Consider the following 57671-nt stretch of genomic DNA (forward strand, 5'->3'; position numbering starts at 1 on the left):
AAGGCATGGAGCTGACTGTTACTAATCGGTCGAGGGCTTGACCTGAATGGTTGTGTTCACAAAAAATGGAATGATAGATGTGTAGTGTATGCGGTTTTGAAGGTATATCAAATATCTTCAATTAAATAATCCTCGATAGCTCAATGGTAGAGCATTCGGCTGTTAACCGAAGGGTTGTTGGTTCGAGCCCAACTCGGGGAGTGAATGAGACCTGCAGGGATCCTGCAGGTCTTTTCGTATATTGAGTTGCCCTGTGTGATGTGATACAATAAGGCGTAGCTACTGTAAACGATGAAGGAGAAAAGAAAGATGAATGAAAGTTATACCAGTTTTGCCCAGGTATATGACATGTTCATGGACAACGTGGACTATCCTGCCTGGAGCAAATATCTGATTCAGCTTTTAAAAGAATATCAGGTGGAAGACGGACTGGTGCTCGATCTTGGCTGCGGAACGGGAAACATGACCGAGCTGCTCGCCAAAGAGGGCTACGATATGATCGGCGTGGACAATTCTGAGGATATGCTCGAGATTGCCAGTGAAAAACGCGCCGAGTCCGGCTTAAACATTTTATATCTGCTTCAGGATATGCGGGAATTTGAGCTCTACGGAACCGTGAAGGCGGTTGTGAGCATCTGCGATTCTATCAACTATATTCTGGAGGAAGATGATCTGCGGGAAGTATTCTCACTTGTCAACAATTATCTGGATCCGAAGGGCATGTTTATTTTTGATTTGAATACAAAGTATAAATATGAACAGATGGGTGAGACTACGATTGCGGAAAACCGCGAAGAGGCAAGCTTCATCTGGGATAATTACTATGACCCGGAGGAAGAAATCAACGAATATGAGCTCGCCATTTTCATCCCGGAGGGAGAAGATTCCGATCTGTACCGTAAATTTGAGGAGGTACATTATCAGAGAGCGTACGATCTTGCGACGATCTGCCGCTTATTGGAAGAGGCAGGCATGGAGTTTGTAACGGCCTACGATGCATTCACAAAGGATGCGCCGAGACCGGAGAGCGAACGTATTTATGTCGTAGCAAGAGAAAAAGGAAAAAGTGAGAAATAGGAGAGAAACATGGATTATATTGTAAGAGCAACAGCGGCAGACGGACAGATTCGTGCGTTTGCAGCGACAACAAGAGAAACCGTAGAGACAGCACGCCAGGATCACAACACGAGCCCGGTTGCAACCGCAGCGCTGGGCCGCCTTCTGACAGCAGGTGCAATGATGGGCGTTATGATGAAGGGAGATAAAGACCTTCTGACCTTGCGCATCCATGCCGGCGGACCGCTGAATGGCATTACTGTAACAGCAGATTCCAAAGGAAATGTAAAAGGTTACGTCGGAAACCCGGACGTCGTGATTCCGGCCAACAAAAAAGGAAAACTTGACGTGGCAGGTGCTGTCGGCGTCGGATTCATGGATGTCATCAAAGACCTGGGACTGAAAGAGCCGTACGTCGGACAGTGCGTTCTGCAGACGAGTGAGATCGCAGAGGATCTGACCTACTATTTTGCAACGAGTGAGCAGGTTCCGTCCAGCGTCGGACTCGGTGTGCTGATGAACAAAGACAATACCGTCCGTCAGGCCGGCGGCTTTATCATTCAGCTGATGCCGTTCTGCGATGAGAAAGTCATTGAAAAACTGGAGCAGCGTCTGGCAGAAGTCAATTCCGTTACCGCATTCCTTGACGAGGGCCTGACTCCGGAGCAGATTCTTGAAAAACTGCTTGGAGACATGGACCTTGTGATCAACGATACCGTGCCGACCCAGTTTTACTGCAACTGCAGCCGTGAGCGTGTATCGAAAGCGCTGATAGCGGTCGGAAGAAAAGAACTGAACGAGATGATTCAGGAAGCAAAACCGGTGGAGCTGAAATGCCATTTCTGCAACAGCGCCTATGAATTTTCTACCGAGGATCTGAAAGAATTATTGCGTAAGAGCAAATAACAGTACTGTTTCAGGCGAAACGGAGGCTGTGAGAGCTTCTGTTTGCAGAAAATCTGTAACAGGGAACCAGATAGTGGAGGAAGAAAGAGATGAAACAGGGATTCGTAAAAGTTGCCGCCGCTTCCTGTGCGGTAGTGGTAGCGGATGTCAGAGAAAATACGAGAGTCATTCTGGAAACGATTCATAAAATGGAGGGCGAGGGAGCAAAGGTGATGGTGCTCCCGGAGCTGGCTCTTACCGGCTACACCTGTAGTGACTTATTCTGGCAGAGTCAGATGATTGATGCGGCGAAAGAAGGATTAAAGGAAATTGCCGATGGTACGAAAGAGACCGATGCGCTGATTTTTGTCGGACTGCCGTGGGAACAGGGCGGAAAGCTGTTCAATGTAGCCGCTGTGCTCTGTCACGGAGAGCTTCTCGGCATTGTGCCGAAAAAGTATCTGCCGAACTACAATGAATTTTATGAGCTGCGTCATTTTACGCCGGGAAAAGAAGCGGTGACAACAACGGAATTTTTTGGAAAAGAGGTTCCGTTTGGCATGAATCTGCTCTTCCAGTGTGAAAAAATGCCGCGTCTTAAGGTTGCGGCAGAGCTCTGTGAGGATCTCTGGACCCCAAATCCGCCGAGTGTGGCGCATGCGCTGGCCGGTGCGACAGTGGTCGTAAACCTTTCTGCCAGTGATGAAATGGTTGGAAAAGACAGTTACCGGAGAAGCCTTGTGAGCGCACAGTCGGCGCGTCTGATCTGCGGCTACATTTATGCGACAGCAGGTGAGGGCGAGTCGACGACAGATCTTGTCTTTGGCGGACAGCATCTGATTGCTGAAAACGGAACCATTCTTGCCGAGGCAAAACGATTTGAGAATCAGATTATTTGTGCAGATCTCGATGTGGATCGTCTCACAAGTGAGCGCAGAAGGATGACCACGTATCCGGAGCAGAGAACCGATGGGTATCAGGTCGTTCGATTCTCCTTGTCAATAGAAGAGACAAAGCTGACCCGTTACTTCGAACCACGGCCATTCGTACCGTCGGATAAGCATAACCGTGATCAGCGATGCGACGAAATTTTAAATATTCAGGCTATGGGACTGAAAAAACGTCTGGCGCATACCCATTGCCAGAGCGCAGTTATCGGTATTTCCGGTGGACTTGACTCGACGCTGGCATTGCTTGTAACGGCAAGAGCATTTGATCTGCTCGGGATTCCGAGAAAGCAGATCCTGTCTGTAACGATGCCGTGTTTTGGAACGACAGACCGTACGTATCAGAATGCATGTGAGCTGACGAGATGCCTTGGCGCAACCTTAAAAGAGATCGATATCAAGGAGGCTGTCAATCTTCATTTCCGTGATATCGGACAGAATCCGGAGAAACACGATGTGACGTATGAAAACGGACAGGCGCGTGAGAGAACCCAGATTCTGATGGATCTTGCCAACCAGTCCGGCGGTATGGTTATCGGAACGGGTGATCTTTCCGAGCTGGCACTTGGCTGGGCAACGTACAATGGCGACCATATGTCAATGTATGCAGTCAATGCATCTGTGCCAAAGACACTGGTGCGCCATCTGGTGCAGTATTATGCGGATACCTGCGGAGAGAAAGCACTCTCTGATATTCTCTTGGATGTGCTTGATACGCCGGTCAGCCCGGAGCTGCTTCCGCCGAAAGACGGTGTCATTTCCCAGAAGACAGAGGATCTTGTCGGACCGTACGAACTCCACGATTTCTTTTTGTACTATATGCTGCGTGTGACGTACGAGCCGCTGAAAATTTACCGTGTGGCGAAACTTGCGTTTGCCGGTGTTTACGATGATACAACAATCCTGAAGTGGCTGAAAACCTTCTACTGGAGATTTTTTGCACAGCAGTTTAAGCGTTCCTGCCTGCCGGACGGACCGAAGGTCGGAAGCGTTGCGGTTTCCCCGCGAGGCGATCTGCGCATGCCAAGTGATGCAAGCGTGAAACTCTGGAGAGAACAGCTTGACCGGCTGTAATCCATCGCATGAGATTCCGGCGCTTCTTCTGGTGCTTGCGATTGACGCGGTAAACTGTTCGGACGATAAGCATTAGAGTGTGTCTGGTTCACAGAATCAAGGATTGACAGATAAGACAACAGAAAAGCAATAGAAAAACAACAGAAAAATGGCTTCGGAGTGAGAACACTCAGGAGCCATTTTTAACTTTATTTGGTTGCAGAAGGATTGCGGGCCTGATCGAGAGCCTGGTCGATTGCCATGACAAGCAGTTCGGAGGTGTAGCGGTTATCCTCGCCGTAAATGAGGCCTCGGTTGTCTGGTTTACGTAGATCTGACTTGCAATGGAATCGAGTGCAGGCTCCATAAGCGGGTACATAGCGGCCGTGGTCTCGCTTAGGTTATTCATTGAGATTGCGGTAATACGGTCCTGCTCGACATCGACCTGTATATCGAAGGTCTGGTCACCGAGAGAAATTGTGGAGGTATAGATGCCGGGAATGTAGCGTGCACTCTCGGCAGAACCGGTGGATGAGGCCGCAGGTTTCTTCGCAGACTCCTTTTTTCCGGAACCGAACATAATCAGAAAAACCACGAGCAGAAGGATCGCGAGAGCGAGAAAAACAGTGGTGTAAACCACTTCTTTCATATGTAGTACAATGATTTTCGTTTTGGAACTCATGGGCGGGCACACTCCTTTTTGAAAAACCGTCTGTGAGCGGACGAGGGGCAAACGGACGGGCGTTTTTATTATAATGTATGTAAAAGAGAAATCGTTTATGAAAGAAAGTTTCGTAACATGCAAATTCCGAATATAATCTTTGGACAGTCTTTCTTCTGCCCGAGAATTAGTATATAATGTAATCGGTCACGATAACAGATTTCAGAGAAGAGTTGGGAAAAGAAGAGGGGAAAGATGAAAAAAAGAAAAATCAGAAGTACTATGAGTGTTTTTTTAACTACTTTTTTGCTTCTGCAGATTATATTACTGTTTCTGTACAAATCATTTATTGTTGATATTGCTAAAAAAAACGAGAAAAACCTGGTGGAAAATACACTGCAAATTTATCATAATACGATGGAAAGTGTATTGGAGCGACTTGACGATAACCTGGATCTTTTACTGGGATGTCGGCTGCTTTTGACACAGCTGAATGGAGAAAATAATCTGGAGAAAGTGAAAGCGCAGCATCAAATGCTGCAGATTCTTAAGGAAAGATGTAAAGATACCAAAGAAGCGGATGCCTATGCGATTGTTAATTGCAAAGACAACAGTATTTTGATTCAGAGAAATGGAAATATAACATATGATACAATAAAAGATATCAAAAAGTATCTTCAAAAGCGTAATACGTTTGATAAAACTCCTACATCCGGCTGGACTTCTACTGTCATGGGGGAGCAGGTGTATCTGGTAAAATATTATAATTATGGTGCAAATACGATCGCTGTATTGATATCAGAAAAAAGACTGGACTCTTTGTTAAACTATAATGATATGTCCATCAAAGAGGCAGCGTTCTATCTTACAGACAAAAAAGGGAAAATTCTGTGCGGTTCAGGAGAGGATTGGACATATGGAGAAGCGATAGAGAATCTGCAGAAACAGGATCCATCCATCAGTATCTATCGGGGATCTGTTCTGGAAGATGCATATCAGATGTATTACAGCGTAAAATCCTCCGAGTATGCCGCATATTCTACATCCGGTATCGTTATTTTTGGATTTTTAGTACTGTCTTTACTTTTCTTTGGAACAATTGTCTGGTATATGCAAAAAGAAATTTTTCAGCCGATTGCAGACCTGTCCTGGGTTTCCAGAAAAATTCACAGTGGGGATTTCAGGGCAAGAGCGGAATATAATACGAACAGCTACGAAATGGAAGAAGTAAAACAGGCATATAATGATATGGTACAGACGATTCTTGAAATGAGGGTAGAAAAGTACGAACAGGAACTTCGAATGAAGGATGTACAACTGAAGTATATCCATATGCAATTAAAACCACACTATTTCCTGAATGCTTTATCAACAATCAACAGCATGGTTTATCAGCACGAGGAAGAGAATGTCCATACCTTTATTCAGGCATTTTCACAGAATATCCGCTATATGTTTCGAACCGGTCTGCATACCGTTCCGCTGCAGGATGAAATAAAGAATGCCAGTGGATATCTGGAAATGCAGCGACTTATGTACCGGGATTGCTTTTATGTCTATATGGATATACCGGAAGAAACGCAGCAGTATCCGGTGCCGCAGATGATCCTGCATACATTTTTGGAAAATATATTTAAGCACGTGATCAGTATTGATTCGTTCACTACGGTTCTGATTCAGGCATTGTTGAGCTTTTCGGGGAAGGAAGTTTACTTAAAACTGGAACTATATATATCGCAGGGTCAATTTTCGCAGGAAATACTGGACTTTGTGAATAAAGATATGGAAATAACAGAAAAAGAAGATGGAAGTGGAATTGGAATAAAAAATGTAAAAGAGGTTCTGAAGATGATGTACCAGCAGGATCATCTTCTGTATTTTGAGAATCTGGAACCGGAAGGAACTAAAATAACCATATGGATTCCGAAAACACTGAAATGTACAGATGAGGAGAAAGACGAAGAGAGATGAATTTGCTGATTGTAGATGATGAAATTGTGACAACGCAGGTATTGGAAGAACAGCTGGATCGCGAGTTACTTTCTATTGACCAGATCTATGTGGCCTACAATACTTCTATGGCCAGAGATATTTTGCAAAAAAATAAAGTGGAACTGATTTTATGTGATATTGAAATGCCAAAGGAGAATGGAATTCATTTTCTGAAATGGGTACGAGAACAGAAAATCCAGACAGAGGTTATCTTTCTGACCAGCCATGAAAAATTTGAATATGCCTATGGAGCTGTACAGAATGGTGCGGCAAACTATCTGCTGAAGCCGATTGACATGAATAAAATCAATCAGACATTGCTTCGTGTGACAGAAAAAATAGTCTGGAAACAAAAAACGGAGGAAATCCGGGAATATTGGGAGAGCGGAATAAGAAAGATGGTGCGATATTTCTGGACAAGAGTATTGCTGGAACCCGGTGTGCAGAAACAGGGACTTGAGGAGGAAATAAAGCAGCAGGGGATAGAGGAAGAGATTCAGGAAAAATATTGTGTTGTGATTCTTCATTTTGCCAGTGGAAAACTGGACTTGGGTAAAGAAAAGGGACAGGAATCCATTTATAAATTTGCAATGGAAAACATTCTGGCAGAAGCATTCACAGAAAAAATCAAAATGGAAAATGTGATCTGCTGGGAAGAAAATAAGGGAACCTATCTTGGAATTCTGTCGGAATTTTCGGAAAAGGAGACGAAAGAGAGAGCAGAGCAGGTCAGAAACATATTTGAAAAATATTTTCCGGAGACATTGCAGATCGGATACATTTCCCCGAGTGTTCCTTTTTATGAAGTGGGTCTGGAAAAAGAAAAAATAATGGAATATGACAAAACGCATATTTATGACGAAGGGGAAATAAAGGAATTTATGGTATTGCTTCGAGAAAAGGAGGCGTCCGGACATATTCTGGACGAAGATTATATCCTGCAGTGTCTGAAAAAGGGGTCCAGGGTAAGCACACTGGAATATTTACAAAAAATGCTGCAGCATGTAAAACAAACGATGCATTCCGTAGAAGGATTTCGCAACTTTCAAGTGGAACTGACACAGCTTGTAAGCAAATATCTCCATGATAAAAATGAAAATATGAACAGCGTGATTCATGATCCGATCTATCTGAAACTGGATATGAATGCTGTTAAATCTGAGTTTTCTATGGTGCAGTGGATGACCTGGCTGATGAATAAGGTATTTGACCTGACACAGAAAGAACAGAAGGAAAAAACAGAAAAACGGATCACAGATCAGGTAATTGATTATATTAGAGAACACTATACGGAAGACATCAACAGGAATACGCTTTCAGAGAGGTTCCACTTTTCGCCGGAGTACATTGGAAAAATGTTCCGGAAGGATATCGGAACGTCGTTGAATGATTATATTAATTCCCTGCGTGTGGAAAAAGCGAAGCATTTGTTGGAAAACACCAATACAAAGGTGATTGATATTGCATTGGAAGTCGGATTTGATACGCTTCCGTACTTCTCATCTGTATTTAAAAAATATACGGGACTTTCACCGGCAGAGTTTCGGAAAAGAGAATAGATATCTTAAAAACGAAAGTTTTTGTACTTTTTTGTGTAAGAACTTTCGTTTTTTTTGCGTTATGATAAGTCTATCAAAAGGAACCGGAAAGAAGAAAGGAGAAACAAATGAAGAAAAAGATTTTGGCGATTTTGATGGCTACTTTGACAGTAGGATCTCTGCTGAGCGGATGTGGTGGAGCACAGAGCGGTGATGCAGCCGGAAAGCAGGAGAGCGGCAAACAGGAAAGCAGCGACAGCGAAGAACCGGCAGAGGTTGTATTTGCGTACATGACGCAGAACAATATCCCGGAGTCATCAGAACTGGAAAGAATTCAGAACCTGATCAACGATTATACAGTAGATAAGATCAATACGAAGGTCAAACTGGTACTGTTTTCCAATTCTGATTATATGAATCAGGTGAATCTGATGCTGGCATCCGGAGAACAGCTGGATTTATTTCAGGCATATAATACATCTCATCTGAAATATATCCAGGATGGAACAGCGCTGGATATTACAGAGTATCTGGACAATGATCTGAAAGAGACAACAGAAACTCTTTACGATGGTTTTCTGGCGCCGACAACGGTAGAGGGAAAAACATATGGAATTCTGAATATGGGTTCTAACTATGTACCGGGTGGATTTACCTATCGTGAAGATATTACAGAGAAACTTGGAATTGATATGAGCCAGGTTACCAAACCGGAAGATCTGACTGCAGTGTTTGCAAAGGTAAAAGAAGCTTATCCGGATATGACAATCATTGATCCGAACAGAGCGAATGCATTATTTGAAAGTTACCTGGGCAAGATTGATAAAATCGATCCATTAGGCGACAATATTGCCTCACCAGTTTCCGGTGTGGCTTATCAGGACAATGCAACTGTAGTGGATATGTATGAAACGACAGATTTCAAAGAACTGTGCGAACTGACCAGAAGCTGGTTTGAAGCTGGTTATTATGCAAGTGATGCAGCTACCACAACGGCAACTACCGCAGAATTACTGATGTCCGGCAACTGCTTTGGTACATTCTGTGGACTGGGTAATCCAAAGATTGCGCAGCAGTATACAAACAACTATGGTCATCCTTTTGAAAACGTACAGATCAGTGATTCTATGATCTGGTCTGGAAACGGCGGAGCATGGATGGTAAATTCCGGTTGTAAAGATCCTTCAGCAGCCTGCAAATTTATGAACCTGCTGTACACGGATGCATATGTAGACAACCTTCTGGTCTATGGAGAAGAAGGAGTGGATTACAAATTGGATGAAAATGGTTGTGCAGTAGCACCGGATGGATATACGGATCTGAACAGTGTAGCATATACCAATAATATGAACTACTATTTCTGGGGAAATAAATGGCTGACCTATCCGGTTGCAGGCGGTCTGTATGGAGAAGAAAAAGAGACAAATAAACAGCAGAATTATGATGGAGATCATTCAAATTATTATGGTTTCCTTTACGACTACAGTGATAAAGAAGCAGAATACACCGCATGCCAGAACATTGTAGAAGAGTATAAAAAATCTCTGTGGGTTGGTGCAGCAGATGTAGATACAACACTTGCCGAGATGACAAAACGACTGAAAGCAGCTGGTATGGATGACCTGATTCAGGCAAAGCAGGAGCAGCTGGATGCATGGATGAGTAGTAAGTAGAAAAGACTTTGAAAAAAGGAAAGGGCTGCGGAATATCACCGCAGCCTTATTTATAAAAGGGAGCTCGAATTATGCCAAAGAGTAAGAAGAAATATGCCAGTAAAAATACATTAGCATTGCTTTTCATTGCACTGCCAGGTATTACATATCTGATTATTAATAACTATATCCCGATTGTGGGAACCTTTATTGCGTTTAAAAAGTTCAGTTATGCAAAAGGAATCTGGGGAAGCCCATGGTGTGGACTGAATAACTTTAAATTTTTGTTTCTGACAGATGATGCATGGGTCATTACGAGAAACACGTTGTTATATAATCTGGCGTTTATTGTGATCGGAACAGTAGTTTCTGTGATTTTTGCAATCCTGCTGCATGAGCTGGGAGAACTGTTACGCGGAAAGTTTTTCCAGTCCGTGCTGTTATTTCCGCACTTACTGTCCTGGGTTGTAACGGCGTATCTGGTATATGCGTTATTGGGAAGTACAACCGGTTTTGTGAACAATACAATCTTAAATGCGCTGGGGAAAAAGGGCGTAGACTGGTATACCGCAAAAACGGCATGGCCGTTTATCCTGGTTATTGTATATCTTTGGAAGAATGCCGGATATAATGCGATCGTTTATATGGCAGGTATTGCAGGCATTGATAAGGAAATTTATGAAGCAGCAAAGATTGATGGCGCTTCTAAATTGAAACAGATTACTGCCATTACACTTCCGCTTCTGAGACCAACCATTATTATTATGACATTAATGGCAATCGGCCGTGTATTCTATTCGGACTTTGGTTTGTTCTATCAGGTACCGATGAATGCGGGAACCTGTTTTCTACGACACAGACGATAGATACGTATGTATATCGCGGTTTGATGGAACAGGGTAATGTAGGAATGTCTTCGGCAGCAGGTGTATATCAGTCATTAGTTGGTTTTGCACTGGTAATGATTGCAAACTTTATTGTGCGGAAAAAAGATCCGGAAAACGCATTGTTCTAGGAGGCAGGATATGAAAAAGACAGTCAGCGATGAAAAACGATTTATTGCAATAGCAACAGTTATTTTAGTGGTAATCAGTATTGTGGCGTTGTTTCCGATGATTCTTCTGGTGGTTGCGTCCTTTACCGATGAAAATGAACTGATTACAAACGGATATCAGATTTTGCCGAAGAAACTCAGCCTGGAAGCATATACCTACATGGTAAAACAGGCAGCAACAATTGTAAGATCGTATCTTGTTACGATTGGAACAACCGTTGTCGGAACCGGATTAAGCGTGCTACTGACAACTTCGATCGCATATCCGATGGCACGAAAAACATTCAAATATAGAAATGCATTATCCTTTTTTGTGTATTTTACCATGCTGTTTAATGGAGGACTGGTGCCACAGTATATTATGTGGACAACATTTTTTCACATTAAAGATACGTATGCAGCACTGATTTTTCCGAATCTTCTGATGACAGCATTCAATATTTTCCTGGTAAGAAACTATTACAGCAACAGTCTGCCGGAAGCATTATACGAAGCTGCGCAGCTGGACGGAGCGTCAGAAATTGGAATTTTCACCAAAATTGTATTTCCGTTGTCGAAGCCGGTAGTTGCCACCATTGGACTGTTTACAGGTCTTTCCTACTGGAACAGCTGGACCAATGCTTTATATTACGTACAGGATCCAAAATATTTTGGTATTCAGAATCTGCTGATGCGTATCATGAAAAACATTGAATATCTGCGAAGCGGAGCATCAGAGCTGGCAGCGGAAGGACAGGCAGTTTCGCTTCCGGGCAACTCCATCCGAATGGCACTGGCATTTGTCGGAATTTTACCAATCATTATTATTTATCCGATGCTTCAGAAATATTTTATCAAAGGTGTGGTTGTCGGCGCTGTAAAAGGCTGACAGAAAGGAGAAACAGATGGCAGCATATGTACATTGTAATTTTCATTCCTGTATCCTGCGGATGCAGGTAGATGTTTCGATTCTGCTTCCGGAAAAGGAGCGGATGGAAGATGTGGAGCAGGGAAAAAAGGGAGAGACTTTCGGAAAAAACAAAAAATATCAGACCCTGTATCTGCTGCATGGATTTACAGGTGACCACCTTACGTATCTGCGGACCTCCAAAATTGAGCGTTATGCAGATGAGCATCAGATCATGGTGGTTATGCCAAGCGTATATAACAGCGCCTATACGGACATGAAATACGGACTGGATTATTTTTCTTATCTGACAGAAGAACTGACAGATTTTGTGGAGAGAAATTTCCCGGCAGCAACAAAGCGGGAAAACCGTTTTATTGCAGGAATGTCGATGGGAGGTTACGGTGCCTATAAATGGGGACTTACCTGTCCGGAAAAATTTGCGGCAATCGGAGGCGTTGCGGGATCTTACCATGCCGAATATCGTTATCAGGGAAAGGTTAACACGGTATCCACCCTTTGTGAAGCGTTATATGGTGATCCGCCTGCGATTACACCGGAGGTTCATGATGTTTTTACACTGTTGAAAAACCGGAAAGAAGAAGGAAGAGATATTCCGAGATTGTATACCTGCTGCGGTACAGAGGACAGACGTCACCAGGATTCGGTCGATCTGAAGGAGTTTGCGGATCAGCTGGGCGTTCCGCTGCTGTTTGAAGAGGGACCGGGAAGGCATGATGATATTTTCTTTGATGAGTATATTCAGAAGATTCTGGACTGGATGAACTTTGCGGGAAAATCAGTAGAAGAGTAAAATCTGCAGAGTATAAAGGGGGTTGTCTCGCCAGATTTTTTTAGTGCGACAGCCCCACGGGAAATACAGGGAGAAGAGGAAAATGGAGATAGAAAAAGCAGCCGTAGCCGGAACACTGGAATCCAGCGATTGTATGGTTACGGTAGAAGATGGAGATGGAAACATAGATCTGGTACTGGAAAGCACAGTGATTCATCAGTATGGAAATCAGATCCGTCATGTGGTTCTGGATACTCTGAAAAGTCTGGGAGTTCAGAACGTAAAAATTAAGATTGTAGATAAAGGAGCTCTGGACTGCACCATCCGTGCGAGGGTGGAAGCTGCGGTATACCGTTCCGCCGGACAGTCGGAGCAGCTGCCATGGGGAGGTGCAATCAGATGAGAGACGCAAAAAAGCGATTACGCCGTACCATGATGTTTTTAAATGCACAGAAGCCGGGACTGATTAAGGATCCGTATATTTATGGGGCAGATTCTCTGATGTTGGACCTGGAAGATGCAGTGGCAGAAAATCAGAAGGATGCAGCCAGATTTTCCCTGTTTCATGCACTGCGCACGATTGATTATCATGGAGCAGAACGGATTGTACGTATTAATGGTCTGGACACGCCTTTCTGGAAGGAAGATATCCGCTGCGCAGTAGCCGGTGGATGTGATGGCATCCGTATTCCTAAGACAGAGACAGCGCAGGATGTAAAAATAGTGGAGCAGCAAATTTTAAAGGCGGAGAATGAATTTGGCAGACCGGAGAACAGTACCTTAATTATGGCAGCGATAGAATCGGCAAGAGGTGTGGTGAAGGCATTAGAAATTTGCGAGGCTTCGAAAAGGCTGTTTGGTATCGCACTGTCCGGTGGAGATTACACGAAAGATCTGCATACCCACATTACGGGAACCGGAATAGAACTGATGGGAGCAAGACAGCAGCTTGTCATTGCTGCGCGGGCAGCAGGTGTGCAATGTTTTGATACCGTTTATACAGATCTGGAGAACGAAGATGGTTTTCGAGAAGATGTCAATACGATTCACCTGATGGGATTTGACGGGAAATCAATTATCAATCCAAGACAGATTCATATTGTACATGAAATTTTTACACCGAAAGAAAAAGAGATTATTTTTGCGGAAAAAGTAGTCCGTGAGATTGATAGCAAAAAGGCACAGGGAATCGGTGTATTTACTGTGGACGGAAAGATGATTGATATTGCATTTTATGATGGTGCAAAGCGAATAATCGAACTGGCCAAGGCTTCCGGTGTGTACGAGGGGGAACTGTAAGATGAAAAATGCAGTAGGGAGAGAAATTCCCGAGGAAATATTGAAGGCAACAGGAAAAGAAGTATTTCACGGAGTGCATTATTATGATGGTTATGAATATCAGAAAGATGGTCCGAAAACCCGCTGCGTGGTGAATTCCGATGGCAGCAAATTGGTGAAAACAATTCATGAGGCACTGGTGAAATGTGAAATCCGGGATGGCATGACAATTGGATTTCATCATCATTTCCGGGATGGTGATCTGGTTGTAAATATGGTGATGGAAGAAATCCATAAAATGGGTATTAAAAATATTACCATTTGTGCCAGTTCTCTGGGGAAAGCGCATGCAGGACTGGTACCGTACATGGAAGATGGAACGATTACAGGAATCCAGTCTTCTGGTGTGCGCGGTGAGATTGGAAAAGCGATTTCTGAGGGAAAACTGAAAGGGCTTGCAGTGATGCGCTCCCACGGCGGCAGAGTTCGGGCAATCGAAACAGGGGAAGTACACCTGGATATTGCATTTATCGGAGCACCGACTTGTGATGATTATGGAAACTGTCGTGGTATCGGTGGAAAAGCAGATTGCGGAGTATTGTCCTATGCGATGGTAGATGCTGATTATGCGGACCGGGTCGTAGCAATTACGGACTGTCTGGTGCCGTTTCCTAATTTTCCGGCACATATTTCCATGACAAAGGTAGATTATGTAGTAGTGGTAGATGCAATCGGAGATCCCAAGAAAATTGCAACAGGTGCAGCGAAACCGACGAAAGATATGAGAAAACTGATGATGGCGGATTACTGTACACGATTTGTCACTTCTACCCCGTACTTTAAAGATGGATTTTCTTATCAGACCGGTGTGGGAGGCGCATCTATCGCTTCCACCATTTCGTTGGCAAAAATCATGAAGGAACGTGGAATCCGTATGCGTTTCGGCGTCGGAGGATTGACGAAACCGATGTGTGATCTTCTGGATAACAATCAGGTTGATGTACTTCTGGATACGCAGGATTTTGATCTGGATGCGGTAGAATCAGTAAAAGATATCAGGCATTTCAGAATCAGTGCCGGTGAATATGCAGATCCTTTTAACAAGGGCGCAGTAGTCAACAAACTGGATTTTGTGATTCTGGCAGCATTGGAAGTTGATGTAAATTTCAATTGCAATGTTGTAGTAGGTTCCGATGGCGTTATAACAGGCGCGCAGGGAGGTCATCCGGATACGGCGGCAGGCGCAAAATGCACCATTGTACTGACTCCATTATTGCAAGGAAGAATTCCGGCAATCTGTACGGAAGTAACAACAGTGACAACACCGGGAGAATCTGTAGATGTAGTCATCACGGAATATGGAGTTGCAGTTAATCCACTGCGAAAAGATCTGCTGGAAGCGGTAAAAAACAGTGGACTTCCGCTGAAAACGATAGAAGAACTTCGGGATTTGGCTTACCGGATTGCAGGAGAACCGGAGAAAGTAGAATTTGGCGAACGTATTGTAGGAATTATTGAAAGCAGAGACGGAACCATCATGGATGTAGTTCGTCAGATTAAACCATTCCAATTTAAAGAGGAAAAGAAGGTACTCCCGGAGTCAGTACATAAATAAGAGAAGGAGGGCAGGCAGTGGGGGACTATATGGAAGAAACAGGGGATCCTTTTACCGGGAAAAAGAAAGAGGAACTCAAAAAATTTCTGGAATACATGGGACTTACTTATGATGAGCAGATTACGCATTCCATTGTATTGCGAAAAGAGAAAGAAATCATAGCAACTGCTCCTGCCAGAAAAATATCATAAAATGTGTTGCGGTATCAGAAGAGTATCAAGGACAGAATCTGCTGGCACATCTTATGACATCTCTGATTGAATATTTTTATGGAATGGGAATTTCTCATTTTTTTGGATTTACCAAGCCTCAGAACAAAGAACTGTTTTGCAGTATGGGAATGTATCCGGTGACACAGACAGAAAAAATTCTTCTTCTGGAAAATGACAAAAACGGACTGGAAAAATTCCTGAAACGATTAAAAAAAGAAACACAGGAACAACAGAAGTGCAAAGTGGAAAACAGGCATGAAAACGGTATTGGGGCAGTGGTTATGAATTGTAATCCCTTTACCAGAGGACATGAATACCTGATCCGGGAGGCGGCAAAAAAAAACAAATGGCTGCATATTTTTATCCTCTCAGAAGAACAGAGCTTTCTGACAACGAGAGAACGGTATCAGTTGGTAAGAGAAGGAATACAGGAAATTCCAAATGTGATTCTTCACCAGACCTCAGAATACATGATTTCGCCGGCTGTGTTTCCGACATATTTTATCAAAGAAAAAGCGAAAGCCTATGAGATGAATTGCCAGTTGGATATTCAGTTATTTGGAGAGCGTATTGCACCGGAACTTAAAATTACGGATCGCTATGTAGGCAGTGAACCGGTCTGCGATGTGACACATACCTATAACCAGTGCTTACGGGAGCAGCTACCGTGCTATCAGATCCGCTTTCATGAAATTCCCAGAAAAACATATGGAGACCAGATCATCAGTGCATCTGAGGTTAGAAAAAAATATGCGGAAAATCAATTAAAAAGCGTCTGCGGAATGCTTCCGGAAAGTACCCGGCGCTATCTGGAAAGGAAAAAGAATGAAAACAGAAAATAAGGTTTCCTTAGAGCAGGTATTGTGGAGCCGAGAAAAAAGGGTAGCAACGCAGAAAGAGCTTCTTGAAAAATATCCGGGTACCTTAATCTGCTTTATGCTCAATATTCCGGGTCCGGAAAAGGTAAATGAACTTTTCGAAAAGGTCTTTTATGAAGGACTGGAAAAGATACAGAATAAGCTGGAAACGGAGAAAATTTCGACGGAAGTCCGGCTGGTACAAGAAAACATAACCGGATATGAAGGATATTTGGTTGTGAAAGCAGACGGCTGCCAGGTGAAAAAGCTTATGGTTGCTTTGGAAGAGACGAAAATCGGGAGATTGTATGATATTGATGTATTGGAAAAAGAAAATACGAAAATCAGCAGAAAAGATCTTGGATTTCCGGAAAGAAAATGTCTGTTATGCAACAACCCGGCCTATCAGTGTGGCAGAAGCAGAAAACATTCGATCGAAGAATTAAGAAAAAAGATTTATGGTATCATATGGGAAGAACAGCTGCAAAGAGGCGTAGCCGCTGAAATCAGTCAGGCACTGATGGAAGAAGTGTATACAACACCAAAACCAGGCTTAGTAGACCGGGAGGATGCCGGTGCGCATACAGATATGAACTGTCAGATATTTCAAAAGAGTACAGAGCGATCGCCGAAGATCTGGCGGCAATGTTTGTAGCCGGGTATTCCTGGGAGGCAGCTCCGGAGACATTGTTTCCCCTTCTCAGAGAAAGAGGAAAAAAGACGGAAGAAAAAATGTTTGCTGCAACCGGAGGAGTCAATACGCACAAAGGAATCATTTTTACGATTGGCATTCTTGCAGCAGCGGCCGGAATTTCCCTGAGAAATTCCGGAAAAATCGAGTCGGAGGATGTTTGCCGGATCAGTCTGGAAATGACAAAAAAAGAGTTGGAACAGGATCTGAGAAAATAAAACAAAGCTCGGGGATCACGCATGGAGAAAAAATTTACTGCCATCTGGGCGAGAAAGGAGTCCGGGGACTGGCGATGAGCGGATATCCGATTCTGTGTGAACTTACGGTTCCTCATATGAAACAGTATATAGCAAATAACAGGGATCAAAATCAGATCAATGTACAGATTCTTCTTGAGATTATAGGAGAGCTTACGGACACAAATGTCATCAGCAGAACCAGTGAGAAAGAAATGCGATGGCTGCAAACAGAAGCAAGGGCAATTCTTAAGACAGGTGGTGCTTTTTGCGCGGAGGGTTTGCAAAAAGTGCGAGAACTGAATCAGATTTGTATCCGGAAAAATATGAGTCCGGGAGGAGCTGCGGATTTACTTGCGGCAACGATTTTTTTGTGCCGCATGGAAACCTTGATGGAACGTTTGAAAAGTATAACATAATAAAAATATATGACGCTGTCATTGATCTTAAAATGTACGGTCGCTCTTAATGCTGAATATTTTTAGCTGTTGAGAGCGGCCGTTTACGTTAGAAATATACGGCAGTATTTTCGGGAGGAAATGGTTACTGTTTACCTGAAGGCTGATTGCATCAAAAAAAGGAGTCTGCTATACTGTAACTATGTTTAGCTTTTGGGCAGAAGTGGAACAGAACAGGAGGAGCGAAACATGAGTCTGCAGTTTATTATGGGAAATTCGGGGGCTGGAAAGTCGAGATATGCGTATCAGAAAATTCTGGCGGAAGCGATGCGCCACCCGGAGAAAACTTATCTGATCATTGTGCCGGAGCAGTTTACAATGCAGACGCAGAAAGAGCTTGTGTCACTGCATCCGGCGGGCGGTATTTTGAATATTGATATTTTGAGTTTCCAGCGTCTGGCGTACCGTATTTTTGAGGAGACCGGAGGCAGCCTGTATCCGGTGCTCGAAGAGACGGGAAAAAGCTCGTGGTGAAGCGCGTTGCGCAGGAAAAGAAAAAGGAGCTGACAATTCTTGGCAGCACGTTAAAAAGAACCGGTGCGGTTTCGCAGATGAAATCGCTGATTTCCGAGCTGAAGCAGTATCAGATTGCGCCGTCCGAACTCGACATGTGGGCGGAGGAGACGGGAGAGAAAAAGCTGCTGGCGGCAAAGCTGAAAGACACCGGGGTAATCTACCGCGCATTTGAGGAGTATCTGGAGAACCGCTATGTGACGGCGGAGGATGTGCTGGAGGTTCTGGCGGGAAAACTGGAAGAATCGGTGCTTATCAAAAACAGTGAGGTGCTGGTGGATGGCTTTACCGGATTTACGCCGGTGCAGATCGGTGTGCTTGGAAAATTATTTCGGCTCTGTGCGAAGGTTTATGTGACGATTATTATGGATGAGCGGGAGGATCCGTACAAAAAAGCGATTCCGCATCAGCTTTTTGCGATGAGCCGCCAGCTGGTTCAACAGCTCATGAAAGCGGCAGACGAAGCAGGGTGCCCAGTGGAGCCGGAAATCTGGGTCAGACGCTCGGGATATGGCCGTTTTCTGCCGGGAAGCAGGATGGATCAGCTAGAACAGAACCTGTTTCGATATGGAAAAAGAAGGATTGTCGGAACAGAGGCAGGAAAAAGAGCAGCGTCAAAAGCAGGGGCAGGAACAAATGGAAAGAACAAAAAAGAAATTGGGCCAAGCACGCTGGAAAATGCACAGGAAACGAAAACGGAGCATTTGGAGTCCGGACAAGATTTGGAACAGCAGGGAATTTATATTAGCGTAGCGCCATCCCCACGTGCGGAGCTCGAAGAAACGGTGCGCCTGATCCGCCGCATGGTGCGTGAGGAGAAGATGCGGTACCAGGATTTTGCCGTTCTGACCGGAGATCTTTCCATTTATGGCACATATGCGCGGGAAATTTTTGAAAAATGCGGCATTCCGTACTTTGTGGACGAAAAGCATTCTGTGCTGATGAATCCGTTCGTGGAATTTCTGCGCGCGGCGATCGAGATGGTGGTACAGAGCTTTTCCTACGAGAGCGTCTTCCGTTATCTGCGTTGCGGTCTCTCGAGTCTGAACCGTGCGGAGACAGATGCGATGGAAAATTATGTACTCGCGCTTGGAATCCGCGGACTAAAAGCGTATGCGGAAACGTGGACGAGGGGGTATTGCAGCATCAAACCGGATGAAGTGCCGCAGCGCAATCTTCTTCGGGAAAAATTCTATGAGGAGGTTCAGCCGTTTGCGGAACAGATGAAGAAAAAAGATGCCACGGTGCGGGAACGGACGGAGGCATTGTATGCGCTTGTCGTTCAGAATCAGGTACAGGAAAAGCTCGAAGAGCGACGGTGTCAGTTTGAACAGCAGGGGCAGGAGGCATTTGCAAAAGAATACAGTCAGATTTATGGCATCGTTATGGAACTGCTGGACAAGATTGTCGAGGTGCTTGGCGATGAAAAAATGACGTTGGCAGAGTATCAGGAGATTCTGGAGGCTGGCTTTGCAGAGGCTTCTGTTGGCATTATTCCGCCGACCGCGGACCAGGTACTGATCGGTGACAATGAGAGATCACGTCTGAAGGATATCCGTGTGTTGTTTTTCGTCGGTGTGAACGACGGGCTGATTCCGCGTCACGACGCGGGAGGCGGTATTCTCTCGGAGTATGACCGCGAGGAGCTGGAGCGCGCGGATGCAAAACTCTCCCCGACGGCGCGGGAGACGATGTATCAGCAGAAATTCCATCTCTACCGAAATCTGACGAAGCCGTCGGAGCGGCTGTACCTTTCCTTTGCGAAAGCGGGCGCGTCCGGCGAGGCGCAGAATCCGTCGTATCTGATCAATGAAATCCGGAAACTCTTCCCGGAAATTCTGGTGCGGGATATCGAAAAAGAAGAAAATCCGGAGGAAAAACTGGAAATGCCGCGTTCCGGGGAGGCACTGTTTCTGGAGGAGCTTGGAAAGGCGGCAGAGGGCGAGATGAATCCGCTGTTTGAAGAGCTTTACCGCTGGTATGCGGCACATCCGGAGGCGGGGATTCCGGCGGAGACATATCGGAAAGCGGCTTTTCTGCGCTGTGCGGACGGTGTGATCGGAAGGAGTGCGGCATCGGCGCTGTACGGGGACACTTTGAAAAACAGTGCGACACGGCTGGAAAAGTATGCGGCATGTGCGTTTGCCCACTTTATGGAGTTCGGACTTCAGATCCGCGAGCGGGATCAGTATGAGCTGAAAGCGGCCGATATGGGAACGGTTATGCATGAAGCACTCGAAAAGTTTTCAAAAAAACTGCAGGAAAATGGCGAGACATGGAAGACTGTCGGGGATGATACCCGTGACCGCCTGATCGAGGAGTGCGTCGAGGAGACGATGGCAGATTACGGAAACACGATTTTCCAGAGCTCAAGCCGGAATCAGTATCGCATCATCCGCGTAAAGCGGATTCTGAAACGGACGGTGTGGGCGCTGCAGCAGCAGATTCGGCAGGGAGAATTTGAGCCGGGTGAATTTGAGGTTTCGTTCTCCATGGAGGACTCCTTGTCGGCGATTAATATTGATCTGTCGGAGCATGAGAAGATGCGCCTGCGCGGACGGATTGACCGCGTGGATCTCTGTGAGACGGACGATAAGGTCTATGTGAAAATTATCGATTACAAGACGGGAAATACATCGCTTGACCTGGTGGCGCTCTATTATGGGTTACAGCTGCAGCTGGCGGTTTATCTGGATGCGGCGGTGGAGCTGGAGCAGAAAAAGCATCCAGGTAAGCTGGTGGAGCCTGCGGGGGTATTTTATTATCATATTGATGATCCGATCCTCGACCAGGAAGAAGATGAGACCGATGAGGCGTGGGGCAGACGGATGCTGAAAGCACTGCGGATGGATGGCCTTGTAAATGCAGATCGGAAGGTGGTGGAGCTTCTCGACCGAGTACTCGCGGATGGAACGACGTCGGATGTGATTCCGGTTGGAAAGAAGAAGGATGGAAGCTACACGGGCTATTCGAAAGTGGCATCGTCGGAGCAGTTTAATGTGATTCGGACATACACCAGAAAGAAGGTACGTGAGATCGGCGAGGGCATTTTCTCGGGAAATGTAAAAATTTCGCCATTTCAGCGGGATGGAGCAACGGCATGCGCATATTGCGAATATCAGGGAATCTGCGGATTCGATCAGAAAATTCAGGGATATGAATACCGTAAATTAAAGGGCATGGATACAGAACTGCTGATGAAGGCAATGCAGGAGACAGCACAAAGAGATCAAAAAGAGTGACTGCTTTTGAAAAAGTGAAATATGGTGCATTTTTTCCAAGTGAGGGAAAGAAAATCAGCCAGAAAGAAGAGGGAAAGAACATGGCAGTAAAATGGACAGCGGAACAGCAGAAAGTCATTGATGCGAGAGACCGGAATCTTCTGGTCAGCGCGGCAGCGGGTTCCGGAAAGACAGCGGTTCTGGTAGAGCGGATCCTTGCAATGGTGAAAGATCCTGTGCATCCAATCGACATTGACCAGCTTCTTGTCGTAACCTTTACGCGTGCGGCGGCAGGAGAAATGAAAGAGAGAATCGGCCGCGCTCTGCAGCAGAGCCTTGCGGAAAACCCGGAAAATGAGCATTTACAGCGGCAGCAGACCCTGCTTCACCATGCGCAGATCAGCACAATTCACGGTTTCTGTTCCTATGTGATAAAAAATTATTTTCAGATGATCGATCTTGATCCGGTGTACCGCATGGCGGATGAAGGGGAGATCCGTCTGATGAAAAGCGATGTGATCCAGAAGGTCATGGAAGAACGCTTTACGGAAAAGGAGTCTGCATTTACACGGTTTGTGGAGAGCTACGCGGCGGGAAAGCAGGATGACGGGCTCGATGCACTTGTGCTGAAACTGTATGAGTTTTCCATGAGCTATCCATGGCCGGAGCAGTGGCTCGAAGAGTGCCGGGCGGCGTACCAGATGGATTCACCGGAAGCAGTGCAGGAGAGTATCTGGGTACAGGAGCTGATGAGCGAGGCGAAAAAGCGGCTCTCGAGTATTCTGGAAGGGATTCAGGAAAACCGGAAAACAGCAGTAAGCTCTGGAGGACCGTATTTATATGATGAGGCGCTGGCTTCCGACCAGCAGATGGTGGAAGAACTGCTGGAAACAGAATCGTTTGATGAACTGGTGCGCGCGATGGCCGGAATGAAGTTTAAAGCACTTTCGCGGAAAAAGGCAGACGATGTGAGTGAAACGCTGAAAGATCAGGTAAAGGCGGAGCGCGATGCATGCAAAAAGGAGCTGCAGAAGTTAAAGGAGCAGTTTTTTGAGAAGGACAGCGCTGCGATTGCGGAGGAGATTGCCGACTGCCGGGAGCCGATCGGGGTGCTGATTGATCTGACGGAGCAGTTTGCGAAAGCGTTTGCGGAGAAAAAACGGAGCAAAAATATTCTCGATTATGCCGATCTGGAACACTTTGCGCTTGAAATTCTCGTGCAGCAAAAAGACGGCTGCCTGGTGCGGACCGATGCGGCGCGGGAACTGTCGGAGCAGTTCCGGGAAATTATGATCGATGAGTACCAGGACAGCAACTTTATCCAGGAGGCACTGCTCTCTGCGGTGTCCGGTGAGGAGGACGGCAGGTGGAACCGGTTTATGGTCGGCGATATCAAGCAGAGTATCTATGGTTTTCGTTTGGCGCGGCCGGAGCTGTTTCTGGAAAAATATCACACGTATCAAAAAGAGGGAGAAAGTCAGCAGAGGATTGATCTCGACAAAAACTTTCGAAGCCGGCCGGAGGTGCTTGCGACGGCGAACTATGTATTCCGAAAACTCATGAGCCCGGAGCTTGGCGGCATTGCGTACGATGAGGCGGCGAGCCTTCATGCGGGTGCGGCGTTCCCGAAAAAAGAAGAAGGAAATATGGATCCGTGGCAGAGGGCATACGAAACGGAGCTTCTGCTGCTGGACGACCAGGCGCCGGAGCTGGAAGATGATAAATCCCGCGAGACGAAGATGGAAACGGAGGCGGCTGCCGTTGCGGCGCGCATCCGGGAAATGGTTGGAAATGAGGAAGTTGTGGATAAGGAGACCGGGGAATACCGGAAAATCCAGTACCGGGATATCGTCATTTTGCTCCGTGCGGTCAGCGGCTGGTCGGAGACTTTCTCCCGTGTGCTCCAGGCGGCTGGAATTCCGGCTTACAGTACATCAAAAACAGGGTACTTTTCCACGCAGGAAATTGTTACGGTGCTGAATTATCTGCACCTGTGTGATAATCCATGTCAGGAGATTCCATTTACGGCCATTCTGCGTTCCCCCATCTGCGGATGCACAGACACGGAGCTTGCGGCGGTGCGTTGTGTGGATAAAGACGTGAAAATTTACGAGGCATGTGGAAAATATGCGGCGATGGGGGATGATGAAGCACTCCGGGAGAAGCTGAGGAGGTTCCTTGCACAGCTCGAAACGCTGCGAAGCCGCGTGCCGTATACGCCGATCCATGAGCTGATCACACAGATTCTCGAGGAGACGGGCTACGGCGGCTATGCATCTGCAATGCCGGGTGGTGTGCAGCGGCGGGCAAATCTGGAGATGCTGGTGGAAAAGGCGGTGGAATTTGAGGCGACGAGTTACCGTGGACTGTTCAACTTTATCCGTTATATCGAGCAGCTTCAGAAGTATGAAGTCGATTTCGGCGAGGTGAATATTTACGGGGAGAGCGCAGATACGGTGCGTATCATGAGTATTCACAAGAGTAAAGGACTGGAATTCCCGGTTGTGTTCCTCTCGGGCATGGGCAAATCGTTTAACCAGATGGACAGCCGTGCGGCGCTTGTACTCCATTCCCGCATGGGCATCGGCGCGGATGCGATCGATCCGGAGCACCGCGTCCGTCAGGCGACACTGTCGCGGCAGATCATCCGGCAGAGCATGAAGCTGGAAAATCTGGCGGAGGAGCTGCGGGTGCTTTACGTTGCCATGACGCGACCGAAGGAGAAGCTGATTATGACGGGCATGGCGTCGAAGCTGGAGAGCCGCGTGAAGCAGTGCGCGGCACATGCGGGGCGGCAGGAGGAGCTGCTGTCATATCAGACATTGAGCAGTGCATCCGGGTATCTCGACTGGATTTTGCCGGCATTTTCGAGAAACCGGTGTTTTGACGGGCTGTATGAACAATTCGGTCTGGCAGGGAATGCGGACAATCCGCTGTATGCGGAGAAAATTCCGGTAACGATCCGCCTTGTATCACCGGCAGGACTTGTTGAGGGAGAGGTGCTGCATCAGATGGAGCGCGCGGTGAATGAGCAGAAAATCATGGAAATTCCGAAGCAGCCGCCGAGAGAAACGGCGCTGAAGGAACTTGTGGAGGAGCGGTTTGCCTACCAGTATCCGTATGAGAAGGAAAAACAGATTCCGGTAAAAGTTACCGTTTCGCAGCTGAAGAAGGCCGGGATGGAGGAATCCGAGATCGGAAAAGAGCTGTTCGCGCAGGAAGAACTCGTACCAATTGTGCCGGGCTTTATGAAAAAGGATCACGCTGAGGCCCTGACGGGAGCTGACCGCGGAACGGCGTACCACCGCCTGCTGGAATGTCTCGATTACCGCAGGGCGTACAGCATCAAAGAGCTGATGGCACAGACGGAGGAACTGATTGCAGAAGGAAAAATGACGAAAGAGGCAGTGGAATGCATTTATTTCAAATCTGTTCTGGCGTTCGCAAAGAGTCCGGTCGGAATGCGGATGCGGAATGCCTTTCTAAATGGAACCCTGAAGCGGGAGCAGCCGTTTGTGATGTCCGTTCCGGCAAGTGAGGCAGATCCGTCCTATCCGGAAGATGAAACCATTCTCGTGCAGGGAATCATTGACGCATGGTTCCCGGAGGGGGATGAGATTGTTCTTGTGGACTACAAAACGGATCGTGTGAGAGAAGCCGGGGAGCTGAAAAAGAGGTATGAAAAACAGCTCGTCTATTACCAGCAGGCACTGGAGCGGACGACAGGGAAAAAGGTGAAAGAGAAGATTATTTATTCGCTGGCTCTGGATGAAGAGTTGGTATTGTAGGAAAAAACTACTAAAAAAAACAACTGTCAAAACAGGGATAAAGTATGATATCATGGTTGAGAAACAAACAGGTATTGAGAAACAAAGAGAAAAAAGGAGATTCAGTGATGATTCGAAAAATTGTTCAGATAGAGGAAGACAGATGTACAGGATGCGGGCTTTGTGCGCATGCCTGTCATGAAAGTGCGATTGCGATGGTTGACGGGAAGGCAAAGCTGATCCGGGATGACTACTGCGACGGATTCGGTGACTGCCTGCCGGTCTGTCCGGCAGATGCGATTTCGTTTGTGGAGCGGGAGGCGCTGCCGTACGATGAGGAGGCGGTAAAAGAGAACCAGCGGAAGGCAAAAGAGGCGGCCGGACAGGAGAATACCGGAGCAGGAAAAGCAGGTGAAAACAGCTGGGCGATTGACCGTGCAGATGCGCAGGAAAATTCTGCAGCAGTTCCGTCCCGGCTCCGCCAGTGGCCGGTGCAGATCAAGCTGGTGCAGGAGCGGGCTTCGATGTTTGCAGGAGCAGACCTTCTCGTTGCGGCGGATTGTACAGCGTATGCATATGGAAACTTCCACCAGGATTTCATTCGGGATCATGTCGTTCTCGTAGGCTGTACAAAACTTGACGATGTCGATTATTCCGAGAAACTTGCGCGGATTTTCATGCGGAATGATATTAAGAGTATCACGGTTGCACGCATGGAGGTTCCGTGCTGCGCAGGAATGGAGCGTGCCGTGAAGATGGCGCTGAAAGAGAGTGGAAAGAAGATTCCGGTGAAAACCGTGGTGATTTCTACGGAGGGGGAAATTTTGTAGAAAATCAGATATAGTAATTAGCGTGTGCCCTTAAAAGTTATTTTACAATTGGTACATTCTGCTTTGTGGAATATGTAAGACGAAAAAAATGAAAAGCTCGGTAAGAGGTATTAGAAAAATGAGTATGACGAAGATACAAGAGGAGCTTCTTGGTGCGCTGATCGGTCTGGCCCGGTCGGTAGATGGAAGAGGAGAAGCAGCAAAAGGTGAATCGCAGGAGTTTTCCAGCGGTGACAGCAATGGTCACCGCCCGGACAAAGCCACGCATGAGATTCTGCTTGGCGGAATTTGTGCGGCAAATCCGGAAAAAGAGCTGAGGGAAGAAGAGGGGAAATCCTGGATTGTACGCGTGGAGGCAGAAAAGAACCGTCTGAATCCGGATTGCGCAGTGTGCAAGGGAAAATGCGGCAGAACAGATAACTATGATCTCGAAGAAATGGAGACAGATGAACCGTCGGACCGGGCACGAAAAGAGCAGATTCTTGCGGAATTGTTTCCGATGGCAGAAAAACTGCAGCAGCTTCGGAAAGAAACAAAAGAGCAAAACGAAGAATTGCAGGGGGCGGTTAATTTTTTGTATAAGGCATTGTTTGCGATTGGAAACTATGTCGGGGAAAAGAGTCTGCAGAGTGTGGTGCAGGAGATGAATAACCTTTTTGTTAAATTGGAAAATGTATTAAAATAAGTAGAAAATAAGAAAAATCCTCTGTCCGGAGTGTATAAAAAACCCCGGAAACAGGGGATTTTTTGCGTTTTGCGCCAAGTGCATAAAACGTATTATCGCGTTTTCACAAAGTTTTGCAAAAGCAGACAAAATTGCAGACAGGCGCTTGCAACAGAAAAATGAATAGGTTATAACATTATAACAAGGTGGCAGGAGAACCAATACAAAGAAATGAGATTCTAGTGGCATATAAACAGAAAAAATGCAGGGGAAAAGATGAAAAGGGACGGAAGCGGGATGGAGCAGAAAAAATATATCCTTCTGGATGTTGGCGGAACGGAAATCAAAGGAAGTGTGTCGGACGGAAATGGAGTAAGAACGAAAATCCGGAAATTTCCAGCACAGGCGCAGAAGAGCACAGAGAAGATTCTGGACAATTTTGCAAAGATCTGCCGGGAACTGATGAGAGAAGCAGACGGAAGTGTTGTCGGAGTTGGGATGGCGATTCCGGGTCCGTTTGATTATGAAAATGGAATCAGCCGGATGCAGGGACTGAATAAGTACGATGCCATTTACGGGATTCCACTGGAAAGAGAAATCAAGGCGCGCGTGCCGGAACTTGGATCAGCACGATTTTTGTTTTTACATGACATTGAAGCATTTGCACTGGGAGAAAGCTGGTACGGAAACTGTCGTGATGTAGATAAAATTCTGTGCGTCTGCATCGGAACCGGCGTCGGATCTGCTTTTGTAGAAAACGGCAAAACAGTGAAAACGGGAAAAGGTGTGCCGGAAAATGGATGGATTTATCAACAGCCGTTTGGAGATTCCATTTTGGACGATTATCTTTCTGTGCGCGGGCTGGAGCAGATTAGCCTGGCTGTGACAGGAAAAGTGTGGAGTGGAAAAGAATTGTATGGTCTGGTAAAAGCGGGAAACATGGAGGCAGAAGAAGTCTGGAGAAGATTTGGAGCAGATGTGGCGGCTGGCCTTCTTCCTGTGCTGGAGGAATATCAGCCGGATCTGCTGCTTCTGGGCGGACAGATTGCAAAAAGTTTTTCCTGGTTTGGAAAAGAACTGGAAAGAGAGTGCGAGAAAAGAAAGATTCGGATTCAGATAGAAACGGAAACATCCGGCCGTGCCATGGAAGGCCTGTTGTCACAGTTTCCTGAAAAAACACAATAGAGCAAAAATATTTTCAGAAACAAAAATACAATGCTATGGAGAGAAAAGAAGAAGGAGAAACTGCAAAAATGGATAGAAATCCGGGAGCACCGCCGCTGTATGCGCAGCTGGAACAGATTCTGAAACAGCAGATCGAATGCGGCACGTACAAAAAAGGAGATTTTCTGCCAACAGAAAAAGAGCTGATGGAAAAGTACGAGCTTTCGCGTGTGACAGTACGCCAGGCGATGACGAATCTGGTACAGAGCGGTTACGCCCGTGCACGGCGCGGCATCGGAACAGATGTTGTCTACGAGAAAGTCGAAGAGCAGATGGAAGGTGTCATCAGCTTCACGGAAGAAATGAAAAAGCATCACATCGAAATGCAGACAACATACTGCAAGATGGAACTGATCAGTCCCGGGGAAACGGTAGCAAGAAGTCTGCAGATTCCATTGACGGAGCCATGTTATTGCCTGAAACGTGTGAGGAATGCTGTGGGAAACCCATGGTCTATACCATTACGTATCTGAAAAAAATCTGCGAACTGCCAACAGAGCCGGAGCCATACATGGAATCGCTGTATCAGTATCTGCGGGAGGAACATGGAATCTATATTGAATCCGGCCGGGATACGCTTGAGGCGGCACTTCCATCGGAAGAGGTGCAGAAAGCACTGAAAATTGATGCGCAGATGCCTATTTTTATCCGGACACGGCAGACATTTCGGAAGGGCGGCGAGGTTTTTGAATATTCGATCTGCTATTATCCGGGAAATCGTTATAAGTACACGGTGGAACTGTAAACATATGACATGTAAAAAAACGAAACCGGACAGAAGTGCGAAATCCGCCAGATGCGAAAGCGTTGAAACAAAGATGATAGGTCTGATCGGCGCAGGGAACAACCCAATGGATGGAAGAAAAATTAAGAAAAGGAAAAGAATCCAAATGAATTTAAAAAAGAAATATGGAAACTACGAATTACATCCGCAAATGAAGATCACAGGATACGAAAATGAAATCTGGGATGAAAAAAAGGAGATCATCGAAGAATTAAAACGGGCGGTTCAGGAAAAACAGAAAGAAAAGAAAACCTGTATTCTTTCCTTTGATCTGTACCCGGGTGTACGAAAAGAAGAAATAATGGAACTGGCCAATGCGCTGCAGCCAGACCGGATTTTTGATATCGAAGACTGTGCCAAAGACGAAGAAACGCTGTTAAGAGAATTTAAAGATTACATCACCGATGACCGTGTTTTCGGCATTATGTGTCATAAAACCATAGACACCTGGTTTGAGAGCGAAAAGCTGGAAACCATGAAAAAAGCAATTGAGACAGAACGTGCGGAAGAAAAAGATACAAACGGTGGTCTGATCGTGATCGTTGGTACAGCGACAGAGCTTCTGGCCGAAGCAGATGTTCTTGTTTACTGTGATCTGACCCGCTGGGAAGTTCAGCTCCGCTACCGAAGCGGCATGCCAAACTGGCACAGTACCAATTACAACGATCCGATCCTGACGAAATATAAACGGGGATTTTTCATTGAATGGCGTCTGGCGGACCGCTATAAAAAAGAGCGGTATGAAAAATTCACGTATCTTCTGGATACGGAGAAAGAAAATGCACCGGTTCTTACAACGGGAAATGCCTTCCGAGGCGCACTGCAGCAGCTTGCCAGACAGCCATTTCGTATGGAGCCGTATTTCGACCCTGGCGTATGGGGCGGTCAGTGGATGAAGGAAAACTTTGGTCTGGATGCATCGAAGGAAAATTTCGCGTGGAGCTTTGACGGAGTTCCGGAGGAAAACAGTCTGAATCTGGAAATCGGCGGAAAAGTCTTAAAAGTACCGGCACAGGATCTTGTCTTCTATGCGCCGCATGAACTGCTGGGTGAAAGAGTCCACGGCCGGTTCGGCGCAGAATTCCCGATCCGTTTTGACCTGCTGGATACGATGGGCGGTCAGAACCTTTCCCTGCAGGTACATCCGCTGACCGAATATATCTATGAAAAATTCGGCATGCCATATACGCAGGATGAGAGCTACTATCTTCTGGATGCCGATGAAGATGAGGAAACGTATGTATACCTCGGCCTCAAAGAAGGTGTGGATAAAAAAGAGATGGGGCGGGAACTTCGTGCAGCAGAAAAAGGAGAAGAACTTTTCCCTGCGGAAAAATATGTCAACAAAATTCCGGTCAAAAAACACGATCATGTGCTGATCCCGGCAGGAACGGTGCACTGTTCCGGCAAGAATACAATGGTACTGGAAATCAGCGCGACACCGTATATTTTTACCTTTAAGCTCTGGGACTGGGGCCGCCTTGGCATGGATGGACTGCCGCGTCCGATCCATCTCGACCACGGTATGAAAAATATCCAGTGGAACCGCGATACCAAATGGGTGTACGACAATATCGTCGGCCAGCAGAAAACACTGGAAAAAACAGAAAACTGTGAAGTGGAGCGCACCGGACTGCACAGCCGCGAGTTTATCGATACGATGCGCTACACACTTTCGGAAGTGTACACCGTTTCCATGGATGACACCGTTCACGTCATGAACCTGGTGGATGGACGCAGTGCTACGATTGAGAGCGTGGATGGAAGCTTTGCACCGTTTACGGTACATTACGCAGAAACCGCCATTGTTCCGGCAGCGGTCGGAACGTATCGGATTGTACCGAAAAAAGGCGAGACGATTAAAATGCTGGTAGCATCTGTGGGGTAAAGAGAGATAAAAATTTTGAACAACATAGAACAGGAAAAGGAGAAATTATCATGACACACAAAATCAGAGAAGTCTACATTGTACATCATTCCCATACCGATGTGGGTTACACCGATCTGCAGGAACAGGTTATTTATAACCAGGCAAACAACATCCGCCGGGCAGTCGAACTGATTGAAAATGGAATCAAAAACAACACAACCCAGAAAGATCTGAAATGGAACTGTGAGACATGGTACTGCGTGGAGCAGTTCTTCAAAATGGCAACGGAGGAAGAAAAAGAAAAGTTTTTCGATCTGGTAAAAAAAGGAAACATCGGTCTGTCTGCCAATTATCTGAACTTTAATGATCTTGCCGACTGCAAATATCTGAAAGAAAAAATCCATACGATGCAGGAAATCTGCGGCGAAAAAGGAATCCAGATCAAAACAGCCATGATTGCAGATATTAATGGTATCTCCATGGGACAGCGCGATGCCCTGATCGAAAACGGAGTAGAATTTTTGTATACCAATATCCATACCCATCACGGCATGTATCCGCTGTATCAGAACCAGAAACCGTATTTCTGGGAAAATGAGAACGGACAGCGTCTGCTGGTATGGAATGGTGAGCATTATAACCTGGGAAATGCCCTCGGCATTGTTCTGAACAAAAATGTTAATTTTATGACGGAAAACTACTTCGGCAAAAAGAATGGTGATGTGACAGGACTTCTGGAAAATCTGCACACGAATCTGGCTGCGAGCATAAAGGAATATGAAGAAAACGGTTATCCGTACGATTTCTATATCACCAGTGTTTCCGGCGTTTTTTCGGATAATGCGCCGATCAACCCGGCCATTGCAGATACGGTTGCGCTGTTTAATGAAAAATATGGCGAAGAAGTCACCATGCATATGGTGACGCTTCAGGAATTGTATGACAAGATCCGGGATAAAGTGCAGGATGCACCGGTGTATCGAGGTGCCATCAATGACTGGTGGGGCAATGGCGTTGGAAGTACACCATATGCGGTGAAACATTACAAAGAGGCCGTACGACTGAACCATATCTGCGACCGACTGGAAGAAAAAACAGGGGTACATAACGAAGAACTGATTCAGGCATATGGCGATAATTCTCTTTTATATGCAGAGCACACCTGGGGTCATTCTGCTACGGTAACGAATCCGTACGATACCATGGTGACAAATCTGGATATGCGGAAAAACAGTTATGCATCCAAAGCACATGAGGCAGCAGCGATGCGTAAAAATGAGCAGTGCCATAAACTGGGTGATATTCTGCGCTATTATAATCTGTCCGGTAAAGTGAAGGCGGTCTCCACAAGCCATCAAAAGAGAGTATTTCCGGTAGAATTTTACGTAGAAACCTTAAGTCTTTCTGCAGTTAAAGTAACCGATGACAAAACAAAACAGGAGATGGAGGTGCAGCTGTCTGCTCATCCGCGCGGAGTCCTGATAAGTTTTCTGGCAGAATTTGAGCCAATGGAAGAGAAAACGTTCACGTACGAAGAGCAGCTGGCTCCGTCCCAGACCCTGTTCACCAGAACTGCCTGGGTAGGCGCAGAGCGGGTGCGCGATATTGTGAACACGTACGATCCGGAAAGTTACAAACTGCCTTACGGTCTGGAAAACGATTTCTTTCAGATCAAATGGAAAGTCGGAGAGGGTATTACCTCCTTTTACAATAAAAAAGCAGAGGTTGAAATGTGCAAATCCGGTCTGGAAACGTTCTTCACGCCGGTTTATGAACGCACCGAAATACGGAAGGGGGTTTATGCGGAACGCAGTCTGATCGGAAGAAATATCCGCGGACTTCACGCAGAGCAGTATCAGGGTGACCTTACGGATGTGAAAATTCTGGATCACGGACCGGTGTTTACCAAAGTAGAACTGATCTTTACCCTGGAGGGAACGTATCACAGCAGTATTGTGATCAAAATGTACCGTCATCTTCCGAAAATTGAGTTTTCTTACCGGGTAGCCAAAACATTAAGCGAGGATATCGAAAGCCTGTACCTTCCGTTATCGTTAAATCTTCCGGATGCGGAAGTGATGATCCAGAATGGAGGTGTTACCATGCGCCCTGGTATTGATCAGCTTCCTGGCACCAATATGGAATACTATATTGCGGATGAAGGGCTCGTTTACCGGACAAAAGATCAGACCATTCTGGTTAATACTTTTGACACACCGTTACTTTACATGGGGGAGATGGAATCCCACCCAATCCTTCTGTGCGATAACAAAGAGGAGAATAATAAACGGCCGGTTTACAGCTGGATTATGAATAACACATGGGAAACAAACTTCAAGATGGACTTGTCCGGATTCAGTGAGTTCCGTTATGGAGTGGAGATTGTGGAGCAGGGAACCGCAGAGAAAGATATGGAAAGCCTGTCAGATAATGACAAGGGTGTGGTTACCTTTATTTGCGGGTAATCATTGTTCCGCGGTTTTACGGCGGTGTCAGGCAATGAGGCCATGGCTGTCTGGCGGTAGTATGAAAAACAGCAGAAGATGAAAAAAGACAGCGGGGAGTATGACAATTAGACGAAAAAGTCAGACTTTCCGCTGCTTTTTCGTTAAAAATGAAAACAGGCGAAAAAGTACTGCGTTAATATTAAGATGTTATGTGACTTAACACAAGAACACAGATTTTCTGTCTAAAAAATCAAAAGAAACAGAAGAATACTCCTCGATCTATACAAATTAGGACTGGAAAATAAGAATTTTAATATACAAAATAACGAAAAGGCTATTGACAATCTTTCTAAAGGATGTTAACATATAAAAACAAGTTAAGAAACAAATAGAGGGGCTGTTGGTAACATGGCAGAGAGAAAATCAGTATCCATGCAGGATCTGGCAGATAAGCTGGGCATCAGTAAAGTAACAGTTTCCAAGGCGCTGAACGGAAAAGACGGCGTGGGAGAAGAACTGAAAGAAAAGATTTTTGCGCTTGCGAGAGAATCCGGTTATGTCCTTCCGGACTACGGAAAACGGAAGAGCAAAAAAGTCGGTATCATCATGAGTCCGCGGTTCAGCTCCGGAGACGAAGGAAAATTTTATATGGCAATGTACGAGCGGATCATCTACGAGCTGCAGAGAGCATCCTGCTCGAGTATCATGATTTCTCCGACAACAGCAACACTCCCGTCGGACATGAACACGATACAGACCAGCGGGCTGTTCGACGGCCTGATCTTTCTTGGTATTCTCGATAAGGGTGTCCGGGAGCAGATTGCACAGATTGATCTCCCGAAGGTGTATGTGGACATCTACGATCGAACCCACAAATCCGATTCCGTCATCACCGAGAATATTTACAGCTCCTATGAGCTGACCAATTACCTGATCCAGCAGGGTCACACAGACATCGGATTTGTCGGAACCGTAGGAAGTACAACCAGTATTTCCGACCGATATCTCGGATATCTGCGGAGAATGCTGGAGGAGGGAATTTCCCCGAAAAATGAGTGGAGAATCCCGGACCGAAGCGATGAAGCATTGCCATTCCGCTTTTGCTGCCGGAGAAGCTGCCCACCGCATTTGTCTGTAACTGCGATGCCACCGCATTCAAATTAGTGCAGGCATTAAAAGAGCGTGGAATCTGCGTACCGGAGGATGTTTCCGTGACCGGTTTTGATGATTCCATTTATGCACAGCTGTGCAGTCCGCCGCTCACCACGGTTGCGGTTGACACCGACGCGATTGCACGTCTTGCGGCAAAACGTATGATCAAACATATGAATGAACCGCAGAAAAAGAGCGGCGAGGTATACCGCATTCCCGGAAAGATTATTTACCGGGATTCCGTTTGTAAGATAAACGGATAAAGTGATAAGCCCGAGCAATCGGGAGAAGGAGGAAAAAATCTTGAGTAAACCAAGCAAAAAGAAAAAAGGACGCTGGACCAAGAATGACACGGAGCTGACCGTCATGGCGCTGCCGACCACCATCTGGTACATTCTGTTCAGCTTCCTGCCTATGTTCGGTTTGATTATTGCATTCAAGAACTACAAAATCACCGGTGGAAAGAGTTTCATTTATAACCTGCTCCACAGTGACTGGGCCGGATTTAAAAACTTTTCGTTCCTGATCAGATCCAATGATCTGTTCGTCATTCTGCGAAATACAATCCTGTATAACCTGGCATTTATCGCCCTGGGTATGGTGTTTTCCGTAGGACTGGCTATCATGATCAGCCTGCTGCACAACAAAAGAGCATCGAAGGTATATCAGACCATGATGTTCTTCCCGTACTTCATGTCATGGGTTGTAGCTTCCTACTTCCTGGATGCATTCCTGAACCAGGATAACGGTCTGATCAACAGCATTCTGAGAAACGCAGGCAAGGAACCGATTCAGTGGTACATGAGTGCCGGTGTATGGCCATTTATCCTGATCTTCATGTATCTGTGGAAATCTACCGGATACAACATGGTTATCTACCTGTCCAGCATTTCCGGTATTGATACAACACTGTACGAGGCAGCCGTTATGGACGGCGCCAACAAGAGACAGCAGGTATGGCACATTACCCTGCCTTGCTTAAAGAGTGTCATCATCATGATGTTCATCCTGAATGTCGGAAAGGTCTTCTACTCCGACTTCGGACTGTTCTTCCAGCTTTCTCAGGGAGCAAGCGGTTCGATCTTCAAAACGACAGCAACTATCGACACATATGTATACAACGCACTGCAGTCTTCCACTCCGATCGGAATGACTTCTGCGGCAACATTCTTCCAGTCTGTTGCATGCTGCATCACCATCCTTCTTGCCAATGCCATTGTGAAGAAGATTGATGAAGACAGCGCGATTATTTAAGGAGGTACGAAAATGGCAAAAAAGAAAAAAGATCTTGATCTGGCTTCCTCTTCACATTTAAATCAGATCCAGGGATCTACAAATGCAATTTTCAATGTTATTTTTGTGATCCTCGCCCTGGCCTGTATTATCCCGGTGGTATTCATTTTTATGATCTCGATTTCTTCCGAGCATTCGATCAAGATGAACGGCTACCAGTTTATTCCGAGCGCATACTCGCTGGATTCCTACAAATTCCTTCTTCGGGAAGGACAGATGATCCTGACAGCACTTGGCGTTTCCGTTGCGGTAACGGTTATCGGTACGGTAATCGGAGTTGCCCTTACAATGCTGATGGGTTACGTTCTTTCCAGAAGCACCTACAAACTGAACGGATTCTTCACCATGGTCGTTTTTATTCCAATGATCTTCAATGGTGGTATGATTTCTTCTTATGTAGTTAACACACAGTTCCTCAACCTGAAAAACAGTATCTGGGCGCTGATCCTTCCGCTTTGTGTTTCTTCGTTCAACGTTGTTATCTGTAAAACGTTCTTCAAGACCAACATTCCGGAATCCATCATTGAGTCGGCACAGATCGACGGAGCAACCCAGTTCCAGATTTTCGGAAAGATCGCCCTGCCGCTGTCGAAACCGCTGATGGCAACGATCGCCCTGTTCCTCACCTCGGTTACTGGAACGACTGGTTCCAGTCTTCCCTGTACATCAGCGATACCAAGCTGTATTCCCTGCAGGCTCTGCTGGATCACGTACAGAGAAATATTGAGATGATGGCAAACAACCCGTCTCTTGGCGTTACCACGGCACAGTACATGAACTCGATGCCAAAAGAGGGCGCCCGTATGGCGATGGCAATCATCATCATCATCCCGATCGCATGCTGCTATCCGTTCTTCCAGAAATACTTCATTTCCGGTCTGACGGTCGGTGCGGTAAAAGGCTGATCGACCATTTACCTTTATGGATCTCATACTGAAGCAAAAGGCTTCGGTTAAGGATAATTTCAACATTCTATATTTTATATCAGGAGGATGCTACAATGAAAAAGAAACAGTTTTTAGCTCTTGCACTTTCTGCTGTTATGGCCGGTGGCATGCTGGCAGGCTGCGGAAGCAGCAACGGAAGCAGCAGCTCTTCAAAGAGTGATGCAAAAGATGAAGTTGTTACACTGAAATGGATTCAGGTTGGTAACGGAATGCCGAAGGATTATGATGAGTGGCTTGCACAGATCAACCCATATCTGGAGGAGAAAATCGGCGTTAATGTAGACATGGAGATCGTTCCGTGGGGTGACTGGGATAACAGAAGAAGCGTTATCACAAACTCCGGCGAGTATTTCGATATCCTGTTCACCGACCAGAACCGTTACTCTTCTGAGGTGAACACCGGCGCACTGATGGACATTACAGATCTGCTCAAAGACAACGCTTCCGAGCTGTATGACATGATTCCGGAAGATTACTGGAAAGCAGTAGAAGTAAATGGAAAAATCTACGGCGTACCGACCTACAAAGACAGCTCCCTTTCCGAGTACTTTGTATGGGATCAGGATATTGCAGACAAATATAACATTGATGTAAATTCTGTAACAGATTTCAATACTCTGTACGATGCTCTGAAGACAGTAAAAGAGGGCGAAGGCGGATCTCCGTACTTCATGTCCAAAAATGGTGCAAACTTCCTGCTGAACCTGAACTACGATGATTTAAGCTCCGGACTTCCGGCAATCGGCGTTAAATACGGCGATGACAGCAAGACCGTTGTCAATCCGCTGGATGACGAAGAAATCCTTTCCAACCTGGATATCGTTCGTAAAATGTATCAGGAGGGCATCATCAACGGAGACGCTCCGACAGCAGATGATTCCAGCAAATACGCAATGTTCTTTGTTGCACAGGGATGGAGCGGCGCTGCAAAAACAACATGGGGTCCGAACAATGGTATCGCTAATTGTTCAGCAGTACAGTATGGCAACACAGTCGTTTCCAACACAACCGTACGTGGTTCCATCAATGGTATCTACTCCGGATGCAAACACCCGGACAAAGCACTTCAGCTTCTGAACCTGGTAAACACCGATTCCAAAGTGCGTGACTGGTTCTACTATGGAGCAGAAGGAAAAGACTTCGAGTACACCGATGACAATAAAGTACACCGCCTGACCACTGACTGGGGCATGGCCGGATATACCCAGGGTACTTTCTTCAATGTAACACAGACAGACGATGTTGACTTCAACCAGTGGGATGAAGTAGAAGAGCTGAACGAGAAAGCAACTCCGTCTGAGATGCTTGGATTCAACCTGGATACCTCCAACATCGAAACAGAGCTTGCAAACTGCCGTGCCGTATATGAGAAATACTATTCTGAGTTATTCACCGGCGCACAGGATCCGAGAGAGCTTGTAAAAACAATCGATGCAGAGCTTGAGACCGCAGGCTGGGAGACCATCCGCGAAGAAGCTCAGAAACAGATTGACGCACAGAAATAAGTCTGATACATTAATTTTATAAGAACTACAACAGGGCATTTTCGATTGCGGAGATGCCTGTTGTAGAATAACGGGAAATGAGAAAAATTGAGCGAAAGGATGAAAAAAGAATGAAAGAGACCTTACCAAAGTCCATTCAGGAGCTGATTTTAAGCCTGAGAGAAAAACTGAAAGACGAGCCGGAAATCGTTGATATGTTTGAACGATGCTACTCCAATACCCTCGACACAACCGTAAAGAAAATGGAGGACGGCAGCACCTACGTCATCACCGGAGATATCCCGGCCATGTGGCTGCGTGACTCGGTAGCACAGCTGCGCCCGTACCTTGTTCCGGCGCAGAACGACCCGGAGCTGGCTGACCTGATCGCAGGCCTTATCCGCCGCCAGTTTATGTGCATCAACATTGATCCATACGCAAACGCATTCAACGAAGGACCGAATGGCAACTGCTGGGAGAAGGACGAGACCGATATGGGACCGTGGATCTGGGAGAGAAAGTATGAGATCGATTCTCTCTGCTATCCGCTGCAGTTCTCCTATCTGTTCTGGAAGAACACCGGAAGAACGGATCAGTTTGACGAGGTTTTCTGGGAAGGTGTTGACAAAATCCTGACTGTATTTGAGACTGAAATGAACCACGAGGAGAAATCCCCGTACAGCTTCATCCGTAAAAACTGCTCCTACACCGATACGCTTTCCCGCGATGGAAAAGGTGCGCAGGTAAAATCCGGCATCGGCCTGATCTGGTCCGGCTTCCGTCCAAGCGATGATTCCTGCCGTTACGGTTATCTGATTCCGTCCAACATGTTTGCGGTTGTCGTTCTGAATTATCTGAAGGAGATCGCAGATTTCGTCGGCGGAAAAGAGGAGATTGCGAAGAAAGCAGAAGAGATGGCAAAGACCGTAAAACAGGCCATTGAGACTTACGGTACCACCCATATCTGGGGACTTGGCGATGTTTATGCTTACGAGGTAGACGGCTTTGGCCAGTATAATCTGATGGACGATGCCAATGTACCGAGTCTTCTGGCTATGAGCTATCTCGGCTACGAGCCGGAAAGCCAGGAAGTGGCTGACAACACAAGAAAGCTGATCTTAAGCGAGGCAAACCCGTTCTATTATGCAGGAACGAAGCTTTCCGGTATCGGAAGCCCGCACACACCGGTTCGCTACGTATGGCACATCTCCAAAGCCATCGAGGGACTGACCGCACCGACAAAGGAGGAGAAACATCAGATGATCCACGAACTGATGGCAACCGACGGCGGTACAGGACTGATGCACGAGGGTGTTTTCGTAGATGATCCGACCGTTTACACCAGAGAGTGGTTCTCCTGGGCGAATGCGATGTTCTGCGAGCTGGTGATGCAGTATTGCGGGTATGAGATTAAGAAATAAACAAAAAGAAAAACGAAAAAGATAGAAAAGAGGAGGCTGTGGTCGCTGCACAGCCTCCTCTTTTCGTCTACACCAAAGAAAACTGTCAGTAACAGTTTCCCTGAAAGGAGGGACAGCAGTGGGGAGAATACTGCTGTCCCAGGGGAACATGGGATTTTCATTTTGATTCATTTCTCTGCACACGGGGTATTATACACAGTTTTTTGCGATATGTAAAAGATATAATTGATATGAAAGATATAATAAATTGGCATGACGAAGAAATGTAAAAGAATCTGAGCATCAGAAAATCTTAGGAAATTTATTGGGATTTCTTTGGAAAAGAAGAAGCGGAATCCTAAGAATGTTTTGGTAGAATCCTCTTATCAAGTGAAGATGAGAGAGGAAAGAACATGACCTGGAAAAACGAGAAAAAATCAAAAGCATTACTTGTGGTATTCGGCATTTACCTGGCGCTACTTGTCTGGTGCATTTTATTCAAATTCGCTCTGCGCCCGGAAGAAATTCCGCACCTGCGGGGGATTAATCTGATTCCGTATGCGGCGTCGGTTGTGGTGAACGGGAAAGTGCAGATTAGTGAAATTATCGAAAATATGCTGGTCTTTCTGCCGTTCGGCCTCTGCATCTCAGCCTTCTATCCGGACAGCGAAATCCAGAACCGCATTCTCCTTGCATCGGGACTGAGCCTGTTTTTTGAGGTGACGCAGTATATTTTTGCGATCGGCGCGAGTGATATTACGGATGTGATCGATAATACGCTTGGCGCGGTGATCGGAATTCTATTGTATCTGGGGATGAAAAAAATCTGGAAAGAGAAGACGGGAAAGATCATTACCATTCTGGGAGCGGTGCTGGAAGTGCTGTTTCTGGCGTTATTGTTTTTTACGTTTGCGGCGAATAGGATGTTTTAAGATTGGAATTCAGGAAAGGATAGTGTATAATCGAGAAAAGGACAAATTCCGAAAGCAGGTGTGATGGATGGAAAAAGTAATCAGTATAGGAAAACAGAATTTTGCATCCTTAAGGGAAAACCATTATTTCTTTGTGGATAAATCTCACTTCATCAAGGACTGGTGGGAAAACGGGGATGAAATCACCTTGATCACCCGCCCCCGCCGCTTTGGCAAGACACTGAATATGAGCATGCTGGACTGCTTTTTCTCTAATAAATATGCCGCCCGGGGCGATCTGTTTGAAGGACTTGGCGTTTGGAAAGAAGAAAAATATCGGGAACTGCAGGGAAAGTATCCGGTGATCTTTTTGAGTTTTGCAGCCGTGAAAGCAGATCAGCTTTCGGAAGCAAAAATTCAGATCAAACAGCAGATTGCGAGAGTGTATGAAGAAAACCGTTATCTTCTGGAGGGGGATCTGCTGAGCGGAAATGAGAAGAAAGCATACAACGAGGTCAATCTGCATATGGGCGATGCGGAGGCCGCAGCGGCACTCAATAATATGAGTATGTATCTGGCGCGGTATTACGGCAGAAGAGTGATTATTCTGCTGGATGAGTACGACACGCCGATGCAGGAAGCGTATGTCCATGGCTACTGGGCGGAATTTACAACGTTTGTGCGGAGTCTGTTTAATGCGACGTTTAAAACGAATCCTTATCTGGAACGTGCGATGATGACCGGAATCACGAGGGTTTCGAAAGAAAGTATTTTTTCTGACTTAAATAATCTGCGTGTGGTGACGACGACATCGGATCTGTATGCGGACTGTTTTGGATTTACCGAAAAGGAAGTTTTTGCATCTCTGGACGAGTTCGGAATGGGAGACAAAAAGGACGTTGTGAAGCAGTGGTATGATGGATTTATCTTTGGCGGACACCGCGATATCTACAATCCATGGTCGATTACCAATATTTAAAAGAAAAGAAACTGCGCCCGTACTGGGCAGATACGAGTTCGAACGGTCTGGCAGGAAAGCTGATCCGCACCGCCTCGCCGGAAATCAAAGAGTATATGGAAGATCTACTGAACGGACAGGCAGTCACGGTGAACTTTGATGAGCAGATGGTGTTTGAACAGCTGGATTACAATGAAAATGCAATCTGGAGTCTGCTGCTCGCGAGCGGTTATCTGAAAGCGGAAGAGGTGGAGTATCGCGGAATTACTTTGAAGCCGTGGTATCAGCTCCGTATCACCAATCTGGAAACGGTGAGCATGTTTGATGATATGTTCCGCGGATGGTTTGAAGCATCGGAAGCTGGGTACAGCAGCTTTGTGAAAGCACTGATGCAGGGCGATCTGGAAGCGATGAATTATTATATGAATAAAGTGTCACTTGCAACCTTCAGCCATTTTGATGTCGGCGGGGAGAACAGTGAAAGTCTGGAGCCGGAACGATTCTATCATGGCTTCGTCCTGGGACTGATGGCAGAGCGTGCGGAGTGTTATCAGATCCGGTCGAATCGGGAAAGTGGATTTGGACGGTATGATGTGATGATGATTCCGAAGAATAGAGAAAAAGATCCGGCGATTATTATTGAATTTAAAGTCTGCAGCCGGGTAAAAAAGGAGACACTGGAAGATGCGGTGCAGGAGGCTTTAAAACAGATCGTGGATAAAAAATACGACGCAGAACTGGTGGCCCTCGGCGTGCCGCAGGAAAGGATCCGGCATTATGGGTTTGCATTTGCGGGGAAGAATGTGTTGATTGGAGCAGAATGAGAGAAACGGGTGATGAAGGTCATCCGTTTCTTTTGGCGTAAAATGGTATTCCTATTGACTCACTATGATATAGATAGTATGATAAATTTAATTTTTAAAATTTATTTTTACGTGAGGATATTTTATCTATGAAACGATTTTCTTCCACTACCTTAAAAACTGCTTTCGTAAAATCCATCCCGATTTTCTGCAGCTACGTTTTCGTCAGCATGGCCTACGGCATGATGATGGCATCCGCCGGCTTTCCCTGGTATGATTCACTGCTGGTAAGTCTGACGGTCTATACGGGCGCGTTCCAGTTCGTTCTGATTACGTTTCTTTCTAGCGGCGCTTCCCTCATCACCATTGCGCTCACTGCACTTCTGATGAACAGCCGCCAGAGTTTTTACAGCATTACCTTCCTGAAGGAATTCAAACAGATGGGGCGCCGCAAGCTGTACATGATTCACACGATGACCGATGAGACATACGCCGTAAACTGTACCTTAGATCTTCCGAAAAAAGAAAAAGAGGACACCATGTTCCTCGTCGCTCTGTTCAGCCGCTACTATTGGATAGTTGGTTCGGTTCTTGGCGGCATTTTAGGCCAGATCATTCCATTTGACCTGACGGGCCTTGATTTCTGTACGACAGCCCTGTTTCTCATTATCTTCATTGACCAATGGGAAAAAGCAGAGAAGCACACGCTGGCGCTGTCTCCGCTCTGATCACCTTCGGACTCCGTGCACTCCCGTTTCTTACATTTTCCGGCAGCCGTAAAATGCCCGCATCACTCGAACGACTCGGCCAGGCACTGCCGTCTGCCATCATGGCGGTACTGATCATTTACTGTATGAAAGATATTCCCACCGGCGGTATCTCTGCCGCAGTACCGAAACTGCTCGCAGCAGCGGTCGTTTTTATCACCTACAAATGGAAACACCAGACCCTCGTCTCCATCCTTCTTGGAACCATTTCGTATATGATGCTTCTGCGTCTCTTTTAAAAAGAAACGGTGCAGTTCTGAATTCATGGCAGAAATTCAGAACTGCACCGTTTTTCTATTCTCTATATGCATTAGAAGGATTGGCAATTATTCGATGACTTCGTACTCTCCGTCGCCCGTCTTTTTGAATAACGGAAGCTTCTGCAGAAATACAATATCTTTTCGATCAGCAGCATCGCCCTCAGCAAGGATCGCTGCTTTTTTTACAACCTCTGCACTGGCATTCGCCATCAGGCATTCCAGTGCGTGCAGGGACTCGCCGGTGGAAATGACATCATCCAGCAGGCAGACACGTTTGCCGCGGATTTTATCTGCGTCTTTTCCATCCAGATAAAGATGCTGCTCACCCGCTGTTGTAATCGAATGAACGGATGCGGAAACCACATCTTTCATGTAGGATTTTGTGCTTTTTCGTGCAACGATAAATTCTTTATGGCCCAGCTCTTTGCTTACTTCATACGCTAGGGCAATACCTTTCGCTTCTGCGGTGACAATGGCATCGACTTCTCCGATTTTTGCGGCCAGCTCCGGCGCACATGCACTTACCAGCTCGGTGTCACCAAGGACAACAAAGCTTGCAAACGCCATCTCCTCACTGATCGGGATAAATGGAAGTGTTCTTTTCACTCCGCAGAGCTCCATGCTGTATTCTTTCATACGATTTTCCTCTTATGTTACTGAATTTATAATCCAAGCAGTTTTGCAGCAACACCGGCCAGCATTCCGAGGAACGGGTTTGTTACTGCAGTGACAACCATTGTGGTTCCGCCGACGGCTGCATTGACAGCGAAGGCAGACGGCGCATCCAGTACAACGGTTTTGAAGATACCGAGTACAAACAGGAAACCTGCGATCGAAGAAGACGGAACAAATTTTCCGATTTTCGGAAGCAGTTTCAGAAGCAGAATTACACCGATCACAACCATCATGATGACACCAGCCCATACAGCGTGCGGTGCATTGGCAGTTGCGGAAATGATTGCCTCAACCGGGGCTCCTCCGAAAAAGGAAGAAAACATATCGGCCAAGGAAGAAATCACGGTCAGGTTATCGACGTTGTAATTTCCACCGGTTGCCATTCCTGCGGTAATTCCGCCGAAGGAAATGTTGGAACCAATGTTCAGGCAGACCATACCGAGTGCGCCGAGAATTACGTTGGCATTGATTGTAAATTTCTGGCGGACAAATTTATCATCCTCTACGACAATGCTGGATTTCTCTTTGTTGAAAAATGCATTGGCAATGCAGGATGCTACAACGGAAATGACGATGGTATAAACCAGGGTATTGGCACTGTCTTTGGTAAAGTAATAGGTGATCAGTGCTGCGGCCAGGGAAACACCGCCGGAAATGGCATCACTCTTGATCATATCGATCGCGGCCTTTACCAGAATGATACCGACACCGGCCATCATTCCATAGGCAACATCCTCACCTACAAAGTTTACGATTTTTGTCAGCAGTCCAAACACTCCGATCAGAGCCATAATCACACCGCCGATAAAAATCATCGTACAGCGTTCCGAACGGTCTTTTCCAGCCGTTCCGGCGTAAGTGATCGTCTCCGCCTGGAAGGAAATTGGTGCGACACTCTGCGTAATCGTATTGCCCACCGCACCAACAAAGAATGCCAGCGCCGTCGGAACCGATGCAAATCCAAACGTCAGAGCAAGAAGACCCTGCGGCAGACCATTCAGCACAACGCCGATGATTGCCAGAAGATCTGTTAAAATGGCTTTCATACTAAATACTCCTCCTCACTATGAAATATGTCGTTTTGAAGCAAAGAAAAGTGTAGCACCAAAACCGGTCAAAGTAAACCAGATCAGTCATGAAAGGTTTTTGTCAGTGATAATAAGTCAATCTTATATACAAAATATTATTATTTCTGTGTGCTAATAAATCAAGAGGATTTTTAAATGTCTGCATAACCAATAATCAATAGTTACAAAACTGGGTGCCATTATTTGGAATTGTGCATATAGAAACGAAGAAAAAGATTTGCTATACTAAATCTGTATGAGGGTTTTTATCACAGTTATAAGAAATGGAAAGGGGATTTTTACTTATGGCAATTACAGAGACAAAAACAAAATATGGACAGGTTCATGGTGTGCAAAAAGACGGCTACACGGTATTCCGCGGCGTTCCGTACGCAAAGCCGCCGGTAGGCGAAAAACGATTCTGCCCGCCGGAAGAGCCGGCGTGCTGGGAGGGCGTTTATAAGGCGGATCATTTCGGATGCGTCTGCCCGCAGACCGAGCATGAGCCGGACTCCTTCTATGGAAAAGAATTTTATCTCGACCCGGAATTCGGCATGAAGCAGAGTGAGGACTGTCTGTACTTAAACATCTGGACACCGGCAAATACAGTGGATGAAAAACTGCCGGTTGCTTTCTGGATTCACGGCGGCGCGTTTATGCACGGCTTCAGCCACGAATCCGAATTTGATGGAGCTGCTTACTGCGAACGCGGAGTGATTCTCGTTGCGATCAATTACCGTCTCGGTGCTTTCGGATTTTTGGCACATCCGTGGCTGTCCGAGGAGAGCGGTGTCGGAAGAAGCGGAAACTACGCGATTCTCGACCAGATCGCAGCACTGAAATGGGTAAAAGAAAATATCGCAGCATTCGGCGGCGACCCGGAAAATATCACCGTATTCGGCCAGTCCGCGGGATGTATGAGCGTACAGACACTCGTCAGTTCTCCGCTGACTGAAAACTGGATCAGCAAAGCCATTTTCCAGAGCGCCGGCGGCTACGACACCGGACTGAACCGCGATATGCCGCTTTCCGAGGCAGAAACCATCGGCCAGGAATTTGTAGAGCTTAGCGGAGCAAAATCGCTGGAAGAACTGCGTGCGATTCCGGCTGAGAAAATTGTGGAGCTGCAGGAGGAGTTTGGCCGCGTAAATCCATCGAGAATGCTGAGCTTCGTACCGAACATCGACAATCATCTGCTGACCTGCGGCTATAACGATGCCGTAACCGAAGGAAAAATCAAGGACATCCCATATATGCTCGGCTCAACTGCAGACGACATCGGTGTGTTCCCGGAGATGAAAGAAAAAGGCGAGCACGGCGGCATCTATAAGGGATGCATCAACTGGAGCCTTGCGCTGGGAAAACTCGGAAGAAAACCGGCTTACGTTTACTACTTCACCCGTGCCCTGTTAGGTGACGACGCCGGAGCGTTCCATTCCTCCGAACTCTGGTACATGTTCGGAACCCTGGGCCGAAGCTGGCGCCCGAAAACCGAGGCGACTATGCCCTCAGCAAAGAAATGATGGACGACTGGACCAATTTCATGAAAACCGGAAACCCGAACGCAGAGGGAAAAGACGACTGGAAACTATGCACAAAGGACGACCCGTATGTGCAGGTGCTGGATGTGAGAAAATAAGCAGAAGGAAATAAAAATGGCAATCGAATATCAAATACTTATCCCAGAGGAACTTGATGCAGTATAAACTGTAGATAGCAACTGGAAAGTCAGGAACACAAACAGAGCAGCATTTTACCGGCGTGTGAAAGGTAAAAATGCTGCTCTTTTTGCGTGGCAGAATCAGTCGTCCAGATCGTTGCGCTCGCGGAAGATCTGATAAATGGTGTCGATCAGTTCATCGTCATCGAGGCCTTCGAACTCGGCTTCGTTGACATCGAGATTCTCGGAAATGATGCGCAGAATGTGTACCGGTTCGTCATCGCCGCCGTCGGCCGGATAGAGAACTGCGTACTCATCCTCCTTGTATTCTACGATATCCAGAAGCTCAAAACGGACAGAATTTCCGTCCTGATCGGTAAGGACAATAAGATTGGAATCCATAATTGCAATATACTCCTTTATGTGTTATTTTTGCCGCTCAAAAACATGCAAATATAAATTTATTATACTATGAGCAATTGGATTTGAAAAGAAAAAAGTGTCTGGTGCGATACGCTTGATATTTTGCTCCGATACGGTATAATGACAACAGAGTAAAAACTGGCGGCTGTGGCCGTACCCGGAAAAATTGGGTGAAAGGAAGAACTTATGAATTATCAGGTATTAGATGTCAAAGTAAAAGATACAGAAGAAACTGCAAAATTATATACGTATTTTCTGGACAACTCGCGTGAGATTGCTCCGGAACGCGTGCGTCCGGTCATCGTGATCTGCCCGGGCGGCGGTTATGAATGGGTGTCCGAGCGTGAGGCAGAGCCGATTGCGCTGAAGTTTGTCGGAGCCGGTTACCACGCTGTTGTTCTGCATTACAGTGTTGCTCCGGCAGCTCACTATCCGACGGCACTCCGCCAGCTTGCCTGGACCGTTGCACATCTGCGGGAGCATGCGGCAGAATATCATATTGATCCGAACAAAGTAGTAGTAGCGGGATTTTCCGCAGGCGGCCATCTGGCAGCATCGTACGGTGTGTTCTGGAAAAAGAAAACATTCCTTGCAGAAGAACTTGGCGTAGACGCAGAGCAGCTTCGTCCGAACGGTCTGCTGTTATCCTACCCGGTTATCACATCCGGTCCGAAAGCGCACCGCGGATCCTTCACCAATCTGCTGGGAGACCGGTACGATGAGCTGGTAGACGAGATGTCTCTCGAGAATCAGGTCAGCCTCGATACGCCGAAGACCTTCCTGTGGCATACCGCGCCGGACGACTGCGTGCCGGTAGAAAACTCCATTCTGTTCTTTACTGCACTGCATGCACTGGAGATTCCGGTAGAAATGCATATTTATCCGGTCGGCGGCCACGGCCTTGGCCTTGCAAGCGAGGAGACACAGAGCTATGAATACCAGAACGCAGTACGCGAAGAGTGCCAGAGCTGGATTTCACTGGCACTGAGCTGGATGCAGCATTTATAAAAAAATGTCCCAGAAGGGAGAACAAAGATGAAAGTATTAATTGTAGTAGATATGCAGAATGATTTTATCGACGGAAGTCTCGGCACGAAAGAGGCGGTCGGGATTGTTGACCGCGTTGCAGAGGTGATGGATTCGTTTGACGGAGCTGTTATCTGCACCAGAGATACCCATTTTGCGGATTATCTGGAAACGTCCGAGGGCAGAAAACTTCCGGTAGAGCATTGTATCGAAGGAACGAAGGGTCATGCACTGCAGGATACAATTCAGAAAATGGCGGAGAAAAAACAGGCCGTGGTGATGAATAAAATCACCTTCGGTGCAAAAAATCTGCCGGAGGAGATCGAAAAACTGGCAGGCGGCGTGCCGGAATTCATTGAACTCGTGGGACTCTGCACCGACATCTGCGTGATTTCCAATGCCATGCTGCTGAAAGCATTTTATCCGGAAGTGCCGATTTCGGTCGATGCATCCGCGTGCGCGGGCGTAACGCCGCAGAGTCATAAAAATGCATTGGAAACTATGAAAATGTGCCAGATTGACATTGTAAACGAATAGACGGAAAAGAGGAAAAATTATGAGCACAACAAGATTATTTGATCAGGATGCGTACCTGGGTGAATTTGAGGCAACCGTAGAACGGAGCGTCTGCGAGGGCGGCATGTACCGCGTGCTGCTGGATCAGACCGCATTTTTCCCGGAGGGCGGCGGCCAGCCGGCAGATGAGGGAACACTGGATGGAATTTTTGTAACGGATGTACAGGAAATCGACGGCGAAATCTGGCATACCGTGGAAGCACCGCTCGAGCCGGGCAAAACGGTAGTTGGAAAACTTGACTTTGAAAAACGTTTTTCCAATATGCAGAATCATTGCGGAGAGCATATCGTGTCAGGTATCGTGCATCGGATTTACGGTTTCAACAACGTTGGATTCCATATGGGAAGTGATGTCATTACCGTTGATTTTGACGGCGTTCTGACCGAGGAGCAGCTCTACGATGTGGAGCAGGAGGCAAACGAAGCCGTGCTTCGAAATGTTCCGGTTACGATCAGTTATCCGTCAAAGGAAGAGCTGGAAACCATGGATTACCGGAGCAAAAAAGAGATCGAGGGCCAGGTGCGGATTGTGACGATCGAAGGCTGCGACAGCTGTGCGTGCTGCGGAACCCACGTTGCAAAAACAGGGGAAATCCGTCTGATCAAAATCTTAAGTGCCCAGAAATACAAAGGCGGCGTCCGCGTGACCATGCTTTCCGGTGAAAAAGCGTATGCGGATTACTGCTTAAAACACATCAATACCCTCGGCATTGCACGTTTACTTTCTGTAAAACCGGAAGAAGCCGGGGATGCTGTCGTACGGCTGAAACAGAAAAATATTGAGATGAAAAAAGAAATCAAACAGCTCAAAAAAGAACTGTATGCACTGCAGGGAGCACCGGAGAGAAAATAATGGCAAAAGAAAAAGAAATCAAAACAAATGCAATGCGGATTCTGGACCGCCAGAAAATCAAATACGAAGTTCTTCAATATGAATGCGATGAATTTATCGACGGGCTTCACACAGCAGAGAAAACCGCGCGCCGGTCGAGCAGTCGTTTAAAACGCTTGTGGCGCAGGGCAAAAGCAAACAGTATTACGTGCTGGTGCTTCCGATTGCAGAGGAAGTAGACCTGAAAAAAGCCGCAAAAGCGGTGGGGGAGAAATCCATCGAGATGATCCATGTCAAAGATATCACTGCAGTCAGCGGATACGTCCGCGGCGGATGCAGCCCGATCGGAATGAAAAAACAGTATCCGACCGTGATTCAGGAATGTGCGGCACAATTTGATAAAGTTTACGTGAGCGGGGGAAGAATCGGAACCACGCTGTGCATGGCGCCGGAGGATCTGAAGAAGGTCAGCAGAGCGGAGTATGCGGATTTTATTCAGTAAAAACAGAAAAAACTGTATGGAAGCAGACCAGAACGAAGAAAAAAGTTCTGGTCTGTTTCTTTTTGCTGTGATGCGGCTGGAAAATTTCTTGCAAAAAAGGATCATAAAATAATAGCCAAAAAGCAGCGGCGAAATTGCGATACGATTCTACGAATCCGCGAAAAACGGAAAACCTTTCACACGATTTTTCTTTTTGGTGTGAGAAATTTTCATCCCGTTTTTGGAGGCAATTCACAAACCGGAAAAAGTTGCCGAAAACCGCTGGACAAATCGAAAAGAGGCAACTATAATGACCTCACAATCAAGTTGACCCAAACGAAACGGGAGGTGAGAGACAAAATGTCTTTGCAGCACTGTCTGGTACTGACAGTTGCGACAGGGGCGGTATGGATGGATTTAAGAACACGCAGAATTGCAAATGAATGGATTATCACCGCATGGATCGCCGGGCTGGTTACACAGCTCATCCGCTATGGCGCCGCGGGAGCGGGTATTTTTCTTTTTGGGATGCTTTTCCCGATACTCGCACTTTACATTCTGTTCTATTTTCATATGCTGGGCGCGGGAGATATCAAACTCCTATCCGCTGTTGGAGGCTTTCTCGGTGTGCCAGCGATCCTGAAATGTATGATTGTGTCGTTCCTGTCTGGAGCGGTCTTATCTATCGGAATCATTCTCGTCTGCGGAAATTTACCGCAGCGTCTTACCAAATTTTTCAATTATTTCCAAACTTATTTTACCAAAAGAAAATACCAGAAAAAAACAGAGCCGGTTCCCTATTACGATGGGAAGTGGGGCATGGAGTGCATCCATTTTTCCGTTCCCGTGCTGATGGGAGTGCTGCTCTGGATTGGGGGATTTTATTGAATACTGCAAAGAAAAAGAGTGTTTTTGCAGTCTGTGACACGGAAATGGAATATGCACGCAATTTTATGGAATATCTGAACCAGAAGAGAAATATTCCGTTCGAAGTGCATGCGTTTTCCAGTGCGGAGATGTTTCTGGAGTTCGCAAAGAATAACGAAACAGAGATTCTTCTGATTTCGGATAAAGCGATGAAAGAAGAGATCCGCCGGTATCCGATTCGTCAGATTATCATTCTGTCTGAGGGCGTACACAGTCCGGTGCTGGATCAGTATCCGGCGGTCTACAAATACCAGTCGTCGGAAAAGGTGATCCGCGAGGTCATGGCGTGCTACGGCGTAGAAAATGGTGTCGATACATCGCCTGCACTGCTGCCGAAAAAGGAAATGCGTATTATCGGCATTTATTCGCCGGTCGGACGGACGCAGAAGACCTCGTTTGCCCTGACGATGGGGCAGATTCTGGCGAAGGAGCGGGCAGTGCTGTATCTCAATATGGAGAGCTATTCCGGATTTGAACGGCTGCTGGAATGCAGCTACGACAGGGGAATGAGCGATATTCTGTATTATGCGAGACAGGAAAATCAGGGCATCATCTACAAACTGGGCGGAATGGTCCAGTCAATGCAGAACCTGGATTATCTGCCGCCCGCCGCATCGCCGATGGACATTCAGACTGCAAAATATGAAGAATGGAAATGGCTGTTTCAGGAGATCGAGAAGAACAGCAGCTATGAAGTGCTGATTCTCGACCTCGGGGATGGCGTGGCGGATCTGTATCAGATCCTGGATTTTTGCAATGAAATTTACGTTCCGATAAGGAATGATGTGATTTCTGCGGCCAAAATGGAGCAGTTTGAAAATTTGCTGCGCCGGTGGGACTGCCAGTCGGTGCTGGACAAGATGCGGAAAATCCACGTTCCGTTCCACACGGCAAACCGGACGGGAAAAGCCTACTTTGAGGAGCTTGTCTGGAGCGAGCTGGGCGACTATGTGCGTCAGATTCTGCGGGACGGCAGAAGAGGAGAAGAAACATGACAATGCCGGAAATTCTGCGGAGAAAACTGATGGAGCGGATCGATATCGCATCCGAACCGGATGACGGAGAGGTTCTCGAAGAGATTGACGGTCTGATTTTAGGGGAAGAAGAAACACGGTATCTTCCGGTGGCACAGAAGGCGGAGCTGCGCAGACAGCTGTTCTACAGTGTGCGGAGGCTCGATGTCCTGCAGGAGCTGCTGGAAGATGCGGGAATTACCGAAATTATGGTAAACGGTTATCAGCATATCTTCGTGGAACGGAACGGCAGAATCGAGAGATACGGCAAAAGCTTTACCTCCGCAGAAAAGCTGGAGGATGTGATTCAGCAGATTGTAGGCCGGTGCAACCGCGTGGTGAATGAACAGAATCCGATTGTGGATGCACGGCTGGAAAATGGAGACCGCGTCAACGTTGTCATGAAACCGGTCGCATTAAACGGACCGATTCTGACCATCCGCCGCTTTCCGGAGCAGGCGGTGACGATGGAATTTCTGGTCTCCATCGGGAGTATTACAAAAGAGGCGGCAGAGTTTCTGCAGGCTCTCGTCCGGACCCGCTACAGCATGATGATCGGCGGGGCGACCGGATCTGGCAAAACGACATTTCTGAATGTGCTTTCCGCCTACATTCCAAAGGGCGAGCGCATCATAACCATCGAAGACAATGCAGAGCTGCAGATCCAGGGTGTGGAGAATCTGGTGCGGCTGGAAGCAAAAGAGGCAAATCTGGAATCAGGAACAGAAATTACGATCCGCGATCTGATCCGCGCAGCTTTGCGTATGCGGCCGAACCGTGTAATTATCGGCGAAGTGCGCGGAGCGGAAACGTTTGAATTATTATCCGCACTTATATGTACTATATAACAATTATATATATAACGTATATAAGGATGGAAAATATAGATTAGAGGGAAGGCATAGGAACGATATGAACATTAAGTATAGGTTATTGTGTAAAAGGTTAATAGAGGAAAGGAAGAGAGTAGGTGTCATTCAATATTATAATGTACTGTTCATAATGGAGTTATTGTCAGATAAAGACATATGGTTTTTAGAACAGTGGGTGAACGGTATAAATAACATATATATGAAGGATATACATAACTGGTGTAGAATGCATTTTGTTAAATATCACACTGTATTTGTTTACAGGAAAGAGTATCCGGTAAAAGCAAATATTTGGAATGGATATTCATATATAAGGTGGCGGATGGAGCGGATGATGAATTTGGAATAAGATAAAATAGTGCTTGCATGAAAGGGAGTCTTAGAGTAGGGTATTCTTTTGAAAGTATGGATAGAACGAGGCTGAAGGCTCTGCGCTATTCGTTTGGCAGAGCCTGAGTGTTGTCCTGATCCGTAGAAAATAAATCTAACTGACCTTCTGGAGTGGAACTTTGACCGGATTCATCTTCAGTTGATTGTTCTCTTTTTTTGGGTGTTTTATGAGTGTATAATTTCTCAAAAGGAAGTGAATACTTGGATTTTTTATTGTATTCTAGTAAAAGAGCTTCTGCAAACCCTAATGAACCGGCACGACGTTCTCTGGCAGTACGACTGATTTCTCTGACAGAGACACGTCCTACTTTTTCTTTAAATGTGTCATCTTTCATTGTTTCTCCATAAGCATTATCCAGACGGGCAATAGCATTAAGCATATTGGAGCTAAAGGACATAGGCGCGCCTTCCCATGTGGCAACGCAAAGGCGTAAAACACGATCAAGAGTGTGAAAACCATATTTTTCATAGATATTAATTAAAGTGGATACAGCACATATACCTCCGGGGCGAGAGGAAGAAGTAATAGAGAGATCATATGATTCAACAAGGTCACGAATAATAAGTTCTCTATCATTACCAGCTTCAATATTAGCCATGAATATTTCATAAGGTAGTAACGATTTGACATATTTCATCTGATTTGCAAAAATATCTGCTTCTTGAGTGTAAACAAGATCATCATAAACCATGCACCAGACAGGAGTTTCTCTTGATCCAGAGACGAGAGCGACAATTTCTATAGTGTGTTGTCCGTTGAACACATAATTTATCCCATCACGTCTACTTACTTTTACAGGGTTTATCTGATAAAGGTCAAAATTAGCTGCAGCACGCTGAACGTGTTTGATAGAAAGATTACGTTGGTAATCTTGATTTGAACATAAATTTTTAATAGGTATTTGCTCAAAATGCACTTGGGGAACAAACTTTTGTAAATCTTCGGTATTTCCATCCATAATTATATTTCCTCCAATTTTTTCAAAATATTATTTGTGGTTGATATTAGGCACATAAGCTGATATTTAAGCTTATATTTTGCTGTATCAGATGCAATTTTAAAATCTGAAACTTTTAATACTCTTTCGATAGAACTGTTCCATGAGGGAATCGTCAACGTAAGACTTGCAATTTCCGCATCTGGATCAAATTGTGGCAGATTGCGTATAGATGGAATAGAAACGGAAGATTCTTTCTTTAATATTGGTTTGGCGTAATTATTCCACAGTAATTCCCTTTTCATATCATGATAACTGAGATGTTCTATCTTTTCGGCAAGAAGGTAGTTATTTAGATTTAAAAGCTGCTCTTTTGATAATCCTGAAAGTTCAATAATATTAGCTTGGGAAATCCAAAGCTGACCAGAACGAACTCGTTTGACAAGATCCGGAACTTTTTCATCAATTATATCTAGTGCACTACTGTAAGCAGAATATTTGTAAACGGTAGCCATTGCTACATTACATTCTTCGGATATTTTTTTTGCTGCGATGCTTGCACCGGAAATATGAGATATATTCGTAGATGAAAGTTGTCTTGAAACTAAAATTTTTTCAGCATCATATTTTTTCCCAATCAGGTATTTTTTATTGATATTGGTTAAATCCTCTCGTTTAAGTTGGTCAGCACATATCCATGAAATTACATCTTCTTTACTGGAAAAATGGAGTCTTTTTATTCGGAAAGGAATACTGTGTTTACGAAATAATTCATATGCTTCTATACCATTAATGACAATACCATTCCATGTGCAGATGGGGGTGTGATAGGAATGACATAATATCTGTTGCTCAAGTTGTTTATAATCTTTTTCACTGAGATATTGATACAAATTGGTGAATTCTAGTTTTGTTTTAATGTATATATACTATAATTGCGCATACTCATCTCCCATTATTTCTGATTTGAATTCTGTTTGTGGCAGTTTTGTGATGATGTTATCCATGGAAAATAGAGCTATTTTCTTATCTGGGTAAATATTGCCTTCTAAACGAAAAATGTTAAATTTCTCCCAAGAAAGGTTAAGCTGGGAAAGTGAATATAGTAATTCTCGGCTGTACAATTCATAACTGTTACCATTGATGACAAAATAATCCTTAACTTTATGTGCCAATTTATCCTCTGCACAACTAGCCTTTATACCTATCATTTTTTGATCAGGATTAACAAGAAGTTGAATATATTCTGGGTTACCAATTTGACGGAGTGTATTGCGGTGGATTCGTATACGATTCTTTTTAAAGTCAATACATATTAGTGGATGGGAAGAGTGTTTGTTGTTCATAGGATTTTTCCTCACTTTCTGCTGTTGATGGTTCTTTTGCTTTTTCTATGGATTTATCAGTTGCCTTCTTCTTTTCTTGTATGTCAAATACTGCGTAGCCTTCAAATATATTGACTTGCATTGATTTCTGATGTTCTTCCACTGGAATACCGAATTGATTCTTCCATTCTTCAGGATAAGAAGGTGTCCTAGCAGTGGTTACAGTTCCATTGTCTTTTAGTGTACGAGGAAATATTTCAGGTGAAGTTAAATCGAAAATGAACAGTATTTCATTGCCAGAACGAATTAATTTGCCGAGAATCTTGTACCGATAATTAGGATTCCAATCCATGAGAGATATCACTTTAGCAAAGAAAATTCGACAGGTGATTTGTTTTGGCGAACGCTTTTTTCCAGAGGAACACCAACGAAAAGAGTCTTTTTCTTCTTCTCGACAGGGACGGACAGCCAGTTTTTTTTCAATGGGATTGACTAATATTTGCACATATTCGACATCGGGTAGCTTTTTTATGCAGGCGGTATTTACAGATACCTTGTAGTTATTAAACGTAAACGAAGGTTCGTAAATATGAGCGAAGAATTCGCCACGTACAACTTGATAACCGTCATAGCTGAAAGAATCATCGTCAATGACTTCCATTTGATTTGAGGGGCTGGGTGCGACTGTTATTGGCATAGGTGTGTTGATTTTCATCATATCAGAAGGTTCTGTAGTCATATTCCATTGATTTATAGGTTGCTCGCTCATTGGGTGTCTCCTTTAATTTCTGTAATAATATTCTTTATATTTTGTATAATGGTTTCTTTAGGAGTGGTTTGTAGCTCGGGTTCTTTATAAGGTTTACTTTCTGAAGCAGTTTGCCAGTTTTTGTCCACTGTAAATTCTGTTAATTCTGGCGCTTGAGACTGAGTATAGTAATTATTACCGAAGCTATTCATCCAGTCGGCAGGATAAGCTAACACACTCTTAGAATCAGATATTGTATCAGGCGTGTTGTTATTGGGGGCGGATACGTCGTTGGTACTTGTCGGGATTCGTATTTCTGTATCGTCCATGTTGAAAATAAGACATTTTCATTGTCTTTTTGGTGAGCAACTCCTAATATTCTATATTTGCATTTTTTGTCCCACTTAAATATCTCGTATAATGTTGGCAAAAATGCAGCACCGGAAATTGGTTTTGGAATAAGTTGACCATCTTTGAGACGTGACCACTGCACTTTATTTTTTGTTTCAGAGGAACATGGTCGAATAGCAAGTAGTTTTGAGCTCGGGTGTATTAGCATTTCGACAAATTTTATGTTTGGAAATTTCCGTATAGCATCTTTGTTAAAAGAGATCTGTTTATATGAAAAAGAAACAGAAATCCGACCAACCGAGGAGAAAAATTGTCCTCTAGCAACTTCATAGTCTCTTAAATCGAAGGAACCGGCGGAAGCAGTAATTGTATCAGGTGCATTCATATTTGCCGGTTTAAGGACGCTTTGAGATGCTTCAAAGTAGTCTCTGGATTTAAATCCAGACCATCTTGGATTAATGCTTATAAATCCACTTAGAGAGCCTTCTTGTATCACATGTAATTCTGGTAAAATCTCTTTATTTCCATATTTCGCATTTGTAATTAATTTTTGAACAGCTATGAAATCATCTCGGGAGATAATAGCTTCATGATGTCCGACTTTTCTGTATTGATTACGGTCTTGATTGTTTTTCCTTGATTTATGGTCAAGATAATTCGGAGTCCATGTTTTTCTCGCCAGAACATCCCCACAATGGCGTTCATTTTGAAGGATTTGTAGTATGGTACTGGATGACCAGACATCATTATTCTTTTTTGTTTTACAACCGAGTTCTGTCAAAGAATCAGCAATTTGTTGAGTACTGCTTCCATTAAGATACATATAAAAAATAAGCTGCACAATTTTAGCTTCATGTGGATTGATTACAAGATCTCCATTTTCGTCTTGGTCATATCCGAGCAGAGGAGGTGTAAGGAATATTCCCCGACGAAAACGCATTTCAATGGAAGAATTCATAATTTCACTTTTGGTATGACTTTCTTCCTGCGCAAGTGTTGACATGAATGACAGAATCATTTCGCTTTTGGGATCAAGAGTATTTAAATGCTCTGTTTCAAAAAATACACCGACGGGTGGACGGAGTGAAGAAAGCTCTCGTACATATCGGATACAGTCAACAACGTTTCTTGCAAATCGGGATACACTTTTTGTTATGATTAAATCAATTTTTCCGCCTTCACAATCTTTAATCATTTTTTTGAATGCA

At 45.6% G+C, this 57671-nt stretch carries 49 protein-coding genes, 1 tRNA gene and 5 pseudogenes (1 of these 55 running past the window's edge); 45 read left to right on the forward strand and 10 right to left on the reverse strand.

The genetic code is table 11. The features are described from left to right. Positions 1-129 precede the first annotated feature (129 nt). From DWZ60_RS13170 to DWZ60_RS13185, 4 genes are all read left to right on the forward strand, one after another. Positions 130-201, forward strand: a tRNA-Asn gene (locus tag DWZ60_RS13170). A 108-nt stretch (positions 202-309) separates the two neighbouring features. Further along, positions 310-1077 (forward strand): class I SAM-dependent DNA methyltransferase, encoded by a 768-nt coding sequence (locus DWZ60_RS13175; protein ID WP_117509992.1) that lies wholly within the window; start codon positions 310-312, stop codon positions 1075-1077. Between the two features lie 9 nt (positions 1078-1086). Next, positions 1087-1962, forward strand: a complete 876-nt coding sequence (hslO, locus tag DWZ60_RS13180; protein WP_022462421.1) for an Hsp33 family molecular chaperone HslO — start codon at positions 1087-1089, stop codon at positions 1960-1962. An 89-nt stretch (positions 1963-2051) separates the two neighbouring features. Beyond that, positions 2052-3962 carry an NAD(+) synthase gene (locus DWZ60_RS13185; RefSeq protein WP_119221799.1) on the forward strand — a complete coding sequence of 637 codons (1911 nt, stop codon included), beginning with the start codon at positions 2052-2054 and terminating at the stop codon, positions 3960-3962. A 169-nt stretch (positions 3963-4131) separates the two neighbouring features. Here DWZ60_RS13185 and DWZ60_RS13190 read toward each other — a convergent pair whose 3' ends face one another. Next, complete coding sequence (locus DWZ60_RS13190; protein ID WP_330422333.1) at positions 4132-4623, reverse strand: hypothetical protein; 492 nt, start codon at positions 4621-4623, stop codon at positions 4132-4134. 363 nt (positions 4624-4986) lie between these two features. Here DWZ60_RS13190 and DWZ60_RS13195 point away from each other — a divergent pair, with 363 nt between their 5' ends. The 32 genes and pseudogenes from DWZ60_RS13195 (at position 4987) to DWZ60_RS13345 (ending at position 43138) form a co-directional block, all read left to right on the forward strand. Further along, positions 4987-6573, forward strand: a complete 1587-nt coding sequence (locus DWZ60_RS13195; RefSeq protein ID WP_158576403.1) for a sensor histidine kinase — start codon at positions 4987-4989, stop codon at positions 6571-6573. Further along, the gene (locus tag DWZ60_RS13200; RefSeq protein WP_117509987.1) at positions 6570-8153 is read left to right on the forward strand and encodes a response regulator transcription factor; all 1584 of its coding nucleotides are present in this window, start codon (positions 6570-6572) and stop codon (positions 8151-8153) included. Before DWZ60_RS13195 ends, DWZ60_RS13200 begins: the two co-directional genes overlap by 4 nt. Before the next feature lie 107 nt (positions 8154-8260). Continuing rightward, on the forward strand, positions 8261-9805 hold the full coding sequence (locus DWZ60_RS13205) for an ABC transporter substrate-binding protein (protein ID WP_055226565.1): 1545 nt from the start codon (positions 8261-8263) through the stop codon (positions 9803-9805). 71 nt (positions 9806-9876) lie between these two features. After that, complete coding sequence (locus tag DWZ60_RS13210; RefSeq protein ID WP_330422334.1) at positions 9877-10650, forward strand: ABC transporter permease subunit; 774 nt, start codon at positions 9877-9879, stop codon at positions 10648-10650. Between the two features lie 159 nt (positions 10651-10809). Further along, positions 10810-11706, forward strand: coding sequence for a carbohydrate ABC transporter permease (locus tag DWZ60_RS13215; protein ID WP_055226569.1), 897 nt, complete (start codon positions 10810-10812; stop codon positions 11704-11706). 16 nt (positions 11707-11722) lie between these two features. Then, positions 11723-12538: an alpha/beta hydrolase gene (locus tag DWZ60_RS13220; protein WP_117509984.1), complete on the forward strand. Its 816-nt coding sequence runs from the start codon at positions 11723-11725 to the stop codon at positions 12536-12538. A gap of 82 nt (positions 12539-12620) precedes the next feature. After that, positions 12621-12920: a citrate lyase acyl carrier protein gene (gene citD, locus DWZ60_RS13225; RefSeq protein WP_055226572.1), complete on the forward strand. Its 300-nt coding sequence runs from the start codon at positions 12621-12623 to the stop codon at positions 12918-12920. Then, positions 12917-13816 (forward strand): aldolase/citrate lyase family protein, encoded by a 900-nt coding sequence (locus tag DWZ60_RS13230; RefSeq protein WP_055226574.1) that lies wholly within the window; start codon positions 12917-12919, stop codon positions 13814-13816. The genes citD and DWZ60_RS13230 overlap by 4 nt, the downstream gene beginning before the upstream one ends. A 1-nt stretch (position 13817) precedes the next feature. Then, positions 13818-15410, forward strand: a complete 1593-nt coding sequence (gene citF / locus DWZ60_RS13235; protein WP_117509983.1) for a citrate lyase subunit alpha — start codon at positions 13818-13820, stop codon at positions 15408-15410. Positions 15411-15427: 17 nt separating this feature from the next. After that, a complete protein-coding gene (locus DWZ60_RS17340) occupies positions 15428-15601 on the forward strand; it encodes a hypothetical protein (RefSeq protein WP_158576404.1) in 174 nt (57 codons plus the stop codon). Positions 15602-15639: 38 nt separating this feature from the next. After that, the gene (gene citC / locus DWZ60_RS13240; protein ID WP_243038333.1) at positions 15640-16464 is read left to right on the forward strand and encodes a [citrate (pro-3S)-lyase] ligase; all 825 of its coding nucleotides are present in this window, start codon (positions 15640-15642) and stop codon (positions 16462-16464) included. Next, positions 16448-17825: pseudogene (citX, locus tag DWZ60_RS18290) on the forward strand (citrate lyase holo-[acyl-carrier protein] synthase). Before citC ends, citX begins: the two are co-directional and overlap by 17 nt. 246 nt (positions 17826-18071) lie before the next feature. Further along, positions 18072-18850: pseudogene (locus tag DWZ60_RS20265) on the forward strand (PD-(D/E)XK nuclease family protein); the annotation flags it as partial. A gap of 1473 nt (positions 18851-20323) precedes the next feature. Continuing rightward, positions 20324-21619: a PD-(D/E)XK nuclease family protein gene (locus DWZ60_RS20270; RefSeq protein WP_330422343.1), complete on the forward strand. Its 1296-nt coding sequence runs from the start codon at positions 20324-20326 to the stop codon at positions 21617-21619. Further along, a complete protein-coding gene (gene addA, locus DWZ60_RS13270) occupies positions 21616-25386 on the forward strand; it encodes a helicase-exonuclease AddAB subunit AddA (RefSeq protein WP_243038325.1) in 3771 nt (1256 codons plus the stop codon). Before DWZ60_RS20270 ends, addA begins: the two co-directional genes overlap by 4 nt. A 107-nt stretch (positions 25387-25493) precedes the next feature. Further along, positions 25494-26195, forward strand: coding sequence for an ATP-binding protein (locus tag DWZ60_RS13275; RefSeq protein ID WP_119208824.1), 702 nt, complete (start codon positions 25494-25496; stop codon positions 26193-26195). A 118-nt stretch (positions 26196-26313) separates the two neighbouring features. After that, a complete protein-coding gene (locus tag DWZ60_RS13280; RefSeq protein WP_118595882.1) occupies positions 26314-26880 on the forward strand; it encodes a hypothetical protein in 567 nt (188 codons plus the stop codon). 255 nt (positions 26881-27135) lie between these two features. Beyond that, on the forward strand, positions 27136-28044 hold the full coding sequence (locus DWZ60_RS13285) for an ROK family protein (RefSeq protein WP_243038326.1): 909 nt from the start codon (positions 27136-27138) through the stop codon (positions 28042-28044). A 68-nt stretch (positions 28045-28112) separates the two neighbouring features. Further along, a complete protein-coding gene (locus DWZ60_RS18295; RefSeq protein WP_243038327.1) occupies positions 28113-28556 on the forward strand; it encodes a GntR family transcriptional regulator in 444 nt (147 codons plus the stop codon). Then, positions 28532-28828, forward strand: coding sequence for a UTRA domain-containing protein (locus tag DWZ60_RS18300; protein WP_243038328.1), 297 nt, complete (start codon positions 28532-28534; stop codon positions 28826-28828). Before DWZ60_RS18295 ends, DWZ60_RS18300 begins: the two co-directional genes overlap by 25 nt. A 145-nt stretch (positions 28829-28973) precedes the next feature. Next, positions 28974-30755: a class I mannose-6-phosphate isomerase gene (locus DWZ60_RS13295; protein WP_119221826.1), complete on the forward strand. Its 1782-nt coding sequence runs from the start codon at positions 28974-28976 to the stop codon at positions 30753-30755. Positions 30756-30805: 50 nt separating this feature from the next. Further along, entirely contained in the window at positions 30806-33202 is a 2397-nt protein-coding gene (locus DWZ60_RS13300) for a hypothetical protein (RefSeq protein ID WP_119221813.1), read from the forward strand. Between the two features lie 390 nt (positions 33203-33592). Beyond that, positions 33593-34348 carry a LacI family DNA-binding transcriptional regulator gene (locus DWZ60_RS13305; RefSeq protein ID WP_243038329.1) on the forward strand — a complete coding sequence of 252 codons (756 nt, stop codon included), beginning with the start codon at positions 33593-33595 and terminating at the stop codon, positions 34346-34348. Further along, a complete protein-coding gene (locus tag DWZ60_RS18305) occupies positions 34285-34599 on the forward strand; it encodes a substrate-binding domain-containing protein (RefSeq protein WP_330415143.1) in 315 nt (104 codons plus the stop codon). The genes DWZ60_RS13305 and DWZ60_RS18305 overlap by 64 nt, the downstream gene beginning before the upstream one ends. Positions 34600-34702: 103 nt before the next feature. Then, complete coding sequence (locus tag DWZ60_RS13310) at positions 34703-35590, forward strand: ABC transporter permease (RefSeq protein ID WP_119221828.1); 888 nt, start codon at positions 34703-34705, stop codon at positions 35588-35590. Between the two features lie 12 nt (positions 35591-35602). Continuing rightward, positions 35603-36534: pseudogene (locus tag DWZ60_RS13315) on the forward strand (carbohydrate ABC transporter permease). 95 nt (positions 36535-36629) lie between these two features. Continuing rightward, the gene (locus DWZ60_RS13320) at positions 36630-38081 is read left to right on the forward strand and encodes an ABC transporter substrate-binding protein (RefSeq protein WP_117509974.1); all 1452 of its coding nucleotides are present in this window, start codon (positions 36630-36632) and stop codon (positions 38079-38081) included. Between the two features lie 110 nt (positions 38082-38191). Next, positions 38192-39481: a glycoside hydrolase family 125 protein gene (locus DWZ60_RS13325; RefSeq protein ID WP_055219311.1), complete on the forward strand. Its 1290-nt coding sequence runs from the start codon at positions 38192-38194 to the stop codon at positions 39479-39481. A gap of 392 nt (positions 39482-39873) precedes the next feature. Then, a complete protein-coding gene (locus tag DWZ60_RS13330) occupies positions 39874-40392 on the forward strand; it encodes a VanZ family protein (RefSeq protein ID WP_055226594.1) in 519 nt (172 codons plus the stop codon). A gap of 67 nt (positions 40393-40459) precedes the next feature. Then, positions 40460-42153 (forward strand): annotated as a pseudogene (locus DWZ60_RS20915) (AAA family ATPase). Positions 42154-42281: 128 nt separating this feature from the next. Then, complete coding sequence (locus DWZ60_RS13340; protein ID WP_119221815.1) at positions 42282-42860, forward strand: AzlC family ABC transporter permease; 579 nt, start codon at positions 42282-42284, stop codon at positions 42858-42860. Then, positions 42815-43138 carry a branched-chain amino acid transporter permease gene (locus tag DWZ60_RS13345; RefSeq protein WP_119198258.1) on the forward strand — a complete coding sequence of 108 codons (324 nt, stop codon included), beginning with the start codon at positions 42815-42817 and terminating at the stop codon, positions 43136-43138. Before DWZ60_RS13340 ends, DWZ60_RS13345 begins: the two co-directional genes overlap by 46 nt. 87 nt (positions 43139-43225) lie before the next feature. On the opposite strand, the gene DWZ60_RS13350 is transcribed toward DWZ60_RS13345, so the two are convergent. Both DWZ60_RS13350 and DWZ60_RS13355 read right to left on the reverse strand, forming a co-directional pair. After that, positions 43226-43795 (reverse strand): phosphoribosyltransferase family protein, encoded by a 570-nt coding sequence (locus DWZ60_RS13350; protein WP_117509969.1) that lies wholly within the window; start codon positions 43793-43795, stop codon positions 43226-43228. A 26-nt stretch (positions 43796-43821) separates the two neighbouring features. Beyond that, positions 43822-44880, reverse strand: coding sequence for a benzoate/H(+) symporter BenE family transporter (locus tag DWZ60_RS13355; RefSeq protein ID WP_117509968.1), 1059 nt, complete (start codon positions 44878-44880; stop codon positions 43822-43824). 326 nt (positions 44881-45206) lie between these two features. Between DWZ60_RS13355 and DWZ60_RS13360 the strand changes: the two genes are divergently transcribed. Continuing rightward, positions 45207-46424: a carboxylesterase/lipase family protein gene (locus DWZ60_RS13360; protein ID WP_243038330.1), complete on the forward strand. Its 1218-nt coding sequence runs from the start codon at positions 45207-45209 to the stop codon at positions 46422-46424. A gap of 20 nt (positions 46425-46444) precedes the next feature. Further along, positions 46445-46540, forward strand: coding sequence for a hypothetical protein (locus tag DWZ60_RS18310; protein ID WP_243038331.1), 96 nt, complete (start codon positions 46445-46447; stop codon positions 46538-46540). Positions 46541-46702: 162 nt separating this feature from the next. Here the strand turns inward: DWZ60_RS18310 and DWZ60_RS13365 are convergent, their stop codons facing one another. Next, positions 46703-46963: a DUF1292 domain-containing protein gene (locus DWZ60_RS13365; protein WP_022461956.1), complete on the reverse strand. Its 261-nt coding sequence runs from the start codon at positions 46961-46963 to the stop codon at positions 46703-46705. Between the two features lie 207 nt (positions 46964-47170). On the opposite strand from DWZ60_RS13365, the gene DWZ60_RS13370 reads away from it, so the two are divergent. The 7 genes and pseudogenes from DWZ60_RS13370 (at position 47171) to DWZ60_RS13400 (ending at position 52687) form a co-directional block, all read left to right on the forward strand. After that, the gene (locus DWZ60_RS13370) at positions 47171-47992 is read left to right on the forward strand and encodes an alpha/beta hydrolase (protein ID WP_022461955.1); all 822 of its coding nucleotides are present in this window, start codon (positions 47171-47173) and stop codon (positions 47990-47992) included. A 27-nt stretch (positions 47993-48019) separates the two neighbouring features. Next, complete coding sequence (locus tag DWZ60_RS13375) at positions 48020-48547, forward strand: cysteine hydrolase family protein (RefSeq protein ID WP_119221817.1); 528 nt, start codon at positions 48020-48022, stop codon at positions 48545-48547. A 19-nt stretch (positions 48548-48566) separates the two neighbouring features. Then, entirely contained in the window at positions 48567-49439 is an 873-nt protein-coding gene (locus DWZ60_RS13380; RefSeq protein ID WP_055226602.1) for an alanyl-tRNA editing protein, read from the forward strand. After that, positions 49439-49920 (forward strand): annotated as a pseudogene (gene ybaK, locus DWZ60_RS13385) (Cys-tRNA(Pro) deacylase). Before DWZ60_RS13380 ends, ybaK begins: the two are co-directional and overlap by 1 nt. Before the next feature lie 339 nt (positions 49921-50259). Next, positions 50260-50787 carry an A24 family peptidase gene (locus tag DWZ60_RS13390; protein WP_022461951.1) on the forward strand — a complete coding sequence of 176 codons (528 nt, stop codon included), beginning with the start codon at positions 50260-50262 and terminating at the stop codon, positions 50785-50787. Then, complete coding sequence (locus DWZ60_RS13395) at positions 50784-51821, forward strand: hypothetical protein (protein WP_226906364.1); 1038 nt, start codon at positions 50784-50786, stop codon at positions 51819-51821. Before DWZ60_RS13390 ends, DWZ60_RS13395 begins: the two co-directional genes overlap by 4 nt. Then, a complete protein-coding gene (locus tag DWZ60_RS13400; RefSeq protein WP_119221819.1) occupies positions 51818-52687 on the forward strand; it encodes a CpaF family protein in 870 nt (289 codons plus the stop codon). The genes DWZ60_RS13395 and DWZ60_RS13400 overlap by 4 nt, the downstream gene beginning before the upstream one ends. A gap of 458 nt (positions 52688-53145) precedes the next feature. Here the strand turns inward: DWZ60_RS13400 and DWZ60_RS13410 are convergent, their stop codons facing one another. The 6 genes in view from DWZ60_RS13410 to DWZ60_RS13430 are tightly spaced (at most 36 nt apart) and all read right to left on the reverse strand, a layout consistent with a single transcriptional unit that may run on beyond the window. Beyond that, a complete protein-coding gene (locus DWZ60_RS13410) occupies positions 53146-54060 on the reverse strand; it encodes a DUF6551 family protein (protein WP_117592861.1) in 915 nt (304 codons plus the stop codon). A gap of 2 nt (positions 54061-54062) precedes the next feature. Continuing rightward, positions 54063-54932, reverse strand: coding sequence for a hypothetical protein (locus DWZ60_RS13415; protein ID WP_243038332.1), 870 nt, complete (start codon positions 54930-54932; stop codon positions 54063-54065). 36 nt (positions 54933-54968) lie between these two features. Further along, positions 54969-55385: a hypothetical protein gene (locus DWZ60_RS13420; protein WP_044999283.1), complete on the reverse strand. Its 417-nt coding sequence runs from the start codon at positions 55383-55385 to the stop codon at positions 54969-54971. Beyond that, on the reverse strand, positions 55345-56133 hold the full coding sequence (locus DWZ60_RS13425) for a hypothetical protein (RefSeq protein ID WP_055145192.1): 789 nt from the start codon (positions 56131-56133) through the stop codon (positions 55345-55347). Before DWZ60_RS13425 ends, DWZ60_RS13420 begins: the two co-directional genes overlap by 41 nt. Then, a complete protein-coding gene (locus DWZ60_RS20295; RefSeq protein WP_330422341.1) occupies positions 56130-56348 on the reverse strand; it encodes a hypothetical protein in 219 nt (72 codons plus the stop codon). The genes DWZ60_RS13425 and DWZ60_RS20295 overlap by 4 nt, the downstream gene beginning before the upstream one ends. Next, positions 56342-57671, reverse strand: partial view of a recombinase family protein gene (locus DWZ60_RS13430; protein ID WP_330422342.1) — the 3' portion only. Its footprint extends 311 nt past the window's final position; 1330 of the gene's 1641 nt are visible here — the last part of the coding sequence; its start codon lies off the right edge, out of view — the gene reads right to left on this strand; it ends in the stop codon at positions 56342-56344. Before DWZ60_RS13430 ends, DWZ60_RS20295 begins: the two co-directional genes overlap by 7 nt.

The sequence above is a fragment of the Blautia sp. AF34-10 genome (assembly GCF_003477865.1).
In the GTDB taxonomy this organism is placed as follows: domain Bacteria; phylum Bacillota; class Clostridia; order Lachnospirales; family Lachnospiraceae; genus Fusicatenibacter; species Fusicatenibacter saccharivorans.

Bases quoted from the DNA above. Each gene is read 5' to 3' on its own strand.
- DWZ60_RS13175 (WP_117509992.1), top strand. From the start codon at position 310: ATGAATGAAAGTTATACCAGTTTTGCCCAGGTATATGACATGTTCATG.
- hslO (WP_022462421.1), top strand. From the start codon at position 1,087: ATGGATTATATTGTAAGAGCAACAGCGGCAGACGGACAGATTCGTGCG.
- DWZ60_RS13185 (WP_119221799.1), top strand. From the start codon at position 2,052: ATGAAACAGGGATTCGTAAAAGTTGCCGCCGCTTCCTGTGCGGTAGTG.
- DWZ60_RS13190 (WP_330422333.1), bottom strand. From the start codon at position 4,623: ATGAGTTCCAAAACGAAAATCATTGTACTACATATGAAAGAAGTGGTT.
- DWZ60_RS13200 (WP_117509987.1), top strand. From the start codon at position 6,570: ATGAATTTGCTGATTGTAGATGATGAAATTGTGACAACGCAGGTATTG.
- DWZ60_RS13205 (WP_055226565.1), top strand. From the start codon at position 8,261: ATGAAGAAAAAGATTTTGGCGATTTTGATGGCTACTTTGACAGTAGGA.
- DWZ60_RS13210 (WP_330422334.1), top strand. From the start codon at position 9,877: ATGCCAAAGAGTAAGAAGAAATATGCCAGTAAAAATACATTAGCATTG.
- DWZ60_RS13215 (WP_055226569.1), top strand. From the start codon at position 10,810: ATGAAAAAGACAGTCAGCGATGAAAAACGATTTATTGCAATAGCAACA.
- DWZ60_RS13220 (WP_117509984.1), top strand. From the start codon at position 11,723: ATGGCAGCATATGTACATTGTAATTTTCATTCCTGTATCCTGCGGATG.
- citD (WP_055226572.1), top strand. From the start codon at position 12,621: ATGGAGATAGAAAAAGCAGCCGTAGCCGGAACACTGGAATCCAGCGAT.
- DWZ60_RS13230 (WP_055226574.1), top strand. From the start codon at position 12,917: ATGAGAGACGCAAAAAAGCGATTACGCCGTACCATGATGTTTTTAAAT.
- citF (WP_117509983.1), top strand. From the start codon at position 13,818: ATGAAAAATGCAGTAGGGAGAGAAATTCCCGAGGAAATATTGAAGGCA.
- DWZ60_RS20270 (WP_330422343.1), top strand. From the start codon at position 20,324: ATGAATCCGCTGTTTGAAGAGCTTTACCGCTGGTATGCGGCACATCCG.
- DWZ60_RS13275 (WP_119208824.1), top strand. From the start codon at position 25,494: ATGATTCGAAAAATTGTTCAGATAGAGGAAGACAGATGTACAGGATGC.
- DWZ60_RS13280 (WP_118595882.1), top strand. From the start codon at position 26,314: ATGAGTATGACGAAGATACAAGAGGAGCTTCTTGGTGCGCTGATCGGT.
- DWZ60_RS13285 (WP_243038326.1), top strand. From the start codon at position 27,136: ATGAAAAGGGACGGAAGCGGGATGGAGCAGAAAAAATATATCCTTCTG.
- DWZ60_RS18295 (WP_243038327.1), top strand. From the start codon at position 28,113: ATGGATAGAAATCCGGGAGCACCGCCGCTGTATGCGCAGCTGGAACAG.
- DWZ60_RS18300 (WP_243038328.1), top strand. From the start codon at position 28,532: ATGGTCTATACCATTACGTATCTGAAAAAAATCTGCGAACTGCCAACA.
- DWZ60_RS13295 (WP_119221826.1), top strand. From the start codon at position 28,974: ATGAATTTAAAAAAGAAATATGGAAACTACGAATTACATCCGCAAATG.
- DWZ60_RS13300 (WP_119221813.1), top strand. From the start codon at position 30,806: ATGACACACAAAATCAGAGAAGTCTACATTGTACATCATTCCCATACC.
- DWZ60_RS13305 (WP_243038329.1), top strand. From the start codon at position 33,593: ATGGCAGAGAGAAAATCAGTATCCATGCAGGATCTGGCAGATAAGCTG.
- DWZ60_RS13310 (WP_119221828.1), top strand. From the start codon at position 34,703: ATGGCGCTGCCGACCACCATCTGGTACATTCTGTTCAGCTTCCTGCCT.
- DWZ60_RS13320 (WP_117509974.1), top strand. From the start codon at position 36,630: ATGAAAAAGAAACAGTTTTTAGCTCTTGCACTTTCTGCTGTTATGGCC.
- DWZ60_RS13325 (WP_055219311.1), top strand. From the start codon at position 38,192: ATGAAAGAGACCTTACCAAAGTCCATTCAGGAGCTGATTTTAAGCCTG.
- DWZ60_RS13330 (WP_055226594.1), top strand. From the start codon at position 39,874: ATGACCTGGAAAAACGAGAAAAAATCAAAAGCATTACTTGTGGTATTC.
- DWZ60_RS13340 (WP_119221815.1), top strand. From the start codon at position 42,282: ATGAAACGATTTTCTTCCACTACCTTAAAAACTGCTTTCGTAAAATCC.
- DWZ60_RS13345 (WP_119198258.1), top strand. From the start codon at position 42,815: ATGGGAAAAAGCAGAGAAGCACACGCTGGCGCTGTCTCCGCTCTGATC.
- DWZ60_RS13350 (WP_117509969.1), bottom strand. From the start codon at position 43,795: ATGAAAGAATACAGCATGGAGCTCTGCGGAGTGAAAAGAACACTTCCA.
- DWZ60_RS13355 (WP_117509968.1), bottom strand. From the start codon at position 44,880: ATGAAAGCCATTTTAACAGATCTTCTGGCAATCATCGGCGTTGTGCTG.
- DWZ60_RS13360 (WP_243038330.1), top strand. From the start codon at position 45,207: ATGGCAATTACAGAGACAAAAACAAAATATGGACAGGTTCATGGTGTG.
- DWZ60_RS18310 (WP_243038331.1), top strand. From the start codon at position 46,445: ATGAAAACCGGAAACCCGAACGCAGAGGGAAAAGACGACTGGAAACTA.
- DWZ60_RS13365 (WP_022461956.1), bottom strand. From the start codon at position 46,963: ATGGATTCCAATCTTATTGTCCTTACCGATCAGGACGGAAATTCTGTC.
- DWZ60_RS13370 (WP_022461955.1), top strand. From the start codon at position 47,171: ATGAATTATCAGGTATTAGATGTCAAAGTAAAAGATACAGAAGAAACT.
- DWZ60_RS13375 (WP_119221817.1), top strand. From the start codon at position 48,020: ATGAAAGTATTAATTGTAGTAGATATGCAGAATGATTTTATCGACGGA.
- DWZ60_RS13380 (WP_055226602.1), top strand. From the start codon at position 48,567: ATGAGCACAACAAGATTATTTGATCAGGATGCGTACCTGGGTGAATTT.
- DWZ60_RS13390 (WP_022461951.1), top strand. From the start codon at position 50,260: ATGTCTTTGCAGCACTGTCTGGTACTGACAGTTGCGACAGGGGCGGTA.
- DWZ60_RS13400 (WP_119221819.1), top strand. From the start codon at position 51,818: ATGACAATGCCGGAAATTCTGCGGAGAAAACTGATGGAGCGGATCGAT.
- DWZ60_RS13410 (WP_117592861.1), bottom strand. From the start codon at position 54,060: ATGGATGGAAATACCGAAGATTTACAAAAGTTTGTTCCCCAAGTGCAT.
- DWZ60_RS13420 (WP_044999283.1), bottom strand. From the start codon at position 55,385: ATGAACAACAAACACTCTTCCCATCCACTAATATGTATTGACTTTAAA.
- DWZ60_RS13425 (WP_055145192.1), bottom strand. From the start codon at position 56,133: ATGAGCGAGCAACCTATAAATCAATGGAATATGACTACAGAACCTTCT.